At 62.3% G+C, this 54,869-nt stretch carries 59 protein-coding genes and 1 pseudogene (1 of these 60 running past the window's edge); 27 read left to right on the top strand and 33 right to left on the bottom strand.

Annotation, left to right across the window (positions count from 1 at the left end; translation table 11 throughout):
• The 3 genes in view from RA29_RS02090 to phaZ are tightly spaced (at most 59 nt apart) and all read right to left on the bottom strand, a layout consistent with a single transcriptional unit that may run on beyond the window.
• Positions 1–1,753, bottom strand: partial view of a hypothetical protein gene (locus RA29_RS02090; protein WP_039682526.1) — the 5' portion only. 362 nt of this gene lie to the left of the window's left edge; 1,753 of the gene's 2,115 nt are visible here — the first part of the coding sequence; the start codon lies at positions 1,751–1,753; the stop codon falls past the left edge of the window.
• A gap of 59 nt (positions 1,754–1,812) precedes the next feature.
• The gene (locus RA29_RS02085) at positions 1,813–2,394 is read right to left on the bottom strand and encodes a DUF6151 family protein (RefSeq protein WP_039682524.1); all 582 of its coding nucleotides are present in this window, start codon (positions 2,392–2,394) and stop codon (positions 1,813–1,815) included.
• Positions 2,395–2,399: 5 nt separating this feature from the next.
• Entirely contained in the window at positions 2,400–3,674 is a 1,275-nt protein-coding gene (gene phaZ / locus RA29_RS02080) for a polyhydroxyalkanoate depolymerase (RefSeq protein ID WP_039682522.1), read from the bottom strand.
• 148 nt (positions 3,675–3,822) lie between these two features.
• On the opposite strand from phaZ, the gene phaC reads away from it, so the two are divergent.
• From phaC to RA29_RS21710, 3 genes are all read left to right on the top strand, one after another.
• Positions 3,823–5,628, top strand: coding sequence for a class I poly(R)-hydroxyalkanoic acid synthase (gene phaC / locus RA29_RS02075; RefSeq protein ID WP_039682520.1), 1,806 nt, complete (start codon positions 3,823–3,825; stop codon positions 5,626–5,628).
• Between the two features lie 140 nt (positions 5,629–5,768).
• Positions 5,769–6,218, top strand: a complete 450-nt coding sequence (locus tag RA29_RS02070) for a phasin family protein (RefSeq protein WP_039683795.1) — start codon at positions 5,769–5,771, stop codon at positions 6,216–6,218.
• 122 nt (positions 6,219–6,340) lie between these two features.
• Entirely contained in the window at positions 6,341–6,751 is a 411-nt protein-coding gene (locus RA29_RS21710; RefSeq protein ID WP_152612898.1) for an NUDIX domain-containing protein, read from the top strand.
• Here RA29_RS21710 and RA29_RS02060 read toward each other — a convergent pair.
• Complete coding sequence (locus RA29_RS02060; protein ID WP_039682517.1) at positions 6,743–7,618, bottom strand: LysR family transcriptional regulator; 876 nt, start codon at positions 7,616–7,618, stop codon at positions 6,743–6,745. The two genes, RA29_RS21710 and RA29_RS02060, sit on opposite strands and share 9 nt — an antisense overlap.
• A gap of 101 nt (positions 7,619–7,719) precedes the next feature.
• Between RA29_RS02060 and RA29_RS21705 the strand changes: the two genes are divergently transcribed.
• The 3 genes from RA29_RS21705 to phaR all read left to right on the top strand — a co-directional run bounded on the left by RA29_RS21705 (position 7,720) and on the right by phaR (position 9,293).
• On the top strand, positions 7,720–8,193 hold the full coding sequence (locus RA29_RS21705; protein WP_152612897.1) for a hypothetical protein: 474 nt from the start codon (positions 7,720–7,722) through the stop codon (positions 8,191–8,193).
• Between the two features lie 66 nt (positions 8,194–8,259).
• A complete protein-coding gene (locus RA29_RS21700; protein WP_052249419.1) occupies positions 8,260–8,634 on the top strand; it encodes a hypothetical protein in 375 nt (124 codons plus the stop codon).
• Between the two features lie 101 nt (positions 8,635–8,735).
• Positions 8,736–9,293: a polyhydroxyalkanoate synthesis repressor PhaR gene (phaR, locus tag RA29_RS02050; RefSeq protein ID WP_039683791.1), complete on the top strand. Its 558-nt coding sequence runs from the start codon at positions 8,736–8,738 to the stop codon at positions 9,291–9,293.
• Between the two features lie 75 nt (positions 9,294–9,368).
• Here phaR and RA29_RS02045 read toward each other — a convergent pair whose 3' ends face one another.
• The 16 genes from RA29_RS02045 to RA29_RS01970 form a co-directional block, all read right to left on the bottom strand.
• On the bottom strand, positions 9,369–10,286 hold the full coding sequence (locus RA29_RS02045) for a branched-chain amino acid--2-keto-4-methylthiobutyrate aminotransferase (RefSeq protein WP_039682515.1): 918 nt from the start codon (positions 10,284–10,286) through the stop codon (positions 9,369–9,371).
• Positions 10,287–10,334: 48 nt separating this feature from the next.
• Positions 10,335–11,513 (bottom strand): aminotransferase class I/II-fold pyridoxal phosphate-dependent enzyme, encoded by a 1,179-nt coding sequence (locus tag RA29_RS02040; RefSeq protein ID WP_039682513.1) that lies wholly within the window; start codon positions 11,511–11,513, stop codon positions 10,335–10,337.
• Positions 11,514–11,602: 89 nt separating this feature from the next.
• Positions 11,603–12,901, bottom strand: a complete 1,299-nt coding sequence (locus RA29_RS02035) for an FAD-binding oxidoreductase (RefSeq protein ID WP_039682512.1) — start codon at positions 12,899–12,901, stop codon at positions 11,603–11,605.
• Positions 12,902–12,947: 46 nt separating this feature from the next.
• Positions 12,948–14,309: a glutamine synthetase family protein gene (locus tag RA29_RS02030; RefSeq protein ID WP_039682511.1), complete on the bottom strand. Its 1,362-nt coding sequence runs from the start codon at positions 14,307–14,309 to the stop codon at positions 12,948–12,950.
• A complete protein-coding gene (locus RA29_RS02025; protein ID WP_039682510.1) occupies positions 14,302–14,991 on the bottom strand; it encodes a type 1 glutamine amidotransferase in 690 nt (229 codons plus the stop codon). The genes RA29_RS02030 and RA29_RS02025 overlap by 8 nt, the downstream gene beginning before the upstream one ends.
• Positions 14,992–15,030: 39 nt before the next feature.
• Complete coding sequence (locus RA29_RS02020; protein WP_039683789.1) at positions 15,031–16,365, bottom strand: glutamine synthetase family protein; 1,335 nt, start codon at positions 16,363–16,365, stop codon at positions 15,031–15,033.
• Between the two features lie 48 nt (positions 16,366–16,413).
• A complete protein-coding gene (locus tag RA29_RS02015) occupies positions 16,414–17,220 on the bottom strand; it encodes an ABC transporter permease subunit (RefSeq protein WP_039682508.1) in 807 nt (268 codons plus the stop codon).
• Positions 17,217–18,101, bottom strand: coding sequence for an ABC transporter permease subunit (locus RA29_RS02010; RefSeq protein ID WP_039682506.1), 885 nt, complete (start codon positions 18,099–18,101; stop codon positions 17,217–17,219). Before RA29_RS02010 ends, RA29_RS02015 begins: the two co-directional genes overlap by 4 nt.
• Before the next feature lie 51 nt (positions 18,102–18,152).
• Positions 18,153–18,875 (bottom strand): transporter substrate-binding domain-containing protein, encoded by a 723-nt coding sequence (locus RA29_RS02005; protein ID WP_039682503.1) that lies wholly within the window; start codon positions 18,873–18,875, stop codon positions 18,153–18,155.
• Positions 18,876–18,902: 27 nt separating this feature from the next.
• Positions 18,903–19,685 (bottom strand): amino acid ABC transporter ATP-binding protein, encoded by a 783-nt coding sequence (locus RA29_RS02000; RefSeq protein WP_039682501.1) that lies wholly within the window; start codon positions 19,683–19,685, stop codon positions 18,903–18,905.
• A gap of 115 nt (positions 19,686–19,800) precedes the next feature.
• The gene (locus RA29_RS01995) at positions 19,801–20,538 is read right to left on the bottom strand and encodes a PhnD/SsuA/transferrin family substrate-binding protein (protein ID WP_039682499.1); all 738 of its coding nucleotides are present in this window, start codon (positions 20,536–20,538) and stop codon (positions 19,801–19,803) included.
• Complete coding sequence (locus RA29_RS01990) at positions 20,535–20,969, bottom strand: TerB family tellurite resistance protein (protein ID WP_039682497.1); 435 nt, start codon at positions 20,967–20,969, stop codon at positions 20,535–20,537. The genes RA29_RS01995 and RA29_RS01990 overlap by 4 nt, the downstream gene beginning before the upstream one ends.
• Positions 20,970–20,993: 24 nt before the next feature.
• Complete coding sequence (locus RA29_RS01985; RefSeq protein ID WP_039682495.1) at positions 20,994–21,428, bottom strand: TerB family tellurite resistance protein; 435 nt, start codon at positions 21,426–21,428, stop codon at positions 20,994–20,996.
• A 6-nt stretch (positions 21,429–21,434) separates the two neighbouring features.
• Complete coding sequence (gene rlmJ, locus RA29_RS01980) at positions 21,435–22,208, bottom strand: 23S rRNA (adenine(2030)-N(6))-methyltransferase RlmJ (RefSeq protein WP_039682494.1); 774 nt, start codon at positions 22,206–22,208, stop codon at positions 21,435–21,437.
• Positions 22,209–22,375: 167 nt separating this feature from the next.
• Positions 22,376–22,999, bottom strand: coding sequence for a ferric reductase-like transmembrane domain-containing protein (locus RA29_RS01975; protein WP_052249418.1), 624 nt, complete (start codon positions 22,997–22,999; stop codon positions 22,376–22,378).
• A gap of 3 nt (positions 23,000–23,002) precedes the next feature.
• Positions 23,003–23,491 carry a hypothetical protein gene (locus tag RA29_RS01970; protein ID WP_039682491.1) on the bottom strand — a complete coding sequence of 163 codons (489 nt, stop codon included), beginning with the start codon at positions 23,489–23,491 and terminating at the stop codon, positions 23,003–23,005.
• A gap of 239 nt (positions 23,492–23,730) precedes the next feature.
• Between RA29_RS01970 and RA29_RS01965 the strand changes: the two genes are divergently transcribed.
• Entirely contained in the window at positions 23,731–24,342 is a 612-nt protein-coding gene (locus RA29_RS01965) for a hypothetical protein (RefSeq protein WP_152612896.1), read from the top strand.
• Between the two features lie 57 nt (positions 24,343–24,399).
• Here the strand turns inward: RA29_RS01965 and RA29_RS01960 are convergent, their stop codons facing one another.
• A complete protein-coding gene (locus tag RA29_RS01960) occupies positions 24,400–26,043 on the bottom strand; it encodes a CTP synthase (protein ID WP_039682489.1) in 1,644 nt (547 codons plus the stop codon).
• 160 nt (positions 26,044–26,203) lie between these two features.
• Positions 26,204–26,569, bottom strand: a complete 366-nt coding sequence (gene secG / locus RA29_RS01955) for a preprotein translocase subunit SecG (RefSeq protein ID WP_039682487.1) — start codon at positions 26,567–26,569, stop codon at positions 26,204–26,206.
• A 115-nt stretch (positions 26,570–26,684) separates the two neighbouring features.
• Here secG and nthA point away from each other — a divergent pair, with 115 nt between their 5' ends.
• Genes nthA through RA29_RS01940 form a run of 3 tightly spaced genes read left to right on the top strand, consistent with a single transcriptional unit; the run spans position 26,685 to position 28,278 of the window.
• Positions 26,685–27,302, top strand: a complete 618-nt coding sequence (nthA, locus tag RA29_RS01950) for a nitrile hydratase subunit alpha (RefSeq protein WP_039683783.1) — start codon at positions 26,685–26,687, stop codon at positions 27,300–27,302.
• Positions 27,299–27,973, top strand: a complete 675-nt coding sequence (nthB, locus tag RA29_RS01945) for a nitrile hydratase subunit beta (protein WP_039682485.1) — start codon at positions 27,299–27,301, stop codon at positions 27,971–27,973. The genes nthA and nthB overlap by 4 nt, the downstream gene beginning before the upstream one ends.
• Positions 27,970–28,278, top strand: a complete 309-nt coding sequence (locus RA29_RS01940; RefSeq protein ID WP_039682483.1) for a nitrile hydratase accessory protein — start codon at positions 27,970–27,972, stop codon at positions 28,276–28,278. The genes nthB and RA29_RS01940 overlap by 4 nt, the downstream gene beginning before the upstream one ends.
• Before the next feature lie 60 nt (positions 28,279–28,338).
• Here RA29_RS01940 and RA29_RS01935 read toward each other — a convergent pair whose 3' ends face one another.
• Positions 28,339–28,737: a DUF6524 family protein gene (locus tag RA29_RS01935; RefSeq protein ID WP_039682481.1), complete on the bottom strand. Its 399-nt coding sequence runs from the start codon at positions 28,735–28,737 to the stop codon at positions 28,339–28,341.
• Positions 28,738–28,909: 172 nt separating this feature from the next.
• On the opposite strand from RA29_RS01935, the gene RA29_RS01930 reads away from it, so the two are divergent.
• Genes RA29_RS01930 through RA29_RS01920 form a run of 3 tightly spaced genes read left to right on the top strand, consistent with a single transcriptional unit; the run spans position 28,910 to position 31,068 of the window.
• On the top strand, positions 28,910–30,202 hold the full coding sequence (locus RA29_RS01930; RefSeq protein WP_039682480.1) for an adenylosuccinate synthase: 1,293 nt from the start codon (positions 28,910–28,912) through the stop codon (positions 30,200–30,202).
• 10 nt (positions 30,203–30,212) lie between these two features.
• The gene (locus tag RA29_RS01925) at positions 30,213–30,428 is read left to right on the top strand and encodes a DUF2842 domain-containing protein (RefSeq protein ID WP_039682478.1); all 216 of its coding nucleotides are present in this window, start codon (positions 30,213–30,215) and stop codon (positions 30,426–30,428) included.
• Complete coding sequence (locus tag RA29_RS01920) at positions 30,421–31,068, top strand: phytanoyl-CoA dioxygenase family protein (protein WP_193743443.1); 648 nt, start codon at positions 30,421–30,423, stop codon at positions 31,066–31,068. The genes RA29_RS01925 and RA29_RS01920 overlap by 8 nt, the downstream gene beginning before the upstream one ends.
• A gap of 75 nt (positions 31,069–31,143) precedes the next feature.
• Here the strand turns inward: RA29_RS01920 and RA29_RS01915 are convergent, their stop codons facing one another.
• Positions 31,144–33,288, bottom strand: coding sequence for a hypothetical protein (locus tag RA29_RS01915; RefSeq protein WP_039682476.1), 2,145 nt, complete (start codon positions 33,286–33,288; stop codon positions 31,144–31,146).
• Between the two features lie 136 nt (positions 33,289–33,424).
• Between RA29_RS01915 and RA29_RS01910 the strand changes: the two genes are divergently transcribed.
• Entirely contained in the window at positions 33,425–34,144 is a 720-nt protein-coding gene (locus tag RA29_RS01910) for a thiamine diphosphokinase (protein ID WP_039682474.1), read from the top strand.
• Here the strand turns inward: RA29_RS01910 and RA29_RS01905 are convergent.
• The 3 genes from RA29_RS01905 to RA29_RS01895 form a co-directional block, all read right to left on the bottom strand.
• Positions 34,062–34,979, bottom strand: coding sequence for a DMT family transporter (locus RA29_RS01905; RefSeq protein ID WP_039682472.1), 918 nt, complete (start codon positions 34,977–34,979; stop codon positions 34,062–34,064). The genes RA29_RS01910 and RA29_RS01905 overlap by 83 nt on opposite strands.
• A 145-nt stretch (positions 34,980–35,124) precedes the next feature.
• The gene (locus RA29_RS01900; RefSeq protein ID WP_039682470.1) at positions 35,125–36,498 is read right to left on the bottom strand and encodes an L-serine ammonia-lyase; all 1,374 of its coding nucleotides are present in this window, start codon (positions 36,496–36,498) and stop codon (positions 35,125–35,127) included.
• 1 nt (position 36,499) lies between these two features.
• On the bottom strand, positions 36,500–37,237 hold the full coding sequence (locus RA29_RS01895; protein ID WP_241462531.1) for a glutathione S-transferase: 738 nt from the start codon (positions 37,235–37,237) through the stop codon (positions 36,500–36,502).
• A 95-nt stretch (positions 37,238–37,332) separates the two neighbouring features.
• Here RA29_RS01895 and RA29_RS01890 point away from each other — a divergent pair, with 95 nt between their 5' ends.
• From RA29_RS01890 to RA29_RS01860, 7 genes are all read left to right on the top strand, one after another.
• Positions 37,333–37,920, top strand: a complete 588-nt coding sequence (locus RA29_RS01890; protein ID WP_039682468.1) for an EF-hand domain-containing protein — start codon at positions 37,333–37,335, stop codon at positions 37,918–37,920.
• Positions 37,921–38,023: 103 nt separating this feature from the next.
• Entirely contained in the window at positions 38,024–38,812 is a 789-nt protein-coding gene (gene rpiA, locus RA29_RS01885; protein WP_039682466.1) for a ribose-5-phosphate isomerase RpiA, read from the top strand.
• A gap of 11 nt (positions 38,813–38,823) precedes the next feature.
• Positions 38,824–40,302 (top strand): FAD-dependent oxidoreductase, encoded by a 1,479-nt coding sequence (locus tag RA29_RS01880; protein WP_039682464.1) that lies wholly within the window; start codon positions 38,824–38,826, stop codon positions 40,300–40,302.
• A gap of 73 nt (positions 40,303–40,375) precedes the next feature.
• A complete protein-coding gene (gene hflK / locus RA29_RS01875) occupies positions 40,376–41,545 on the top strand; it encodes an FtsH protease activity modulator HflK (RefSeq protein ID WP_039682462.1) in 1,170 nt (389 codons plus the stop codon).
• The gene (gene hflC, locus RA29_RS01870) at positions 41,545–42,447 is read left to right on the top strand and encodes a protease modulator HflC (RefSeq protein ID WP_039682460.1); all 903 of its coding nucleotides are present in this window, start codon (positions 41,545–41,547) and stop codon (positions 42,445–42,447) included. The genes hflK and hflC overlap by 1 nt, the downstream gene beginning before the upstream one ends.
• Positions 42,447–42,641, top strand: coding sequence for a DUF2065 domain-containing protein (locus tag RA29_RS01865; protein ID WP_039682458.1), 195 nt, complete (start codon positions 42,447–42,449; stop codon positions 42,639–42,641). Before hflC ends, RA29_RS01865 begins: the two co-directional genes overlap by 1 nt.
• 171 nt (positions 42,642–42,812) lie before the next feature.
• Complete coding sequence (locus RA29_RS01860; protein WP_039682456.1) at positions 42,813–44,285, top strand: Do family serine endopeptidase; 1,473 nt, start codon at positions 42,813–42,815, stop codon at positions 44,283–44,285.
• 95 nt (positions 44,286–44,380) lie between these two features.
• Here RA29_RS01860 and RA29_RS01855 read toward each other — a convergent pair whose 3' ends face one another.
• Both RA29_RS01855 and RA29_RS01850 read right to left on the bottom strand, forming a co-directional pair.
• Positions 44,381–44,905 (bottom strand): peptidoglycan-binding domain-containing protein, encoded by a 525-nt coding sequence (locus tag RA29_RS01855; RefSeq protein WP_039682454.1) that lies wholly within the window; start codon positions 44,903–44,905, stop codon positions 44,381–44,383.
• A gap of 91 nt (positions 44,906–44,996) precedes the next feature.
• Complete coding sequence (locus RA29_RS01850) at positions 44,997–45,362, bottom strand: OB-fold nucleic acid binding domain-containing protein (protein WP_241462530.1); 366 nt, start codon at positions 45,360–45,362, stop codon at positions 44,997–44,999.
• A 211-nt stretch (positions 45,363–45,573) separates the two neighbouring features.
• Here RA29_RS01850 and RA29_RS01845 point away from each other — a divergent pair, with 211 nt between their 5' ends.
• From RA29_RS01845 to RA29_RS01835, 3 genes are read left to right on the top strand one after another with little or no spacing between them, the layout of a single operon-like run.
• Positions 45,574–45,897, top strand: coding sequence for a 2Fe-2S iron-sulfur cluster-binding protein (locus RA29_RS01845; RefSeq protein ID WP_039682452.1), 324 nt, complete (start codon positions 45,574–45,576; stop codon positions 45,895–45,897).
• A gap of 1 nt (position 45,898) precedes the next feature.
• On the top strand, positions 45,899–46,663 hold the full coding sequence (locus RA29_RS01840; RefSeq protein ID WP_052249414.1) for a VCBS repeat-containing protein: 765 nt from the start codon (positions 45,899–45,901) through the stop codon (positions 46,661–46,663).
• Positions 46,660–47,058 carry a hypothetical protein gene (locus tag RA29_RS01835; RefSeq protein ID WP_052249413.1) on the top strand — a complete coding sequence of 133 codons (399 nt, stop codon included), beginning with the start codon at positions 46,660–46,662 and terminating at the stop codon, positions 47,056–47,058. Before RA29_RS01840 ends, RA29_RS01835 begins: the two co-directional genes overlap by 4 nt.
• Before the next feature lie 236 nt (positions 47,059–47,294).
• On the opposite strand, the gene purD is transcribed toward RA29_RS01835, so the two are convergent.
• The gene (gene purD / locus RA29_RS01830; RefSeq protein WP_039682450.1) at positions 47,295–48,560 is read right to left on the bottom strand and encodes a phosphoribosylamine--glycine ligase; all 1,266 of its coding nucleotides are present in this window, start codon (positions 48,558–48,560) and stop codon (positions 47,295–47,297) included.
• Positions 48,561–48,627: 67 nt separating this feature from the next.
• Between purD and xseA the strand changes: the two genes are divergently transcribed.
• Positions 48,628–50,169 (top strand): exodeoxyribonuclease VII large subunit, encoded by a 1,542-nt coding sequence (gene xseA / locus RA29_RS01825; RefSeq protein ID WP_039682448.1) that lies wholly within the window; start codon positions 48,628–48,630, stop codon positions 50,167–50,169.
• A 46-nt stretch (positions 50,170–50,215) separates the two neighbouring features.
• Here xseA and RA29_RS01820 read toward each other — a convergent pair whose 3' ends face one another.
• Together RA29_RS01820 and RA29_RS01815 are read right to left on the bottom strand one after the other, a co-directional pair.
• Positions 50,216–50,611, bottom strand: a complete 396-nt coding sequence (locus RA29_RS01820; protein WP_039682446.1) for a hypothetical protein — start codon at positions 50,609–50,611, stop codon at positions 50,216–50,218.
• A gap of 40 nt (positions 50,612–50,651) precedes the next feature.
• Complete coding sequence (locus RA29_RS01815) at positions 50,652–51,689, bottom strand: alkane 1-monooxygenase (protein WP_241462529.1); 1,038 nt, start codon at positions 51,687–51,689, stop codon at positions 50,652–50,654.
• Positions 51,690–51,894: 205 nt separating this feature from the next.
• On the opposite strand from RA29_RS01815, the gene RA29_RS01810 reads away from it, so the two are divergent.
• A complete protein-coding gene (locus tag RA29_RS01810; protein ID WP_039682444.1) occupies positions 51,895–53,589 on the top strand; it encodes an NAD(P)H-dependent oxidoreductase subunit E in 1,695 nt (564 codons plus the stop codon).
• An 18-nt stretch (positions 53,590–53,607) separates the two neighbouring features.
• On the opposite strand, the gene RA29_RS01805 is transcribed toward RA29_RS01810, so the two are convergent.
• Positions 53,608–54,510, bottom strand: a complete 903-nt coding sequence (locus RA29_RS01805; RefSeq protein WP_039682442.1) for a lytic transglycosylase domain-containing protein — start codon at positions 54,508–54,510, stop codon at positions 53,608–53,610.
• Between the two features lie 48 nt (positions 54,511–54,558).
• Here RA29_RS01805 and RA29_RS01800 point away from each other — a divergent pair.
• Positions 54,559–54,869, top strand: a pseudogene (locus RA29_RS01800) (signal recognition particle-docking protein FtsY); the annotation flags it as partial.

Here is a 54,869-nt window from a genome sequence, read left to right as displayed (position 1 = left end):
TCGCGATCACCGTGCCTTGGGAATGCGAGATGATCGTGATCCGCGATGGCGTCATCGTTTCCAGCGTGTAGTGCAAGACCCGCGTGAAGCGTCGGTTGATATCGTTCCGCAGGATGAAATTCGCCCGGTATTTGCCGTCTTCCACACGGCAGATGCATCGCGCCTGCACGGCATAGGAAACGATGTCACGCACAACCCCCAGCGCGCCTGCGACAAAGGATGGAAAGTTGTAGATCAACACGCCCAGGCCCAGGGCGATGGCACCGATGGTCCCGTTGCGCGCCTCGTCAAAGGCGACTGCATTCATGGCGCTGCGGACATATGTGCCTTCTGCCATAAATGCGGGGTCGAACCTTGCATCGAGGAACAAAGCAACGGCCAAAGCAAAGATGGCAACCACGAACAGCTTGAGGAAAAACGACAAAAACGGATGTAGGATGACACGGCCGATCCAGGGCGATGGGTTCTCTGCCCGCAGGGCATCGCGGCTGAACCGGCGTATGAACACGACTGTAAAGGCCGCCAGCAGAAAGAACCCGAGGGCGTAGATCGACAAGCCGAGCGTGTCCTGCGCATCACCGAATTGGCGATGAAAAATGCCGTGCAGAAAACCATCTGGTTGGTGGGCTTTGGCAATCGGTGTGTGCTCGGGGTGCCCGCGCGCAGTACTGAGACGTGCCACCAGGTTTTGGAACAAAAACCAGAATGACGATGTGAATGTCATCCAGAACATGATCATCGCGCCGACAATCGCTGGATACAGCGTATCTGATTGCTCATTCGCGGGCTCAGCCGCAGATCTTGGCATGAACCAGCTGCTGACAAGGACAAGGAAACCCAGCGCAATGGTCAGAAACCACGATGCCTCGAGGAATGTGACCGTGTACGTGACGACACATTCCAGCGAGCCATTCGGATCCGCGCGCAATTGAAAGCTGTCTGGTGGCTTTGTTGGCGTAGCACAGAGCGGTCCGCCCGAACCGCCGAACCATGGCATGATGGAAGCGTGTGCCGTTTCAATCCCATATGCGAGCCAGGCCATCAGAGGCACCTGATAGGCCGCCCAGATCAGTACGATCAGCACGCCAAACCCGGCAAGGCCCATTGCGAAAATCCTGATCAGGTAGCTGAGCCGCGCAACTGCAAAGATCAGCGCGGCAATCGCCAGCGCGATCAGGCCCTGTCCAAGCAGCGTCAGGGCGGTCGGGATATGGACGCCGATATCGAGGGGTGTCACGTCAATCAGCAGCAGCAACGCCCCGATCAGCAGGACCGCGTTGAGCGGCGCAACCAGCCCGTAGAACGCCCATGTGAAACCATGAAACAGTGCAATCGACGGCTTTGTGCGCGTGTTTTCGACATTGTCCATGCCGATATACCCCAAACCAAGGATCACACTGAGTAGGTCAAAGGCAGTGCGAAAGAACCCTTGGGGGGCGGGGGACTTGTCCGCCCAGAACACTTCGGCAAAGACAGTCTCGTTCGCGCTATCTTTGCTTTGCGCGGGACGCACCCGGCGCAGATTGACGGGAAACAACTTCGCCTTGCGCGGCGTGCCGTCGAATTCCTTTTCCGGCAGTTCGATCAGATCGCGGTAGACATCAACGGGCCCGTTGCTTCTACGCGCCCTTGGCGTTTGGGTGCTGTTGCCATCGACCAGATCCGTGGTTGCCGCGCCGACAATGGCATCCACCGTTTCACCGGGTTTCTGTTCACCAATGCCATGGACGGCGAGGATCAGGTGCCTTCCCATATCGGGCCTCAATCACATTAACCAATAACGGGAATTTAGCCGCAGATGACTGCGTTGCGTCAAGGCTTGGACGGATAAAGGGGCGATCGCTCTGCCTCGGGTACGACGTGTATGTCGCGCGTGGGGGTGCCGTCCGGAGTAAAGAACGGCGTTTGTTTCCACCGCCCTGTCAGCAACCTTGGCAACACGCGCCCGACAAGACCAGCGAGGAATTTAAACCCGCCTTCGTGTCCCCGTTTGCCATTGGGTTTGCGGATAAAGGCGCGCGCTTTTATCGGACCAAGTGGCGCGTCGTCTGCCAGCCGGTCGGTGCGGAAGGACGCAAATGCAAGCTTGGGGCTGCGTGCCGTGTTGAACAGCAGCGCCCCGCAGCAGCGGGCCCGCCAGCGCAGAAGCCCTTTTTCTGACAGCGAGAAGACGGCGAGCTGATCCTCACCCGCATCAAATCGCACGCGGTCTGGCACTGTTTGATAGACCTGCACGGCGCCCGGTGCGGGGTCGGGTTGACCCGCATACAACTCTGCCGCGCGGCAGTCGTGACAGAAGCATTCGGCGCGGGTGCCGTTTGATGGGGACACACCCGAAAGAGTACCCCGCAGAGTTCCACAATCGCAGGCGAAGGAGAGATCCACGCCTGCCATGCCGATCAGGCCGCCTGGTTCTTGTTCGCGGCCTTCTTACCCGGAGGTGGCGGCGAATTGGCGTCGATGAAGTCCAACACAAGGGGGCGGATGTTGTTCCGCCAGCTTTTGCCCGCGAAAATACCATAGTGGCCTGCGCCGGGCTCAACATGGCTTGCCTTTTTCTCGTTCGGCAGGCCAGTGCAAAGATCAAGTGCCGCCACGCATTGCCCGGGGGCCGAGATATCGTCATTCGCTCCTTCGACCGTTTTTACCGCAACGGTCGTGATCTTGCCGATGTCGACCTGTTTGCCATTCACGGTAAAGATGTTCTTGGCGATCTCGCCGCGTTTGAAGATGCGTTCGACCGTCGACAAATAGAATTCTGCCGTCATGTCCATGACCGCCAGGTATTCGTCATAAAAGCGGTTGTGCTTGTCATGATCGCTCGCCTCGCCACGCGCGGCGCGACCGATCTGGTCGGTAAAGGCTTTTGAATGCTTCTCGGCGTTCATCGACATGAAGGACGCGAGTTGCAACAGGCCCGGATAGACCATGCGCCCGACGCCTGGATACTTGAAGCCGACCCGCTGGATCATCATCTCCTCAAGTTGGCCCATGGTGACGCGGCGGCCAAAGTCGGTCACGTCCGTGGGGGTCGCATCGGGGTCGATGGGACCGCCGATTAGGGTCAGCGACGCCGGCTGCGCCTTGGGGTCTTCTTCCGCCAGGTACGCGGTCGCTGCCAATGTCAGAGGTGCCGGTTGGCACACGGCAATCACATGGGTGTCTGGCCCAAGCTCGCGCATAAAGTCCACGAGGTAGAGCGTGTAGTCCTCCACATCGAACTTCCCGGCGCTGACCGGGATGTCACGCGCATTGTGCCAGTCCGTGATGTAGACCTCGCAATTGACGAGCAGCGATTTGACGGTCGAGCGGAGGAGGGTCGCGTAGTGGCCAGACATCGGTGCCACCAGCAGGATCTTGCGGGGCTGTGTCTTGCGGCCTGACACGTTGAAGTGGATGAGGTCGCCAAACGAACGCTCTACGACCTTTTCTATATTCACCAGATGGTCGCGGCCGTCCTCGCAGGTGAAGGTGCGGATGCCCCAGTCAGGCTTGGCCACCATACGTTCGAATGTGCGTTCCGTGACCTCGCCCCAGGCCGACATCATCTGAAGGGCCGGGTTGGGCAGGGCGGCGAAGGCGGGGTAGGCGCCGATGGCGCGGGCGGTCGCACCCAGCCACTGGTTCGTGTTGCGAACCGTTTCCATGAGATCGTAGCTCATCATGTAGCGCATGGCGCTCTCCTTCACTCTAGGGGCGGGTACGCACTCCCGCGTTGGACGGTTTGTCGCTTTGCCCCCTGAAACATGCGACCATACATGTACAACTACCACGCGCACGCGCTTTTGCTGCACGTGCAAAGACTACGGGGAAGACGTTAACATGACAACCAAGGACACTACCGATGGTGCTGTCACAGGCGAAAACCTCGATAAATTGAACACAAATCTCCGAAAGGTCGAGGAGCTGACACAGCGACTCACCCAGGTTTTGACGCACCGCAGCACGCATAACGCGGCGCTCGATGGACCGAATCAGGAGCTGTTTCAAAAGGCTGCGACAGCCTATTGGACCGAAGCCTTTCGCGATCCGGCCAAGGTGCTGGAACACCAGTTGCAATTCTGGTCGAAATCCGTGACCCATTTCGTGGAAGCGCAGCAGGCACTGGCCCAAGGCAAGTTACAGGCCCCGGCGAACCCCGGACCGAAAGACCGTCGCTTTGCCAACCCGCTCTGGGACACGCACCCCTATTTCAACTACGTCAAGCAGCAGTACCTGATAAACGCGGACGCGATCGCGCAAGCGGTCGAGGACGTGTCAGACATGGACCCGATCGAGAAGCAGCGCCTTGCGTACTTCTCGCGTCAGATCGTCGACATGATGGCGCCGACCAACTTCCTCGCCACCAACCCCGATGCGCTGGAAAAGGCGGTCGCGACTGAAGGGCAAAGCCTGATCGACGGGCTCGAGAACCTGATTTCGGACCTTGAAGCCAATAATGGTGAGCTGATCGTAAAGCTTGCCGACGACAAGGCGTTCGAGTTAGGCGGCAACATTGCCACCACGCCCGGCAAGGTGATCTATCGAAACCGTATGCTGGAACTGATCCAGTACACGCCCACGACTGAAAAGGTGCACAAGACTCCGGTCGTTCTATTCCCACCGTGGATCAACAAATTCTACATTCTCGATCTCAAACAGCAGAACAGCCTTGTGAAGTGGATCGTTGAGCAGGGGCATACCCTGTTTGTCGTGTCATGGGTGAACCCGGATGCCACCTATGCCGGTGTGGGCCTGGAGGATTATGTCGAGGACGGATACCTGGCCGCGATCCGGGAGGCCAAGGCGATTACCGGCCAAAATCAGGTCAACGCCATTGGCTACTGCATCGCAGGCACCACGCTGTCGCTTACCCTGAGCCTGCTCAAGCAGCGCAAGGACAAGTCGATCAAGTCCGCCACCTTCTTCACTGCGCTCACGGATTTCAGTGATCAGGGCGAGTTCACGCCGTTCCTGACGGATGACTTCATCGACGGGATTGAGGCGGAGTGCGCGGACAAGGGTATCCTGCCGTCGATCATCATGGCGCGGACATTCACCTTCCTGCGTTCAAACGACCTCGTCTACACGCCCGCCATCAAGAGCTACATGATGGGAGAGACGCCACCGGCCTTTGACCTGCTCTATTGGAACGGGGACGGGGCGAACCTGCCTGAGAAGATGGCCATGCAATATCTGCGGGGTCTGTGCCAGCGCAATGAATTGGCCGAGGGCGGCTTTGACCTGCTCGGCCACACGCTGAAACTGTCGGACATCGACGTTCCGCTCTGCGCCATCGCGTGTGAGACGGACCATATCGCGCCATGGAAAGACAGCTACCGTGGCATTCAGCAGATGGGATCGAAGGACAAGACGTTCATCATGACCCAATCTGGTCACATCGCGGGCATCGTGAACCCGCCCAGCAAGAACAAGTACGGACACTATACGAACCCGGATCTTACCCTGGATTACAAAGAGTGGCAGGCGAGTGGGGACTTCAACGAAGGGTCGTGGTGGCCGCGCTGGGGCGCTTGGTTGAAAAAGCGGGGCGGGGCCATGGTCAAGGCCCGCGAGCCGGGTGATTCTGCCCACCCCGTGCTGGAAGATGCGCCCGGAACCTACGTGACGGTCAAGGCAAGGCCCTGAATTCCCTGATCCTTTCCGCAAGGGAAATTTCTTTTGCTGCATCGCAGCAAAAACCTTGATTTGCTGCGGTGCAGCATGTATATTTTTTGCAGACGCAGAAACGCCGGGATGACCCGGAGGGCGCAAAAGGATCGAAGACAATGGCTAAGCAAGCACAAGACATGACCGCGATGTTCAAAGACATGATGGGTGCATTCCCCGTCGACACAGCGGCCATGGAAGACGCATTCAAAACAGCAACCACGCTGAACGAAAAATTGAGCCACGTGGCAATCGACGCGGCTGAAAAGTCGACCGAGATCTCCTCGAAGTGGACTAAAGAGACACTGGCAAAACTGGGCGACATGTCCAAAGCCAAGGCAGAGCCTGCCGACTACGCCAAAGCCATGACCGACTTCGCATCGGCCTATGCTGAAGTGACAGCCGAGCACATGGCCGCCTTCGCTGAAGTTGCCAAGAAAGTGCAGATGGACACCGTCGAGCTGATGATGGCCGCAGGCAAGGACATGAGCGAAGACGCGCAAGCAGCCGTCAAGAAAGCCACAGGCGACATGACCGCCGCGGCCAAGAAAGCTGCTGCTGCTAAGTAAGTCGCACACGGATATATCGCGCCAGCTTTCCTCCCTGACAGGCGCGGTGACTATGGCGGGCCACACTTGGCCCGCCTTTTTCTTTTCGCGTCCCAGTGATCGTGATGCTTATGGTTCAAAGCATGAAGGTCAATAAGTCCGTTGTCTTTGTCCGCCGTGGCGATGCAATCTTGCTGTTTCGCCACCCGCTTGCTGGGGTTCAGCTTCCTAAAGGTACAGTTGAACCGGGTGAAACCACACAGGCAGCCGCAAGACGCGAAGTATTCGAAGAGGTTGGCCTGTCTCTGACCCGTCCGCTGCCCATGCTCGGTACTTGGATCTGCCCCTCGCCATCCGCGATATGGCACGTATTCATGGCGGACGCGCCGACCGGAACGTTGGAGGCATGGCGACATGCGCCGACAGGCGGTGGGCCCGAAGCGGGCCTTGTGTTTGATGTCTTTTGGGCGGATCTGCCCCGTGCGCGAAAGTCGTTGCACCCGTTGTTTTTGCCGGTCCTCGGGATGATTGAGCGGCACGCAGGCCTACGCTGACAGCGCCCGCGCCAACCAATCAAAGACACGGCGCACGCGAGGGATACGCCTGAGATCAGGATGCGCTGTGAGCCACAGCGGCATACTGCCTGCATCCTCGTCTCTGGACACACGAACGACACGCTTGTCCGCATCCCCGACCCGTTGTTGGGTAAATCCAATCCCGTAGCCCGCGATGACCATGTGCCAGCACAAGACCTGATCATCACTGCGAAAGGCAAAGAAATCCCGCCCGACGTCCAGGCCACGCGCTGCAAACCCATCAATGATCAAGGTGCTGCGGTCATAGCCGATGATCGTGTGGTGCTGTAAATCATGCAGCGTTTCTGGCGCTCCATGACGCGCGATGTAGCTGGGTGCCGCATAGGCGCCGAGCGGCAGATCGGTGATGTGCCGTGTGATGACGTCCGGCTGTGTCGGGCGGTACATGCGCAAGGCAATATCTGCCTCGCGCCGGAGCAGGTTCTCGGTCGTGTCCGACGCGATCAGCTCAATCTCAATTCCGGGATAGGCGCGATGTAGATCGCGCAGGATCGGCGGGAGGATGAAATTGGCCACCACATGGCTGGCCGTCAGACGCACCGTGCCTGCGATGTCAGAACCGCGCGCGTCGCGCGTGGTGTCAAATCGCGCCGCCGCGTCTGCCATGGCTGTTGCATGAACCAGCAGATCAGCGCCGTCATCCGTTAGGACCATACCGCCACGCGACCGATCGAACAGTCGTGTTCCCAAGGTTGCCTCAAGCTGTGCGATATGCCGGCTTAGCGTTGGCTGGCTGCTGTTCTGTGCACGTGCGGCTGCCGACAGCGATCCATGTTCGGCAACGGCGGCAAAGGATTGGATTTGGGACCAGTCAGGCTGAGACATCTATTCAATTTCGTATGTTTTATTTCGAATTATGCCGAATGATATTCGAAATTGAGGATCTTAGATAGAGGGCAGATCAAACGCATAAGGAGGTCTGCTTCATGTCATCAGTCATTGTTTTGGGTGCGAAAGGGCGATTTGGACGCGCAGCCGTAAACGCCTTTGCCGACGCTGGTTGGCAGGTCACACGCGCCGGGCGTGAATTGCGTGGCCCGGGGTGCCTGGATGTAGACGCCACCGATACCGCTGCGGTCGTGGCGGCCTGTATCGACCATCAGGTGATCGTTAACGCGGTCCATCCGCCGTACCCTGAGTGGAGTGAAACCGTGCCAAAGGTTACCGAAGCTGTCATCGCGGCGGCACGCGCGGCGGACGCCACGGTGATGATACCGGGCAATATCTACAACTATGGGCGCGACATGCCCCCGGTACTGCGCGAAGATACCACTTGGGCGGCCGAGACCCGCAAGGGAATAATTCGCATCCGTATGGAGTGCGCGTATCGCGACAGCGGGGTACGCACCATCGTGCTGCGCGGCGGCGATTTTCTGGACACCGAAGCCTCGGGCAACTAGTTCGAAAGCTACATCGCACCCAAGGCGGGGCAGGGCGAGCTGACATATCCCGGTCCGCGCACCCTGATGCACGCTTGGGCCTATCTGCCAGACATGGCCCGCGCGATGGTGGCATTGGCCGAGCGGCGGTTCGAGTTTCACGGGTACGAAGAGTTCGGCTTTGGCGGCTATGCCCTGACAGGCGACGCATTGATCGCAATGGTCGAGGAAGTCATGGGCAAACCGATGCGCGTGTCCCGCCTGCAATGGTGGGCGGTGCGGATCATAGCGCTGTGGTCCCCTCTGATGCGTGAGGTGCTTGAGATGCGCTATCAATGGGACCGCCCGCATCAGATCGACGGCAGCAAGCTGCGCGCGACCCTTCCTGACTTCCGCGATACACCTGCGCGCGAGGCTCTGGCTATGTCCCTATCCGAGCAAACTGGTGCGTATGGTGATTGACGCTTTTGCCTCTGATTTGCCGCGCCTGCACACACCCTTTCTTTTTGTCCACACCCCGCCTAAGCTGCGTTGCAGCACGCGGCATCGGGGAGATCAGGCACGTGACAGAAAAACCAGCACCCTTGTTGATCAAGCGGTATGCCAGCCGACGGCTCTACAACACGGAAACAAGCGACTATGTCACGCTCGAAGATATCTCGGGCTTTATCCGGGATGGACGCGAGGTGCAGATCGTTGACCTCAAGACCGGCGATGATCTGACCCGGCAGTACCTGCTGCAAATCATTGCAGAGCATGAAAGCCGCGGTGAGAGTGTGTTGCCCGTGGATGTGCTGAACGATCTGGTGCGCAGCTACATGGGCGGTGGGGCGTCCGTGGTGCCGCAGTTCCTGCAAGCCTCGTTCGAGATGCTGCGCGACGGTCAAAGCAAGGTGATGGAGAACATGAATGCCATGAACCCCATGGCCAAGATGCCCGGCTTCGAGATGATGCAGGCCCAGCAGGAAGCGTTCATGAAAGCGATGACAGGCGGGCTGGGTACCGGTTGGGGGGCTTCAAGCCCTGAGCCTGATCCCGATGAGAAAGACAGCGGTGAGGATCTGGACGCCATCAAAAAGCAGCTGGCCGAGTTACAGGACAAGCTGTCAAAGTTGTCTTGAAGGGAAAACCTGCAGGTGGGCCCCGTCGCGGGACAAGGGTCGCGTAGGCATAGCGACGCGCGGCTGACACTGTGACTACGTCTGGTCTTCGGTTTCAAATTGAACCGGTATCCGGTGCATATCGCGCATGATCCAGTCAAAGTACTTGGCCCGCAGGGCCGTGGCGACGGGTCCGGCAGTGCCGTTGGAAAAGTGCCGGTCGTCGACACGCGCGACGGGGATAACACCGCCACCGGACGTCGATAGGAACACCTCGTCCGCGCGCCAGAATTCACTGAGCGGGAGAAGGCGCGTTTCTGTCTGCAAGCCCGCCTCCGCACACATCTCAAGAACCGTGCGCCGTGTGATACCGTGCAAGACACCGTGATCGGATGTCACGACCCGATCGCCAAAGACGGCAAACACGTTAAAGCCCGGGCCCTCTGTGACGTGGTCCGCGTGATCCAGCAGCAGTGTCGTCTCAAACCCCTTGTCTTTGGCCTCGAACAGGCCCGATGTGAAGTCGCCCCAGTGGTAGTTCTTGACCTTGGGGTCCACGCTGTCGGTCGGAATACGGCGAACCGATTTCGCGATCCAGACAGACGTGCCCCGAGCCGCAATATCGGGCTTGACGATGTGAACATAAGGAACGCACCAGGCGTAAAAATGGTTTGTGCAATCACGCGGGTCACGGCTGCCTTGGACGGGATTGCGCCCACGTGCTGCAACCATAGCGACATAGGCATCTTGCAGGCCGCTGGCCGCCACCATCTGGTGAAGGGCCGAACAGATGTCAGCACGATCCATATCTATGTCATAACGTCCGGCGGTCAGCGACGCGATGAAACGGTCCACATAGTCGTCCAGCCGAAAGAACGCCCGGCGCCATACGGGCACCACGTCGTACACCGTATCGGCGTGCGTCAGGCCCCAGTCGGTCACGGGAATTGCTGCGTCTTGCACAGGAATGATTGTGCCACCCATCCACGCGGCACCGTTTGATAAATCGGTCATGCCACAACACTAACCAGCAGTGTCAGCGCTGCAATGGCCCTGCAGCGCTCAGGCGGCGCGGGGTTCTGTCGCCGTTGCCACCGCGTCGCACAACGCATCTGCCACCGCATCCAGGGTATCGGTCGGCAGGTGCACCGGCAGACGCACATCACAGGCGCGCATCAGCATGGCCCGCGTCTGCGGCAAGTCGGGCAGGTTGGGGATGAATTGCCAGTTCCAAAAGGCGCGCGCATTGTCCGCGCTTGCGCCAAAGACCTGAACCTTGACCCCGCGCGTGGCTGCTGCGGCAACGAAGGCGTCTACCTGTGCATCTGTCATGTCGACCAGGTTGAACTGGATCGAGTCAGGTGCGCGGATCTCGCCCGCAAGCGGGTCCGGCACGTGGATGTGGGCGCTGCGTTCCAGCAAGGCGGCCACATGGTCATGGTTGCGCCGCCCGTCTTCGACCCGCTTTGCCAGATGTGGCAGTTGCGGACGGATCACAGCAGCGCTCAGGTTCGACATGCGCAGGTTGTAAAGCGGCCACTGGTTCTGGTGCCGGGCAAAGGCATCCTGAAGGACCGGGTGTTTCTTCCAATTGTGCTCGTACGCGCCGGACATAATGATCGCGCGGGCCACCAGATCGGCATCATCGGTGATCATGATCCCGCCTTCGCCAGCGTTGATCATCTTGTAGGACTGGAAGGAGAAGCAGCCGATGGTCCCGATGGTCCCGATCTTCTGGCCGTTCCACAGCGTGCCCAGAGAATGGGCCGCATCCTCGATCACCGGCACATGTGCAGCACGGCACAGGGTCATGATTGCGTCCATGTCCGAGGTGTGGCCGCGCATGTGGCTGATGATGACGGCCTGCACCGTGGGCAGCTTCGCCACGAAGTCGTCGATGTCGATGCGGTAGTCATCCCGCACTTCGCACAGCACCGGCAGGCAATCGGCATGCAGAACCGAGGACGGCACGGCGGCAAAGGTAAATCCGGGGATCAGCACGCGGGCATCGCGGGGCAGGTCCAGCGCTTTGAGCGACAGGAACAGCGCCGCCGAACATGAGGACACGGCCAGCGCGAATTTGCTGCCCATCATCTCGGCAAATTCAGCTTCCAGCAGGGAAACGGGTGCGTCTTGCGGCGCCGTGTAGCGGAACAGATCGCCGGAGGTCAGGAGTCTGTCAATCTCTGCCCGGGCGGCAGCGGGGATGGGCTCGGCGGAGTGCATGTCGGGCAGGGTCATATTTCAGAATCCTTATGCTCGGTTTTTGGTTTTCTAAATCCGATAGGCGCAAAAGGAAACGATTTTGTGACGCACAGGCGGGATTGAGGTCAGACACCCAGCCTGTCGCGCAGGCTGTACCAGGTCATTGCAAGCACCAGGAGCGGGTTACGCAGCCGTGCGCCGCCCGGAAACGGGCGCGAGGGGATGGCTGCCATGGAATCGAATCCGTCCGATTGACCTTGAATGGCCCGCGCCATCAACATGCCGGCATGGGTTGCGGTTCCCACGCCGTGCCCGGAATAGCCCGATGCGCTCAGGACATTGGGGCCCAGCCGCGCCAGATAGGGCAGGCGCTTCATCGTGATGGCGAGTGTTCCGCCCCAGGCGTAGTCTATGGGCACGTCGGAAAGATGGGGGAAGATCTCTGCCATCGGCGCGCGCACCTTTGCCGCGATGTCGGTTGGAAAGCGGTAGCCATAGCTTTCGCCGCCGCCAAACAGCAGACGGTTGTCATGGCTAAGCCGGAAGTAGTTGATCACGAAACGGCCATCGGCCACCGCGATGTCGCGGGTGAGCACGCGGGCAGGGTCTTCTAGCGGTGCTGTGGCGGCGATGAAGTTGTTGATGGGCATCACGCGCGCGGCAACGTGCCTGTTCAAACGACCCAGATAGCCATTGCAGGCGAGTATGAGATGCTCGGCTGCGACACTGCCCGCCTTGGTTTGAACCTCAATCCTCGCGCCTTCAGCAATTCCTGTCACCGTGCTGCGCTCAAAGATTGTCGCGCCCGCGTCCTCTGCGGCGCGCGTCAGACCCAGCGCAAAGCGCAGCGGATGAAGGTGCCCCGAAAGCGGGTCGATCACTCCACCGCGATAGGCGGGCGACGGGCAGATGTCGTGAAAGGTGTCCCGGTCCAGCACCTCAAGCGTGTGGTCGTAGTGCCGCGCCATGTGATCTGCGTAGGCGTGCAGCTCTGCGACATCTCCATCACTCTCTGCGGTCCACGCCACGCCGGGACGATACAGACAGTCGATCCCATAGGCATCGATCAGATCGCGGACCAGATCCGTAGCCTCAAGCCCCAGATCCCACAGCCTGCGTGCATCCGCCTTGCCTAGCATGTCCTCAAGATGGGGCTGTTCAACCCGCTGCCCGGTGCCAAGCTGCCCGCCATTGCGCCCCGAGGCGCCAAAGCCCACGCGCTGCGCCTCAAGCACGACGACACGCCGACCGGCCTGCGCCAGATGCAGCGCCGCCGACAGCCCGGTATAGCCTGCGCCCACGATGCACACGTCCGCCTGCATCTGTCCCTGCAACGGTGCACGCACATCTGGGATGTCAGCCGTGGCCGCATACCAACTGTCCGGATACGCACCGGGCTGATCATTGGCCGTCAGAAGGTCCATTCTTCCCTATTTCCAAAAAATCCTCCCCGAAGGGCCGTTTTGCGGCCTAGACGTTCAGCAGCAAATGCTCGCGCTCCCATGGCGAAATGACCTGAAGGAACTCGTCGTACTCAGCGCGTTTCACAATGGAATAGACGCGCGCGAATTCGGTTCCCAAAACCTCGTGCAGATCGGTGGCTTGATCAAACAGATCAAGGGCCGAGCCCAGAACGCGCGGAATGTCTCCGTCGCCCTCATACGCATCCCCCCGGAACTGGGCTGAGGGCCTCTGTTCCTGGATCAGACCGAGATACCCGCACGCCAGTGAAGCCGCGATGCCAAGATATGGGTTACAATCCATCCCCGCGATCCGGTTCTCGACCCGCCGCGCCTGCGGCTCGGACAGGGGGATGCGGATACCGGTCGTGCGGTTGTCGCGCCCCCAGGCGAGGTTGATCGGGGCGGCATGGTCCTTCACGTAGCGGCGGTAGCTGTTGACGAAGGGGGCCATGACGGCAAGTGCCGCAGGCAAGTGGCTTTGCAGACCTGCGATAAAGTGAAAGAAGGCGTCGGTGTCGCCCTCCTGCGGGCCGACAAACAGGTTTTGCCCGGTCTCCATATCGATGATCGAATGGTGGATGTGCATGGCACTACCGGGCTCGCTCGCGATGGGTTTGGCCATGAAGGTCGCAAAGCAGTCGTGGCGCAGCGCCGCCTCGCGGATCAGACGCTTGAAATAGAACACCTCGTCGGCAAGCTTGACCGGATCGCCGTGGCGCAGGTTGATCTCAAGCTGGCCTGCGCCGCCCTCCTGCGTGATGCCGTCAATCTCGAACCCCTGCGCTTCGGCAAAATCGTAGATGTCGTCGATCACCGGGCCGAACTCATCCACGGCTGTCATCGAGTACGCCTGCCGCGCAGCCGCGGGGCGGCCGGACCGGCCCACCATCGGCTCGATCTCTTGCGCCGGATCAAGGTTGCGGGCGATCAGGAAGAACTCCATCTCGGGTGCTACAACGGGTTTCCAGCCCCGGTCCTTGTAAAGCTGCACCACCCGCTTCAACACGTTGCGGGGGGAGAAGGGCACCGGGTTGCCCTTGCGGTCATAGGCGTCGTGGATCACCTGCAGCGTCCAGTCACCGGTCCAGGGCGCTGCAGTGGCCGTCGACATGTCCGGCTTCAGGATCATGTCCTTTTCGATAAAGCCGTCCTCGTCCGCAGCCTCGCCCCAGTCGCCGGTTATGGTCTGATAAAAGATGCTGTCTGGCAGATGGAAATAGTCCTGCCGCGCGAACTTGCTGGCGGGCACCGCCTTGCCCCGCGCGATGCCGGGCAGGTCCGCGATGATGCACTCGACCTCGTCCAGCCGCTTGCCTTCAAGGTAAAGCCGCGCTGCTTCGGGCAGCCGTGTGGTCCAGGGTTCAGACATCGACGCGCGCCCCCTGTTTCAAAAAGGCAACCATGTCTTCGGCCACCTTGTGGCGCTGGGTTGGCATGCCAAGCTGGGCGCGGGCCCCCTCAATCAGCGGGACAGGCACGACGCCGGGCGCGCGGTGCGTGGCCAGCGCTTCCACCATCTCCGAACCGAATTCAGGGTGGGGCTGGATGGTCCAGATGCGGTCGCCATAGACAAGGGCTGCGTTCTCGCAAAAGTCGTTCGACCCAATGACTTCGGCCCCCGGCGGCACCTCAACCACCTGATCCTGATGCCATGCGTTTACGGCGACCGTCTCGCCCTTGTAGGTGTATTCGCGCCGACCCACAGACCAGCCGCCATCGAACTTCACGACCTTTCCGCCCATGGCTTGCGCGATGATCTGATGACCAAAGCAAACGCCAATCATTGGACGGCCCGAGACATGAATGGCGCGGATCAGACTCTCAAGCGGCGGTATGAACGGGTGATCCTCATAGGCCCCGTGCTTTGAGCCTGTCACCAACCAGCCGTCGCACACCTCCGGCCCGTCGGGAAACTCCATATCGACGACGTTGAAGGTCTGGAAGTCAAAGCCGTGCCCGTCCAGAACACGCGCGAACATGGCGTCATAGTCGCCCAGGCTGCCCAACACTTCGTCGGGCGCGTGGCCGGTTTGCAGAATGCCGATTTTCATGGATCACCTGATGGTTACGCCGCGAAGATAGTGCGCGGCTCAAACGCTGTCGAGGTAGATTTCGGTCTGTTCCTCGGGGCTGAGGTCGGCCATGTGCTTCGCCTCCTGCCGCTTGGTCATCAGTAGGTTGCGGATCAACTCGGCATCGAAGACTCGGGCGATCTCCGCGCTGGTTTCAAATGCGACCATAGCCTCGTCCCACGTGTCAGGCACTTGCGGCAGATCCTGCGCATAGGCGTTTCCGGTGATTGGCGCAGGTGGCTCGGCTGCATCCTCGATCCCGTTCAGTGCTGCCCCCAACACGGCGGCGATGGACAGGTACGGGTTCACGTCGCCCCCGGCCAACCGGTGTTCGATCCGGCGCGCAGGCGCAGGCCCCGAGGGCACACGGATCGCCGCCGTCCGGTTCTCATAGGCCCAGGCGATGCCCGTGGGCGCATGCGCCCCCGGCACGAGGCGAGCATAGGAATTGGCATGCGGTGCAAAGACCAGCATGGACCCGGGCATCGCCGCCAGACAGCCCTGAATGGCGTGGCGCAATGCGTCACTGCCAGCCTCCGTGCCGTCATCAAAGATGTTCTTGTCGTCCTGATCCAGCACCGAAAAGTGCATATGCAACCCGTTGCCCGCATAGTCCGGATAGGGTTTGGCCATGAAGGACGCCGCAAACCCGTGCTTGCGCGCCAGCCCCTTGACCAGCATCTTGAACAGCCACGCATCATCCGCCGCCTTCAGCGCATCGGGCTGGTGAACGAGGTTGATCTCAAACTGACCCAGCCCGCTTTCGGAAATGGCGGTATCCGCGGGAATGTCCATTGCCTCGCATGCGTCATAGAGCTCGGTAAAGAAATCGTCGAAAGCATCGAGTGTACGCATCGACAGGATCTCACCCGCTACCCGGCGCTTGCCCGAGCGCGGCGACGGCGGCACACGCAACCGGCTTCCTGCATCGTCGATCAAAAAAAACTCAAGCTCTACAGCAACTACAGGCGTCAACCCTCTGTCCGAGAACCGCTTTTGTACGTCAGCCAAAGCATGACGTGGATCGCCCATAAAGGGGCGGCCGTCCTCGTGATACATCCAGATCGGCAGCAATCCCGTGGGCGTATTGAGCCAAGGCATCGGCACAAAACCACGCGCGGTCGGGCGCAGAACGCCGTCGCGATCGCCGCTCTCCATGACAAGCGGGCTGTCCTCAATATCCTCGCCCCAGATGTCGAGGTTCAGAACAGACATAGGAAAGCGCGTCCCTTCTTGAGTGACCTTGTCGGCAAAGCGCACCGGCATCCGCTTGCCCCGCGCCACGCCATTCAGATCGGCCGCCGCCACGCGGATCGCGCGGATTTCGGGGTTATCGACAAGCCAATCGTGCATCATGCTCTTCTTCTGACTAAAAATACCACCGCCGGAGGCACAAAATCTTCACCGGATCAGGTTCATGCGCAGTTTCATCTTCTGGCGCGTATTGGCGGGCAAATGGCGGTTCAGCCGCCGGTTCACAAGGCCAAAGATGCCTATGATGATCAGTGTCAACAGGATGAAATATCCGGCCAGGATCGGATAGGGGATGAACGGATTGAACGTCTTGTCCGCAAAGTAGTTCGCGTAGTAAAGCGCATCGCCCCGCTGCTGCCACGCCGGAAAGCCCGAGAAGTAAACAAGCGTGGTAGCGTGAAACAGAAAGATCGCCTCGTTCGTGTAGGCTGGCCAGCCCAGCCGAAGCATCGTTGGCCACACAACTCGCTTGAACCGGGGCCAGCCGGACAGGCCGTAAGCATCGGCGGCCTCGACTTCGCCCTTGGGGATGGACTGCAATGCGCCATAGAAGATCTCGGCCGAGTAGGCGGCCGTGTTCAGGAACAACACGATCAGTGCGCCCAGCCAAGCGGCGGAAAACGGGTCGAAGAACGGATGCACGCTCTTGAGTTGCAGGAACAGGAAATAGGCAAAGAAGAACTGGATAAAGAGCGGCGAGCCTCGGAAGATGAAAATGAACCATTCCGATGGTTTGCGGATCAGCTTGGACTGCGCGTTCTTGCCCATGGCAACAGCCGTGGCCAGCATGAAGCCGAACACAAGGGCAAGCAGCCCGAAATAGATGTTCCAGATCATGCCCGACCCGATCAGGGTGAACTGCTGGCACAGCGTGAAGTCCTCGCGCGGCAAAAGCCGCTCGCCAATGCCGATGGAACGCAGGCCGTAGTCGGCGATGGTCTGGAGACAACTCATACTGCAGCCTTCCGCTGTGCTTCACCGCCCGTCGTCGCTTGTCCACGGGTCAGGCGCACCATCAGCCGGTCCAGCACGATCTCGGACGCGCGGGTGAACATCAGATAGAAGATCAGCAGTGCAAGAAAGTACCACATCCGCCAGTCGCCATGTGGATACTCGGTAAAGCGCGACGTCTTGGTCCCGCCCAACTCACGCGCCCAATAGACGATGTCCTCGACCCCCAACAGAAACAGAAGCGGCGTCGCCTTGATCAACACCATCCACAGGTTCGACAGGCCCGGCAGGGCAAACACCCACATCTGTGGCACCATCACGCGCCAGAACGTCTGTCGCGGGGTCATGCCGTAGGCTTCTGCGGTCTCAAGCTGCGCCTTGGGCACGGCGCGCATTGCACCGAACAGCACGTTGGCAGCAAAGGCGCCGAACACGATGGCAAAAGTCAGAACAGCAAGACCAAAGCCGTAGGTTTCGTGAATCCATTGCGGTGCATTGCCTAAGGGCATCTTGGCGGCGGCACAGACGACAAAATCGTTGCCCTGCCGAACCGGCTCGGTCCAGTCGGGGCAAAGCGCGCGGTGGCGCAAGTATTCAATGGCCTGATCCAGCGCGATGACAAAAAACAGGAAAAATGCGATGTCGGGCACGCCCCGAACAATCGCGATGTAGCCGCGTCCCAACCACGACACGGGCGCGATGCGCGAGCGTGCGGCGGACGCCCCGGCGAAGCCAAAGGCAAGGGCCGTGGGTGCCGTGATGGCCAGCAAAAGAAAGACAGTCAGCACCGACCAATAGATCGACATGTGCTTGCCCGTGGTCAGGTAGCACGCCATCCACTGCCAGTCGGGCAGGGTGCTTGGGTCGGTACAGAAGGAAAACATGAACGTCAGAAAAACGAGGGCGGAGGTGTCCTCCGCCCTGCCAAGAGGTCTTTAAAAGCCGTCGCCGATTTCCCATTTGGCGATCAGCGCGTTCAGCGAGCCATCTTCCTTCATCGAGGTGATGGCGGCGTCGAACTTCTCTTTCAGCTCGGTGTCGCTTTCGCGCAGGCCAAGACCGATGCCGCCGCCGATCAGCTCTTCCTTGTCGAGCATCATCAGGTCGGCATCTTCGTCGGCGATGGGCGTCAGGAACGCCTTGTCGGCCAGCACCGCGTCGGCTTCGCCGTTTTTCACAGCAGCGATGGTTTCTTCGGGCGTTGCGAATTCAACCAGTGTCGCGCCAGTTTCGGCGATGAAGGCGGCCTGGATCGTGTTGGCTTGGGCTGCCAGAACGCCGCCTTCCAGATCGACATCAGCCGACATTGCGACATAGGCCGACGGGTCGGGCAGGGTGTAGTTCTGGGTAAAGTCGATAACCTCGTCCCGCTCATCCGTGATGCTCATGCCCGCGATGATCGTGTCGTAGTTGCCGGACACGAGGTTGGGGATGATGCTGTCCCATTCGTTGGTGACCCACTCGCAGGTCAGCTCGGCCCGCGCGCACAGCTCGTCGCCCAGCTCGCGCTCGAACCCGTCCACTTCACCGGCGTCATTGATGAAGTTGTAGGGAGGGTACGCGCCCTCGGTGCCCATACGCACGACCGAGTGGCCATCGGCCAGTGCAAAGGTTGCGGTCATTGCGACAGCAGCCGTCGAAAAAAGGATGGATTTCATAAGTGATACTCCCGTTGGTTTATATGTTTACGCAGCGTGGGTTGCAGAGAGAAACCCGCGCAGTCGTTCGGATTTGGGGGCGCCGAAGAGATCGTCGGGCGCCCCTTGTTCTTCGATCCGGCCCTGGTGCAAAAACACGACATGATCGCTCACGTCATGGGCCAGCTTCATGTCGTGCGTAACGATCAGCATGGTCCGCCCTTCGGCGGCCAAGTCCTTGATCACCTTGACGACTTCCTGTTCAAGCTCGGGGTCGAGCGCGCTGGTTGGCTCGTCAAAAAGTAGCGCCTCGGGCTCCATGCAAAGCGCGCGGGCAATGGCCGCGCGTTGCTGCTGGCCGCCAGAAAGTTGGGCCGGATAGACGTCGCATTTGTCGCCGATCCCAACCTTGTCGAGATATGCGCGCGCGGCCTTTTCAACCTCGGCTGGATCGCGGCGCAACACGGTCACGGGGGCTTCCATCACGTTCTGCAGGATCGTCATATGGGCCCACAGGTTGAATTGCTGGAACACCATCGACAGGTTCGTGCGAATGCGCATCACTTGCTTGGCGTCAGCAGGGCGGCGGCCGTGATCGCGGCCTTTCCATATGACCGGTTCGCCCTTGAACAGCACCTCGCCCTGCTGGCTGTCTTCGAGCAGGTTGCAGCATCGCAGAAGGGTCGATTTGCCTGAGCCGGACGAGCCGATCAATGACACCACATCGCCGCGTTTTGCCCGAATATCCACGCCTTTCAACACCTCAAGGGCGCCATAGGCTTTGTGCAGGTTGCGGATTTCAATAACAGCAGTGTCGGACACGTGGGGCAGCTACGTCTGTTTCGATCAGACGGTATAAGGGAGGAAAAGATGTGCCTTGTCCACGGGCAAAAGGAACGTTTTGCCTGCCATTTGCGCAAATTGACGTTGGGTGACGCCGGATTGATCAGGGCGCAGGCGGTATGGGCAGGTCGAGGTAGGCAGAGGCTGGGATGTCGACCAGCCCCTTGAGGCGCAGATCGCACCGGTCCTCGTGCGACATTGCAGCGATGGCTGTGCGCACCGCATCCGCAATTGGTGCGGGATCGCGATCCAGTGCGGTGATATAGGGCAGTGCCGGTGTTGGTTCGGTCGTGTCGAAAGCTTCGAGATAAGCAACCGCATCCATATCTTCAGCGCCCCAGAGGAGCATTGTTACGGCGTCGATGGCTGCGTAATCTGCTGTTTTTAACAGCACACTTTGAATGCTTACCAAGTGGGACCCGGTTTGTTTGATCCGCTTCGGTCTTAGCCCACGCGCCGCCAAATGCGTCACCGGAGCGGCCCAACCGGATTGTGATAGCGGTTCGTTGTAGGCCATAACCCCTCGTTTCGAAAGCTCTCTCAAGGACCGGGGGTCGTCGCGCCGTCGGATCAGGTAACTGAAGTAGTACCCCGATGGACAGTCTGGCAGGTCATAATCTGGCGTGCCGACAAGTGTGACCTGGTCACGCAACCGTGCCCGATACGGCAGGCCACACGTCTGGGCCAGAAGCAGGTCGGAGGCCTGCCATTCCGTCCATGGATCACCGTCGCGCGTCAGGTGATCGGGGCCATATCCAAGGGCCGTACGTATGCCCGCCCAGAGCCGATCATGGGCGTCACGCAGATGCGGCATGTCGTACATGCCGAGCGATGCGATCATCCGCTGACGCGCTGGCGCGCCTTGGCGCTGTCTTGGTCGGTGATGCCCAGTAAGTTGGTGACCAGCCGCAAGAGCGCGTCCTCTTCCTGCGCGCGCTGCCCGTCTGCCAGAACGACCTTCCACAGCGCTTCGATCACGGCAAGGCGGTCTTCGTAGGCGACGGCGTCTTTGATGGCGCGGGTGAAGCGCACGGTGTCGGGGGCTTCGGTCTCCATTGCTTCCGCTTCAGCTCGCAAAGCCTTGGCATCATTGATAGAAAGCCCGTAGCGGTCCTGCGTGATCTGGTCGATCAGCGCCTGTTCGTCGCCGGAATAGTCGTTGTCGGATCGGGCCACGCGCACCAACAAAGCGGTGAGGGCCAGCCGGGCGTCAGCGTCTTGCAGGGGGGCGGGTTCGGGCTGGATCAGCCGCTTGAGGAGGTCTTGGAACATGTGTGCGATATAAGCCGGAAGCGTCTAGTCGCCAAGCGCTTGCGTGCGGATCGCGGCACTGTCATCGGGCGTGATGGCGAGGGCGGCTTCGATCTGGTGCAGCACGTCCTCTTCGATGCGGGCGTGGTCGCCATCGGCCAGCAGTACCTGCCACATGGCCGATGCGAGCATGAGGCGATCCTCGTAAGCGACTGTTTCCCTGAGAATATCCGTGAACTCCGGCGTACCGGGCGCGTGCCGTTCCAGCGCTTCGCAGGTGGCGCGCAGCTTTGCGGCTTCCAGTGGTTTAAGATTGAAAGTGGCGGCGAGGATCTTATCAATCGCGGCCACTTCGGGGGCCTGATATTCGCGGTCGGCCATTGCAACACGCACCAGCAACGCGCCAAGCGCCAACTGCGGTGTCGGTTCCGGCAGGGGTTTGGTTTCTTTGGGTCTTTTGGGGAATAGGCGTTCGAACATGGGCGGTCACTTCAGCTTGTTGAAATGAGTTTTCAGAATTGCGGCCTCTTCGGCAAGGCCGAAGGGCGGGTGGATCACAAACAGGCCGGATCCCACCATGCCGTGGCCGGGTTTTGCCGGGGGGAAGCGAACCTCGTGGCGGAGGGCATCGGGGTGATGTTTCACAAGGGATTTCAGCATGTTGTCGTGTGCATTTGATGCCAGGATCGGATACCACAGGGCAATGATACCGACATTCCAGGCGCGTGCATATTTCCGGATATGGCCGGGGATGGTCTGGTAGTCGTCCTTCACCTCAAAGCTCGGGTCGATGAGCATCAGGCCGCGGCGCGGTGTGGGCGGCAGGATCGAATGCGCCATGGCGAAGCCGTCGGCGCGGTGGACCTTGGCCGTTGGCAGGGCCAGTTCGAGGGCGTTGTGCTCGGCCGGATGCAGTTCAGCGATGGTCAGGCTGTCGGTGTTCCGCAGCGTTTGTGCGGCGATCAGGGGTGAGCCTGGATAGGCGTTTTGTCCATGTAAGTCAGTGGTTTGCGTCAGGCACTTCGCGTATGGATGGTCGGCGGAAAACCAGTCCTTGGCGCGTGCAATGCCTTGCGCCGCCTCACCTGTTTTCACCGCTTCATCTGTGCCTAGATCATAGAGTGCGCGGCCGCCGTGGGTCTCGATATAGCTGACCGGTTTGTCCTTGCGCGTGAGGTAGGCGAGCATCCAGGCGAGCAGGCTGTGCTTGTGGACGTCGGCGAGGTTTCCGGCGTGGTAGATGTGCTGGTAGCTGAGCATGGGCGCTTATGGCCCGATGGGCACCGTACGCGCAACGGTTAACGGGCCACGCGCGGGATCGAGGTGAAAATGCGGGTTAACGCCAGAAAAACAAGGGAAATGGGCCATGCACCGCGCGTACACCCCCTGTGCACCCCCCGTACACCGGATTGGCGTAAACCCCATGGTTAACGATGCGTGCGGTGCGAAGTGTTGCCAAAGGGTAAACGGGGCCAGAGCCCCTTTGTCCGCAGGATGCGGCTCATGGCGAGCAGGATCAGAAGGCCGAGGATCCATTTTGTGACAGGCTCCATCGTGCCCTGGATCTGCAGGGCGTGGAGGACGGTGCCGCCTGCAACCGCAATCGTGAGTGCGACGTGCAATCGGCGCCAGTTTTGCAGCCGGATGGGCAGGCGCTTGCGCAGCGCGGCGACAAGGGCAGCGGCAAAGACGGCCCACATGGCAATGGCGCCCCAGACAGCAAAGGGGGTAGGCGAGCGGAACAGCAGGACGTCGATCACGTCAGGCGGGCTGGTGATCCAGAGGCCCGCCACATGGCCCATGACGGCGAGGACGAGCAGCACGCCCGTGACGCGGTGGATGCGTCGGCTGCGCGCTGGCGGAAGGCCAGGCAGTTTGCCGATTGCCAGAAGCTGTTGGACGAGGATCAGCGCCATGCCGATGATCCCGGCGAAACCGGAGCCGATGTAGATCCCCTCGCGCCATTGCAAAAGCGGGCTGAAGGCCGCCGCCACAATCGGGGCGAGGAGTGCAACGACGAGTGCCGCCCAGATCAGGCAGGTGCGGACCAAAGACTAGGCCGGGACCAGCACGAATTGCACGTCGAGCGTGGTGTCAGAGGCGCTGGCCATGATCGGGCGCAGGAACACCGTCTCGAACCCGTTGTCATCGAATTCGGCGTCATAGGCGAGGTGCCCGTGAGGCTGGCCGAAGGCGGGCACGATCTGGGGCATGTCCATCTGGAAGCGCCCCTGAGCGTCGGTGAGCGTCGCGCCGTGGCTGCGTTCGTCCCGTTCGTGTCCTTCGGTCGTGTGCGCCCACATCTGGATACGCGCATTCGGGATCGGTGCGCCGTCGCCTGCGCGCAGCACGGTGCCAGTCATCAGGAAGCCGCCCCTGCCGATGCGGTCAACGATGGGCGCGCCGGGGCGATAATTGTTGGCGCCGCCGCGCATGGTCGGCGTGGGGGCGAGCCCCTGGGCGCGGGCAGGCAAGGTGAGGCCGGTGGTCAGCACCGCGGCGGAGCCGGTGGCAAGCAGGGTGCGACGGGCAAGTTGGGTCATGGAACGTCGTCTCCTTTCGCTGGGATGGCACAAAGGTAATGTAGCTGCGGCCAGTGTGAAGCACATGCACGCGCTCGTGAAGCGCGGCTTCGGGTGCTTTGACGTATCGGGTGCATCTGGCTTGCCTTGGTTCTGTGCGGGAATTGTCTAAAATTTGATCATATTTCGTCCGAGTGTTGTCAAATCACGATGGCAAACCTTACCAGATCGTAAACCATCTGACTAAGGCGGAGGCCCTCGTGTCGCTCAAATCTCGGTTTTTTCGCAAGCTTTTTGCCGGTGCTGCGCTGGCTTTTGGACTGTGTGCATCCGGCGCCCATGCGCTGACGCTGGATACTTTCAGTGGGCAGTTGCGGGGCGCCAGCGACGTGAATGTCGGCGGGTCGCTCTATTCAGTGTCTTTTCGGGACGGATCCTGTTTCGACCTGTATAGTGGTTGTGATGAGGCATCAGACTTTGCCTTTAGCACCGCAGCCGACGCGCAGGCCGCATCGCTGGCCTTGCTGGATCAGGTGTTCCTGAATTCCTCGCTTGGACGGTTTGACACGGACCCGGAGTTGACTTTGGGCATTGAAAGCACTCAGCTCGGTGTCATCCTGACCCCTTATCAAGGCGACAGCTTCACAGCCTTGGGCTACGGTGCGGTGAACGGGAACCGACGCAACAATGATGGCGCTTCGGCGTTGTCTTTCTCGGCCACGGACGTGTCCACCAGCAGCTTTTTCAGCTACGCCGTGTGGACCCCGAACCCGTCGCTGGCAGCCGTTCCGCTGCCGCCTGCTGTTCTTATGTTGCTCACGGCCTTGGGCGGTGTCTTTTCCATGCGGTTTTTCGGAGCCCGCCGGGCCTGATCGCTAGACATATGCGCTGTGACCGTGCCACCTGTCGGTGGCGCGGTTTCGCGTGTCCTAGACCAGACGCGACACGTCCTTGGCCGCGCGCACGAAATCCTCGAACAGCGGGTGGGGTGCGAAGGGCTTGGATTTAAGCTCGGGGTGGAACTGCACGCCGATGAACCACGGGTGATCCGTCCATTCCACGATTTCGGGCAGCCGCCCATCGGGGGACATGCCAGAGAAGCAAAGCCCTGCCTTTTCAAGCTGTTCGCGGTATTTGATGTCGACCTCGTAGCGGTGGCGGTGCCGTTCGTCGATGGCCGTAGTGCCGTAGACCTGTGCCACCCGTGAACTCTCGGTCAGTGTTGCGTCATAGGCACCCAGACGCATGGTGCCGCCCTTGTCGTCGCCGACCTTGCGTTCGACCTTGTGATTGCCCTGCACCCATTCCTTGAGGTGATAGACCACCGGTTCGAAGCGCTTTTTGCCCGCCTCGTGGTCAAACTCTTCCGATCCCGCGGCTTTGAGGCCCGCGACGTTCCGTGCCGCTTCGATCACGGCCATTTGCATGCCTAGGCAGATGCCAAGGTAAGGCACTTTGCGCGTGCGGGCGAATTCGGCGGCCTTGATCTTGCCTTCAGTTCCGCGCTCGCCAAAGCCGCCGGGGACGAGGATGGCGTTGAACCCTTCGAGGTGGGGTGCCGGGTCTTCATTGTCGAAGAGCTCGGCATCGACCCACTCGACCTTGACCTTGACCCGGTTGGCCATGCCGCCATGGGTCAGCGCCTCGGCGATCGACTTATAGGCGTCTTCAAGCTGGGTGTATTTGCCAACGATTGCGACCTTCACTTCGCCTTCGGCGTTGTGGATGCGGTCGGAGACGTCTTCCCATTTGGTGAGGTCCGGCTTGGGCGCGGGCGAGATCTGGAAGGCGTCGAGCACGGCCTGGTCCAGCCCTTCGGCGTGGTAGGCGAGGGGGGCGTCGTAAATGGTGGAGAGGTCCTGCGCCGCGATCACGCTGTCGGGACGGACGTTGCAGAAGAGGGCCAGCTTCTCGCGCTCCTTGGCAGGGATTGGGCCCTCGGACCGGCAAACGAGGATGTCGGGCGCGATGCCGATGGAGCGGAGTTCTTTCACGCTGTGCTGCGTGGGCTTGGTTTTCAACTCGCCCGAGGCTGCGATGTAGGGCAGGAGCGTCAGGTGCATGAAGATGCACTGGCCGCGCGGCTTGTCCTGGCTGAACTGGCGGATGGCTTCGAAGAAGGGCAGACCTTCGATGTCGCCCACGGTGCCGCCGATCTCGCAGAGCATGAAATCGACCTCATCATCGCCGATCTCGATGAAATCCTTGATCTCGTTGGTGACGTGGGGGATCACCTGGATCGTTTTGCCCAGGTAGTCGCCTCGGCGCTCTTTCTCGAGCACATTGGAGTAGATGCGGCCCGAGGACACGGAATCGGTCTTGCGTGCGGCCACGCCCGTGAACCGTTCGTAGTGGCCAAGGTCGAGGTCGGTTTCGGCGCCATCATCTGTGACGAACACTTCGCCATGTTCAAAGGGCGACATGGTGCCGGGATCGACGTTCAGGTAGGGGTCGAGCTTACGGAGCCGTACGGAGAAGCCGCGCGCCTGCAAAAGCGCACCCAAAGCGGCAGAGGCGAGCCCCTTGCCCAGCGATGACACAACGCCGCCCGTGATGAAGATATAGCGTGCCATGTTCGGTGCATCCCCCGTGGTTCAGTCTGGCCAAAAGCCGCTGTGAGTGGACGCGCAGAATGCGTTCCCCACGGGGCCTCAGTATAACAGGATTCGGTTCAAAGGGGCAAGGATGCCGCAACATGATGTTGCAGCTTTTCCGATGCCCGCAAGGTTTTGTTTAGTCGGCGCTTGGCACCAGCGGCGCGCTGTCATCCGCGCTGGGAGGCAGCAGGTCGCTGCCGGGCGGCACCAGATCGTTACCGGGCGCGTTCTGTGCAGGCGGCGTGATGCCCAGCTGATCGATGACGGACGTGCCAGACGCATTTTGCGCGGCAATGATCGTCAGCGTGATGGACGTGATCGTGAAGGCGATCCCAAGGATCCATGTGACCTTGCCCAGTGCCGTGGCCGGGGGCCGTCCAGCGGTCGCGCCGCCGCCACCGCCGCCCATGCCCAGCCCGCCCCCTTCGGAGCGCTGCATCAGCACCACGGCAATCAGGCCGAGGGCGAGGATCAGGTGGATGATCAGGACGACGTTTTCCATGGAAGCGTTTGGCTCTCTGCTGCGCGATGGGCGGTATCTAAGCAAGTTTGGGATGGGGGGCAAGGGCGGTTTCAGCCTCTGGACAATTGACGGTGGGGCGGCCCATGATCGGCCCATGCCACATGACCATTCCGACCACGATCACCCGCATTCCCTGTTGCCGTCAGACCCCGCCCTGCGGGTCAAGGCGCTGGAAACCATCCTGACGCAGAAGGGGCTAGTTGATCCTGCGGCGCTGGACGAGATCATCGACACTTATGAAAACAAGATCGGACCTAAGAATGGTGCGCACGTGGTCGCGCGCGCCTGGTCCGATCCTGATTTCAAGGCGGCTTTGCTTGTGGATGCTGACCCGGTTCTGGCGGAGATGGGGTATTATGGCCGTCAGGGCGAACATATGGTGGTGGTGGAGAACACGGATGCGGTCCACAACATGGTCGTCTGCACGCTCTGCTCTTGCTACCCGTGGCCTTTGCTAGGTATCCCGCCGGGCTGGTACAAATCCGACGCCTATCGCTCCCGCGCGGTGCGTGAGCCGCGCAAGGTTCTGGCGGAGTTCGGTGTGACGTTGCCCGAGGGGCAGGCTGTGCGCGTCTGGGATTCGACCGCAGAGGTGCGGTACCTGGTGCTGCCGCAGAGGCCCGAGGGCACGGATGGGTTGGACGAGGCCGCGCTGATGGCGCTTGTCACCCGCGACAGCATGATCGGCTGTGGACTGGCGGCCCGCCCATGACTCGTGTGCACGATATGGGAGGACGGTTCGGTGATGGGCCGGTTGTGTCCGAGCCCGAGCACGTCAAGTTTCATGCCGACTGGCATCCGCGCGCGCTGGCGATCACGCTGGCCTGCGGATCGCTGGGGCTGTGGAACCTCGATATCTCGCGCCATGCCCGCGAACGGCTGACGCCCAAGGATTATGGGCGGTTTTCCTACTATGAAAAGTGGATGGCTGCGCTGGCGGACTTGCTGGTCGAGACGGGGGCCGTGACCCGGGCAGAGTTGGAACAGGGCACGTCCGATGGCGCGAGTGACCTCGCCAACAAGCGCTTGGCCGCAGCGGCGGTCGCGGGTGTTCTGGCCAAGGGCGGGCCAGCGACGCGCGACAGCAATGTCGCCCCGATCTTTGCCATTGGCGATGCGGTCCAGATCCGTTCTGTCCCCGAGAACGTTATGGTGTCCGGCGGGCACACGCGGCTGCCGTCCTACGCAGCCGGGGCCACCGGGACGATTGTTCGCCTACACGGCGCGCATGTCTTGCCCGACAGCAATGCGCACCGGCTGGGTGAGGCACCCGAGCCGCTTTATGCGGTTGCCGTCAAGGCGCGGGACATCTGGGCGCATCCGGAACATCCCGACGATGAGGTGATCCTCGACCTCTGGCAAAGCTATCTGTCGGCACCATGAGGCCCGAGCCGGTTTTCGAAGCCCCGTGGCACGCGCAGCTTTTTGCGCTGACCGTGCATTTGAACGAGGCGGGGCATTTTGCGTGGCCCGACTGGGCGGAGCGCTTCGGCGCAACGCTCAAACGCCACGGGCTGGAGAGAGAGCTGAACGGTGGCGACGACTATTTCTTGGCCTGGCTCGAAACCCTCGAAACCCTTCTGACGGACACAGGCGCTGCGGAGGCGACGGCGCTTCGCGACATGCGCGCCGCGTGGGAGGCGGCCTATCTCCGAACGCCCCATGGCGCACCGGTCACGCTCGACTGATCTTTCACTTTGCCAGATAAACTCCGGGGGTGAGGCCGTAGGCCGAGGGGGCTGGCCCCCTTACCGCTCGTCGACATCATCCATATCGGCCTGACCGGAAAGGCGGCGACGTACGTGGCTCCAGTTCAGGCCAACGCCCAGAACCAAAGACAATGCAAAAAGTCCAAGCCACGTGTTAACGCTGTTGTTGTCGAGCGCGAGCAGGCCCAGATCGTAAAGCACCCAGAGCCCCGCGCCGACCACCGCAAGCACCAGTGCCATGCCTAAGCCGCCGATGGAGCGGAGCGTGGCGCGCAGGTAGATGATGTAGGCGATCAGCAAAAGCAGTCCGCACAGCACGGCGATCGACAGGTTTTCCGACCCATACTGCAGGGCCCAGGACACGTAGTTGTATTCGGTGGGGTTGTATGTCGCGGCGAGGAGCCCGAAGGCGAAGAGCCAGCGTGCGAGAAAGCCCATGGTGCGGTTCCTTGGTCGTCGTCTCGCTTTGATGGACCGGATGTGGCACTTGCTGCAAGCTTCGGGAGCCTCCGGCGGTGGTATTTTTCGTCAGAAGAAGACGAGATAGCGGTTTGCCTCTGGGCCGCGCATCGTTATACGGGCGCGGGTTTGCTTTCTGAAAGGGCATCAAATGGCCAATGTGGTGGTTGTCGGCGCGCAATGGGGCGACGAGGGCAAGGGCAAGATTGTTGACTGGCTGAGCGAGCGGGCGGATGTGATCGCGCGCTTTCAAGGCGGGCACAATGCCGGTCACACGCTGGTCATTGATGGTGAGGTCTACAAGCTCCATGCGCTTCCGTCTGGCGTGGTGCGGGGCGGCAAGTTGTCGGTCATCGGCAACGGTGTGGTACTGGACCCCTGGCATCTTGTGTCCGAGATCGAGACCTTGCGCGGGCAGGGTGTCGAGATCACGCCCGAGACCCTGATGATTGCCGAGAATACGCCGCTGATCCTGCCCATTCACGGCGAGTTGGACCGTGCGCGGGAATCGCAGAACTCGGTCGCCAAGATTGGCACAACGGGGCGCGGCATTGGTCCGGCTTACGAAGACAAGGTGGGGCGCCGTGTGGTTCGTGTGGCCGATTTGGCCGATGAGACGACGCTGGAACTTCGCGTGGATCGCGCTTTGATCCACCACGATGCGCTGCGGCGCGGATTGGGTCTTGATCCCGTGGACCGGGATGCGCTGATTGCCAAGTTGAAAGAAGTAGCGCCGGCCATCCTTGAATACGCGGCCCCGGTCTGGAAGGTGATGAACGAGGCGCGCAAGGCAGGCAAGCGCATCCTGTTCGAAGGAGCGCAAGGCGCACTTCTGGACATTGATTTCGGGACATATCCCTTTGTCACCTCGTCCAACGTGATTGCGGGGCAGGCGGCCACAGGTGTTGGCATGGGGCCGGGCAGTATTGATTTCGTGTTGGGCATCGTGAAGGCCTATACCACCCGCGTGGGCGAAGGGCCGTTTCCGACCGAGTTGGAGGATGACGACGGGCAGCGCCTGGGCGAGCGGGGCCATGAGTTTGGCACGACGACTGGGCGCAAGCGACGCTGCGGGTGGTTTGATGCCTGCCTTGTGCGTCAGACCTGTGCCACGTCCGGCGTGAACGGGATTTCGCTGACCAAGCTGGATGTGCTGGACGGATTCGAGACGCTGAAAATCTGCGTGGGCTATGAGTTGGATGGCGAGACGCTGGACTATCTGCCCACCGCCGCCGACCAACAGGCGCGCTGCACGCCGGTCTATGAAGAGATGCCGGGCTGGTCGGAATCGACCGAGGGCGCGCGCAGTTGGGCCGATCTGCCTGCCAACGCGATCAAGTATGTGCGCCGGGTCGAGGAGTTGATCGACTGCCCCGTCGCGCTACTTTCTACCTCGCCCGAGCGTGAGGATACGATCCTGGTCCGGGATCCGTTTGCCGACTAGGGAGGCCTAAATGGCGCTGCGCTACAAGACCCGGAAGCGATTGTCGCTGCTGATCCTGATCGTCGGGCTGCCACTCTACATCATCGTGGCTGTCAACATTGTTGCCTTGTTTGATCGGCCCTCCGTGCTGGTGGAGTTGCTGGTCTATGTGGGCCTGGGCGTGTTGTGGGCCTTCCCGCTCAAGGCGGTGTTCAAGGGGATTGGTCAGGCGGATCCGGATGGGTAACCGGACCGAGTTCGAGCAGACCGGGCGGACATGGTTTCGCGGTCTGCTGCGATCAGACGTGCTAGGGTACCTGAGACAAGCGCAGACGGAAAATGGCAGGCTAAACGCCGCCCATCCTGTTTTACAAGCTGACCCGCCTTGGCTGGTGGCACTTCGGGAGCATTGGCCCGGAATGCGCCAGGTGCGCGGCGTTGCCTTTTCCAAGGATGCGGAGGACAACTGGGCAGTACCATGGCATCAAGATCGGATCATTGCCGTCTTGGAGCGCCGTGAAACACAGGGATTTGACGCATGGTCTTGCAAGGACGGCGTTTGGCATTGTGCCCCGCCTGTTTCCGTCCTTGAACACATGCTTTTTGTGCGTCTGCATTTGGATGATTGCAGCGCGCAGGAAGGGGCCATGGAAATCGCCCTTGGCAGTCATCTTGCAGGGATTATAGCGACATCAGACGCGGCGGCGGTTGCTGAGACATGCGAGACGGAAGTGACCGAAGCCAGAGCCGGGGATGTCCTTGTGATGCATATGCTGTTGCTGCATCGTTCGACGCCATCCCGGTCGGGAGCGCCTCGCAGGGTGTTGCGCGTTGATCTGGCAGACCGCGCATTGCCCGCGCCCTTGGAATGGGCGCTTCCGATCTGACAGGAGCGGTTTCATCCGGGGATGAAAAAAGGCGCCCTTGCAAGGGCACCTTTTCTTTGGGTTCGCGCAGAGGGCCTAACCCGCTTCGCGTTGATCGGGGCGGTAGCCGATGTCGCCGGTGACGGCAAAGCGGCCCCCTTTGATCTTTTCGATCTTGCCCGCACGCAAAAGCTGGCCGAAGGAGCGCAGCCCGTCTTCGCGGCTGAAATCCTCGCGCTCCACCTGGCGCACCTTGGTCATCAACTGCGGGCGCGAGAACTGGTCGCGGCCTTCGACAAAGCTGAGATAGCTTGCCGCGGCTTCCAGCAGGGCGGGCAGGTCGTGGGCGCCCATATCGGCGGCGTAATCGGCAAAACTGCCTTTGTCGCCAGGTGTCGTCGTCTCTTCCACTGTGGCGACCCGGCGCGGCGTGACAGGGCCCTTGGGGGCGCCGCCGACGTCCACGCGCTGTTCAGCCACCAGCTTGAGCGGGGCGGGACGCTCGGTGCCCGGGCGTGCATCACGTTTGTCGCGTGTTTCAGGACGGCGCGGTTTGACGACCGAGGCAAGATCGGAGCGGAACGCGCCTTCATCCTCGTCGGTCTTTTGACCGATCCCGGCATCTGCCTTTTTCGCCATAACGGCTGCCTTCAGATGCTGGAACGCATTCCGGCGGCGCGAGCCCTCGGGCTCCTCCATCTGGTTGTCGGCCTCGGCCATCAGGCGCTGGACGTCGTCGTCCTTGACGGGCTGTGTTTCGGCCTCGGCGGGTGCATCGTCTTGGGCGGGCGCGTCTTCGGTCTCCTCGACCGCGCCTGTCACATCCGACACGGCGTCATCGGCCTCTGCATCGCCCGTTTTGTCCTCGTCGGCCTGTGGCAGTTCCGCTTCCACCTCGGCGAGGTCGGCGAGCAGTTCCGCCTCTTCCGCCTCCGACAGCGAGCTGTCGGTGGGCGCGTCGCCATCCGTCACCTCTTCGAGCGCGCCGCTCGCGATGGCGGCGTCAATGTCGGCACGCTTGACCTTGATGACGCGGGCGCGCGGCTTGGCTGGGGCGTCGGCGGCGACCGGCGTTTCGGCGGTGTCGTCAAAGATGTTGTCATCCTTGTCTTCGTCCGTCGTCGGCTGATCGTCATCCGCGGCCATCAGGGCGGCCAGCGTGTCGAGGCCCATGTCGTCCTCGTCTTCGTCCGCGGCGTCGGCTGTGGGCAGGTCTTCCGCTTCGGCCTTGGCGCCTTCGGTGGCTTCGCTTTGCTCTTCCTCCACGACAGGCGCATCTTCCGTCTCGTCATCCGCGGTGGCATCGCTTTCGAAGCGGGCGAGGATGTCGGCGATCGGGTCGTCGTCCTCTGCCTCGACCGCAGGTTCCGCGTCGGTGGCTTGTGCCGCTTCCAGCTCTTCTGCTGTCTCTGCGAGGATCGCCTGCGGTTGTGCATCCTCCTCGGCAGCGTCATCCGCAGCGGAGGGGGCGAAGGCATCGGCATGTTCGTCCTCGAACATCTCGTCTTCTTCCACCTCTTCTTGGCTTTGCGAGACGACCGCGCGGATACGTTGCAACTTGGCCGCGATGCTGTCTGGGGCCGGGGGTGTTTCGATGACCGGTTCAGCCACCAGTTCCACGTCGGCAGGTTCCTCCTCGACCGGGGTTGCATCGTCCTGGGCGCTGGCAAAGAATTCTTCGGCTTCGGCTTCGGCTTCGGCTTCGGCTTCGGCTTCGGCTTCGGCTTCGGCTTCGGCTTCGGCTTCGGCTTCGACCTCAGGCGCGTCGGTCAAAGCCTCGACAATTGCGGCGTCGTCTACTTCGGAGCCATCCACGAGGACGGGCGGGGTGTCTTCCATCACCGGCGCGTCCGCTGCTTCTTCCGCATGTTCCGGTTGTTCGTCGACTTGCGGCTCTGGCGCACTGTCGGGCGCGCGCGCAACGGCGGGGGCCGCCGTCGCTGCGGCGATGGCCATCGGGGATGCGGTGCTGGCATCTGGCGCTTGCGTGTCCGCGCTCAGGACAATCCGGCCTTCCTGCTCGCGCGCCTGCACGCGGCGCGAGATCTCACGCTCGGCGATGCGTGCCAGCATCTCTGCATCGGGTTGCGGTGGCTCGGCCCCAAAATATCTGTCATCGGCGGCCAAATCGCGGAAATACTCTGCAATCGCCTTCATCGTGCCGAAACTGTCGTCAAATCCTTCCAACGTGCACGAGAAGGTGCCGTAGGATACTGTCAAAATCTTATTATTATTCATCATCGGATGCTCGTCCTCTGCTGATACGCAAGGATGGACTAGGACACAGTCGGGGCCAAAGCGGCCCGAATCTGTGCCATCAAACGTATCATTTCAGGGCGAGATTGTGATGTGTTTCCGAAAATTGCATTAATTTGCCATGATTCCCCCAATTCTTCAGAGCACTGATCCCGTGGCCTTGTTTGGCGGAGGTGAGGCCAGCGCGGCAGATGTGCGTGCGGTTCAGGCACTCGCCACCCGGTTCGTCGCTGCCGATGGCGGTGCGGCTTTGGCCCTGCGGGCGGGGGTGACGCTGGATGCAGTGATTGGAGATTTCGACTCCGTCTCGGGCGATGATCTGGCCGCCATTCCGCTGGAACGGCAGCACCATATCGCGGAACAGGACAGCACCGATTTCGACAAGGCGCTGCGCCACATCGCGGCGCCCGTGGTGCTGGCGGTGGGTTTTCTTGGCGGGCGCGTGGATCATCAGCTTGGGTGTCTGAGCGTTCTGGCGCGCTATCCCGACCGGCCTTGCATTCTATTGGGCCGTGACGAGGTTCTGATGCTGTGCCCGCCGCAGCTGGACCTGCCCACCCGGCCCGGCGACGTGGTGTCGCTTGTGCCGCTTGCCCCGGTGCAAGGGACCTCAACCGGGTTGCGGTGGCCGATTGATGGGCTTCAGTTTGATCCCATCATGCGGATTGGAACGTCGAATGAGGCGGAAGGGCCCGTGTCATTGACCATGACCGGTCCGGACATGATCCTGATTGCGCCGCGCCACTGTCTGGAGGGCGTCACGCAGGCGCTGGTTCAGGCGTCTCCATCCGCGAGATGGCCCGTTCGCGCAGAACGATGTATAGCCCAGCCGCAATCGTAATGCAGATGCCCACAGCGGCGAGGCCGTTGGGCAAGTCGCTGAACACGATGAACCCGATGATCGTAGCAAAGGGAATTTCCAGGTACTGCATGGGGGCCAGCGTGGCCGAGGGCGCATAGCGCAGCGACCAGGTCATCAGCAGGTGGGCGAGGGTGCCCAGACCCCCGATGGCCAGAAGCAGCGACCATTCCATTGCGTCAGGCCGGATCAGTTCGATCCCCGGGATCTCGCGCCCTTGCAGCAGGAACACCAGCGGACCCATGATCACGATCGCCATCACACCACTGACCGCCTGCAGGCCGATGGGGTCCGTTTCCTTGGCGATCTGCCGGGTGACCAGCATGAAGACCGAGAAGTTGACCGCCACGAACAGCGGCAGAAGCGCAGGCCAACCCACCTCGACAAAGCTGGGCTGGACGACGAGCAGCGTTCCGATGAAGCCCACGATACAGGCCATGAGCCGACGGCTGCCCACCTCTTCGCCCAGCACGTACTTGCCCAAGAGCAGCATGATGAACGGCATGACAAAGGCAATGGCGACGGCGTCCGCGAGTGGTAGATATTGCAGGGCGGTGAACATGGCGCCGATGCCGAGGATGTGGAGGACCGTTCGGAAGAGCGTGAGCCAGAACACCCGCCCCCGCATCCTCCACAGCCGCGAGCCTGCCCAGACGATGGGGATCAGGATCACCGCCTGAACCGCAAAGCGGATGAGGACAAGCTGGCTGAGGGGGACCGACTGTCCCAACACTTTCGCCACCGCGTCTCCGACCGGAGCCACGATGCAAAAGCCCAACATAAGGAGGATGCCGAGAAAGGGACGGTCTTGATCCATCCGTTTACGCTACCGGGTAGAGGATCAAGCGCAACAGCTTGTTTGAGGCGTGGGTGACGCGCATTGGCGTCAAGACGTCATGGGGCGGCTTGGTGCGTGCACTCTTGGCAGAGCCAATTCGCCCACCCACCAACCCTGCGTCGTCTCAGCAGTTGGGCACGTTCACCGCCAGCCCGCCCAGCGAGGTTTCCTTGTACTTCTCGCTCATGTCCGCCCCCGTTTGCCGCATCGTTTCGATGCACGCATCCAGCGGAACCAAATGCGTGCCATCGCCGCGCAGGGCGAGGCTTGCGGCGCTCACCGCCTTGATTGCACCCAACCCGTTGCGTTCGATGCAGGGCACCTGCACCAGCCCCTTGACCGGGTCGCAGGTCATGCCGAGGTGGTGTTCGAGGGCGATTTCCGCCGCGTTCTCGATCTGCTGCGCCGTGCCGCCCATGATGGCGCAGAGCCCGGCAGCGGCCATGGCAGCAGCACTCCCGACCTCGGCCTGACACCCGGCTTCCGCGCCTGAGATCGAGGCGTTGTATTTGACCAGACCGCCGATGGCCGCAGCCGTCAGCAGGAAATCCTCCACATGTGCTTCTGACGCGCCGGGCACGTGGTCGAGGTAGTAGCGCAGCGTTGCCGGCAGCACGCCTGCGGCACCATTGGTCGGGGCCGTCACCACCTGACCGCCAGCCGCGTTTTCCTCGTTCACGGCCATGGCATAGACGCTCATCCAGTCGTTGATGGTGTGGGGTGCGGTCAGGTTCATGCCCCGTTCATCCATCAGCTTGTCGTGGATGCCCTTGGCTCGGCGCTTGACCTGCAAGCCGCCGGGCAGGATGCCCTCGGTGCTCAAGCCCCGGTCGATGCAGTCGCGCATGACCTGCCACAGCCGCTTGGTGCCGGATCGCAGATGCGCGTCGCCGTTGCGCGATACCTCGTTGGCGCGTTTCATCTGGGCGATGGATTTGCCCGAGCTTTCGGCCATCTCCAGCATCTCCGCAGCGGATTTGAAGGGGTAGGGGACGGGCGCGCCCTCGTCGGTGGCCTTGCCTGCGGCCAGCTCCTCCTCGGTCATCACAAAGCCACCGCCGATGGAGTAGAACACCTGTTGCAGCGTCACGTCTCCTTGCGCGTCGGTCGCCATCAGGATCATGCCATTGGCGTGGCCGGGCAGGGGCGTGTCGTAGTCGAAAATCAGGTCAGCCTTGGGGTCGAAGGCCAGCGGGGGAAGGTCTTCGGGATGCAGCGTGTGGCTCTCGGCAAGGGCAGCGAGCGTCGCCTCGGCCTTATCGTGATCATAAGTGTCGGGCACGAACCCGGCGAGGCCAAGGATCGTGGCCCGGTCTGTTGCATGCCCCACGCCGGTGAACGCCAGCGAGCCATGCAGCGAGGCCCGCACGCCCGCAAACTGGAAGGGCGAGGCGCGCATCATGTCGAGAAAACGCGCGGCGGCCACCATGGGGCCCATGGTGTGGGACGAGGACGGACCGATGCCCACCTTGAACATCTCGAAGACAGACAAAAACATGTTACAGCGCGGATCCTTCGGGTGGATTGGGCAGGACGGGGCGGGAGAATGGCGTTGGACCCAGCCCCTCGGCCTGGGCAACGGCATGTGCGGCGGGCCGTGTGTCGAGGCGTGCGGCCATAGCGGCAAGGGCCGGATAGGCTGACAGATTGAACCATGCCGTCTGGCCAATGGGATAGAGGGCACACCACCGGACCACGGCCGCCATATAGCATTCGAGGATCGACGGCGCTTCGGGGGCGGAATGCCCGTCGATATAGGCATCGACCAGACCAAGTGCGCCGGGCAGTGTCATGGCGGTGTCGTGCTGTGATATGAGCCGTTCACGTAATGCGCGCTGTGCGGCGGGGTTCTCGCCCACGTATTTCTCCGGGTAGAACAGCATCCGCAATTGCGCATGAACGGTGTTGGATACAAAGAACAGCATGCTCAAAAAGCGCGCACGCTCTGGGCTGTTCTGCGCCGGTGCCATCTGCCCATGCGTGTCCGACAGCCACAGGAGGATCGCGGCCGTTTCGAACATGACCCCGTGCGGGGTTTCAAGCGCGGGGATCAACCCGGCCGGGTTGATCGCGCGATAGGCGGCCCCGTTCTGGGCACGTGCCGCGCGGTCCACAAGGGCTGTGGTATAGTAGACCCCCATCTCCTCCAGCGTCATCCGCACGATGAGCGAGGCGTTGTCGGGCGCGTAGTGCAGAACGTAAGCCATGGGCGCTATGTAGCCATCTGCGCGCATCATCCAATGTCTCAAAACGACCAAATCGGCAAAGAACGGGCCATGATTAACTGCGCGTTTACCGACTCGCCTTTGTGTGGAGAGCAGGAGGACGTTTCATGCGCTGGATTATCGTGTTGATGTCGGTCTTGGCCTGCCTGATGCCGTGGCGTGCCGCGCTGGCGCAGGAGCTGTCGGGACAGGATCTGGTCGATGTGCTGGTGGCCCGAACCCCCGGTGCGACCCTGGACCGGATGCGCGAACGCCCCGACCGCTTCGTGCAGGAGGCTGCGGGGCTGATCCTTGGCTATGGCGGGCCCGAGGGTCTGGAGGCCGAGGATATCGAGACGGCGATTGACGCGGAACGCGCGCGGCTGCGCGCCCGCGAGATGCGGCGCTTGCTTGAGGCGGATCTGAACAATGATCTGAGCGTCACGCGCGCCGAACTGGACGTGCTGGTGCGTGCCGCATCGGCGACGATGCGCGGGCGGCTTCTGGTCTGGCACCGGTCTGCGGATACCGATGGCGACAGCACGGTGCGCTGGGCAGAGCTGCGCAGCTTTGCCGCCAAGCGGGCAGAGGCGGAGATGCCGGAAAGCGCCCTTGCCGCCATGCGCGCGATGATGACCTTTGACCTCGATGGCGATGACCGCGTGGTGCTGGATGAGGTCCTGGAAGCGATGGCGCTTTTGGGCGCGCCGGCCTGAGTGGTGTCGCTGCGGCCTTCGGGTTGCCATTTCGCAGCCTTTGGGGTCGCAACGGCCGCGCACGATGCGTATAAGCCCCACACACTTTGGGGAGTCGTCACACATGTCTGGAGAATTGTCGCCCATCGACAAGGCCAAGTTCGTCGCAGCCAAGCGCGCTGCCGATTATGTCGAGGACGGGATGCGCGTCGGTCTCGGCACCGGGTCCACCGCCGCCTGGCTGGTGCGCTGCCTGGGCGAGCAGGTGCGCGAGGGGGGCTTGCGCTTTCAGGGCGTGCCCACATCGACGCGCACAGCGGACCTTGCCCGCGAGGTCGGGATCGAGGTGATCAGTCTTGATGAAGCCAAGTGGCTCGACCTGACCATTGATGGCGCGGATGAGTTCGATGGTGACCTCAACCTGATCAAGGGCGGCGGCGGCGCGCTCTTGCAGGAGAAGATCGTGGCGACCGCCTCCGATCAAATGGTGGTGATCGCGGACATCGGCAAAGAGGTCGAGCATCTGGGTGCCTTTCCCCTGCCGATCGAGGTGATCCCCTTTGGCTGGCAGACGACGCAGGCGCTGGTCGAAGAAACCCTTGTGTCCATGGATGTTCTGGGCCGCCAGTCGACCCTGCGCATGAATGGCGACCGCCCCTTTGTCACGGATGAGGGCAACCACATCCTCGACCTGCACCTGCAGCGTATCGGCAACCCCCGGCAGCTCAGCCTGGTGCTCAACCAGATGCCGGGCGTGGTTGAAAACGGGCTCTTCATTGATATCTGTGACGCTGTCGTGATCGGCTATGGCGATGGCCGGGTCGAAGTGCGCGACATCAATGAAGGCACGGTGGAACAGGACAGGCTCGATTTTCTGGAAAGCGACAACCTGTTCACCGATCTTGCAGACTAAGGACTGGCGCGATGGCGGACTATGACTACGACCTCTTTGTGATCGGGGGCGGCTCCGGCGGCGTGCGCGCTGCCCGTGTGGCCGCGGGCGAGGCGGGGGCCAAAGTGGCGCTGGCCGAAGAGGACCGCTATGGCGGCACCTGTGTGATCCGGGGATGCGTGCCCAAGAAGCTGATGGTGTTTGCCAGCGAGTTTTCGGACACGGCGGACGTTGCCAATGCCTATGGCTGGAACATGACGCCGGGCACCTTCGATTGGCGGCAGTTCCGCGGCCATCTCAACAAAGAACTCGACCGGCTCGAAGGGGTCTATCGCAGCCTGCTCAAGAACTCCGGGGTCGAAACCTTCGACGCGCGCGCCAAGCTGAAAGACGCGCACACGGTCGAATTGTCCACGGGCGAGACCAAGACCGCCAAGACCATCCTGATCGCAACCGGCGGTCAGCCCGTCCGGCCCGACATCCCCAACGCGAATATGGGCATCGTCAGCGACGACATCTTCCACCTCGACACCCTGCCGAAATCGATCCTGATCATCGGCGGCGGCTACATCGCCTGCGAATTTGCCTGCATCCTGCACGGGCTGGGCGTGGAGGTGACGCAATACTACCGCGGCGCCCAGATCCTGCGCGGTTTCGATGACGAGGCGCGCGGCCTGATCGCCGAATCCATGCGCGAGCGGGGGATCGACCTCTATACCGGCACAAATATCCTGCAGATGGGCCCGGCATCGGACGATCACAGCAGTGCCATCCCGACCGCCTCCGACGCCGCAATGGGTGCGGGCGCGCAGCAGGACATTGTGATGGCCCACGGCGGTGTCAAAACCGACCCCAACCCCGACCACACCGGCCCGATCTGGGTGAAGTCCACCACAGGTCACGAAGGGGTCTATGACATGGTCCTTTTCGCCACGGGCCGCGATCCCAACAGCACCGACATGGGGCTGGAAGACGTTGGCATCGACATTGGTCGCCGCGGCGAGATCATCGTCGATGAATACTCCAAAACTGCTGTCGACAGCGTCTATGCCATCGGCGACGTCACCAATCGCGTGAACCTCACCCCCGTCGCCATCCGCGAAGGCATGGCATTCGTCGAAACAGCGTTCAAAAACAACCCGACAGCGGTCGATCACGACCTGATCCCGTCGGCGATTTTCACGCATCCCGAAATGGGCACCGTGGGCCTCAGCGAAGAGGACGCGCGTGACCAGGAAGAGATCGAGGTCTACTGCACCTCCTTCCGGCCCATGCGCACCGCCTTTGCGGGCCAACCCGACCGGGTGCTGATGAAGCTGGTGGTGTCCAAGGCCACGCGCAAAGTGCTGGGTTGTCACATCGTCGCACCGAATGCAGGCGAGATGATCCAGCTTGCAGGCGTCGCCATCAAGATGGGGGCCACCAAGGAGGATTTCGACCGGACCGTGGCCGTGCACCCGACCATGTCTGAAGAAATCGTGACCATGCGTACACCTATGCGGACTGCTTGAAGTTTCGGGCAAAAAGCACAGTTAAGAAGCAAGCTGCAGCACAGGCTGCACGGCAAGAGGAGAACAATACCACATGGCTGGCAATACAGGCGGCCCCTGGGGGGGTGGCGGAAACTCGGGCGGCGGCGACGGTGGTCGCAGCAACGGCTCGCGCGGCGGCGGTGGCCGCGGCAATGGCGGGCGCGGTCCCGGTGATGAGGGTCCGCAGATCCCCGAAATCGACGAGCTGGTCAAAAAGGGCCAGGAACAGCTGCGTGTGCTGATGGGCGGTCGCGGTGGCGGCAATGCCGGTGGCGGTCGTGGCACCGGAGGGGGCGGTGGTCCGTTCCTGACGCGCGGGACCATCGGCCTTGGGGCGCTGGCAGCCATCATTCTGTGGGGACTGGCCAGCTTCTACACGGTCCGGCCCGAAGAGCAGTCGGTTGAGCTGTTTCTGGGTGAATACTACCGCACCGGCGATCCCGGCCTGAACTTCGCGCCCTGGCCCGTTGTCACGGCAGAGGTGATCCCGGTGACCCGCGAACAGACCGAGGAAATCGGTGTGGGCGGCCGTGGTAGCGACGCAGGGCTGATGCTGACCGGGGACGAGAATATCGTCGACATCGACTTCCAGGTCGTCTGGAATATCACCGAAGCCGACAAGTTCCTGTTCAACCTGCGCGACCCGCGCCCGACCATCCGGGCCGTGTCAGAATCGGCCATGCGCGAGATCATCGCACAGTCCGACCTCGCACCGATCCTGAACCGGGACCGTGGTGCGATTGCAGAGCGGTTGGAGGATCTGATCCAAGCCACGCTCGACAGCTACAATAGCGGCGTGAACATCATCCGCGTGAACTTTGACCGTGCAGACCCACCCGAACCGGTGATTGCGGCATTCCGCGATGTTCAAGCCGCGGAACAGGAGCGCAACCGCTTGCAGAACGTTGCCGACGCCTATGCCAACCGTGTGCTCGCCGAGGCTCGTGGTCAGGCTGCACAGCTTCTGGAAGAGGCCGAAGCCTACCGCGCGCAGCAGGTGAACCAGGCCGAGGGTGAAGCCAGCCGCTTCGCTGCCGTGCTTGAGGAGTACTCGAAAGCACCCGGTGTGACCCGCAAGCGTCTCTATCTTGAAACGATGGAAGAGGTGCTGGGCCGCGTGGACAAGATCATCCTTGACGAGAACCAAGGTGCCGGTGGCCAGGGCGTCGTGCCCTATTTGCCGTTGAATGAATTGCGCCGTAACACAGCGGAGGCGAACTGATGCGTAGATCTGCATTCCTTTTGCCCATGGTCGCGGTTCTGGCGGCTGTGGGTCTGTCATCCATCTACATCGTGGACGAACGCGAAAAGGCGCTTGTCCTGCAATTCGGTCGCGTCGTCGCGGTCAAGGAAGACCCCGGTCTGGCCTTCAAGATCCCGCTCATTCAGGAAGTTGTCCGCTATGATGACCGCATCCTGAGCCGGGACGTCGATCCGCTTGAAGTGACGCCGCTTGATGATCGTCGCCTCGTGGTCGACGCCTTTGCGCGGTACCGGATCGCGGATGTGAACCGGTTCCGTCAGGCCGTTGGTACGGGTGGCGAGGCGTCAGCCGACCGCCGCATCGACGGTATCCTGCGGAACGAGTTGCGGGCCGTGCTCGGTTCGGTGACGTCCAACGACATCCTCAGCTCAGACCGTGCGGTGCTGATGCAGCGCATCCGCGACGGTGCCATCGCCGAAGCGCGTGCGCTTGGCATCGAAGTGGTGGACGTGCGTATGAAACGCACTGACCTGCCGACCGAAAACCTGGATGCCGCCTTCCAGCGGATGCGTGCAGAACGTGAGCGGGAAGCGACAGACGAACGCGCCCGAGGCAGCGAGGCCGCGCAGCGTGTGCGCGCCCAAGCCGACCGGACGGTGGTCGAGCTGACGTCGGATGCCGAACGCCAGGCAGAGATCATTCGCGGTGAAGCCGACGCCCGCCGCAACGCGATCTTTGCAGAAGCCTTCAGCGCGGACCCGGATTTCTTCGAGTTCTACCGCTCTCTGACCGCGTACCAGCGCTCGCTGCAGGGGTCGAACTCGACCATGGTTCTGTCGCCGGACAGCGAGTTCTTCAACTACCTGAAGTCGCCGACCGGCAATCCGAACAACGCCTCACCTGAGCTTGCGAGGCAGTGATGGCGTGGGTCCTTCTGGCCCTTGGACTTGTGATGTTGGTGGAGGGGCTGGCCTATGTGCTGGCCCCTTCGCTTATCGAACGGGTGCTTGAGGTGCTGCGGACGCTGCCCGAAAGCGCGCGCCGGCAATTTGGCGCTCTCGTTCTGGTGAGCGGTCTGATCTGCATCTGGCTGGCTTTTTTCATTGGATTGTAACGCCTTTGCCGTAGCGCTGCTCACGGCAGGCTCACGGTGTGTTGAAACATGTTGGTGCTGATCCATCTTTGATGTTGCACGGATGCAACCCTACATGCACGCTGTGTGAACAAGTGCACGACCGTGTGCAAATGACCAAAACGGTCAAGACTATTACGCAGGAGTACCCTGATGCAGCGACAGGCAATCGCCGTCTCACGACAGTTATCCCCGACGCCCCTGATGCGCGCCCTCTGGCTCGGCGCGCTCAGCCTCGCCTTTGTGCTGGTGCAGGCGCTGATGGCGCAGGCCCGCCCCGAAAGCCTGGCACCCCTGGCCGAGCAGATCAGCCCCTCGGTGGTCAACATCACCACCTCGACCGTGGTCGAAGGCCGCACCGGTCCGCAGGGCATCGTGCCCGAAGGCTCCCCGTTCGAGGATTTTTTCCGAGAATTCCAGGACCGCAACGGCCCCGGTGACCGCCCCCGCCGCTCGTCGGCGCTGGGCTCGGGTTTCGTGATCTCCGAGGATGGCTTCATCGTCACCAACAACCACGTGATCGAAGGCGCAGACGAGATCAATATCGAATTCTTCAACGGTGACGAGCTGACCGCCGAGCTGGTCGGCACCGACCCCAACACCGACATCGCACTTCTGAAGGTCGAAGCGGACGGTCCGCTGCCCTTCGTGCCCTTCGGCAACAGCGACAGCGCCCGCGTGGGCGACTGGGTCGTGGCCATGGGCAACCCCCTGGGACAGGGCTTTTCCGTTTCCGCCGGGATCGTTTCGGCCCGCAACCGCGCGTTGTCAGGGACCTATGACGACTACATCCAGACCGATGCGGCCATCAACCGCGGTAACTCCGGCGGCCCACTCTTCAACATGGACGGGCAGGTGATCGGCGTGAACACGGCCATCCTGTCGCCCAATGGCGGCTCCATCGGCATCGGTTTTTCCATGGCCTCCAACGTGGTGACCCGCGTAGTCGACCAGTTGCAGGAATTCGGTGAAACCCGCCGCGGCTGGCTGGGTGTGCGTATCCAGGACGTCACAGACGACATCGCCGAAGCCATCGGGCTTGAGACGGTGGCAGGCGCGCTGGTGACCTCCGTGCCCGAAGGCCCCGCGCTTGAGGCTGGCATGCAGGACGGCGACGTCATCCTCAGCTTTGCCGGTGTGGATGTCGAAGACACCCGCGGCCTCGTGCGCCAGGTGGGCAACAGCCCCGTGGGCGAAACGGTGCGCGTCGTGGTCTTCCGCGCGGGCGAAACGGTGACGCTGCGCGTGACCCTGGGCCGCCGCGAGGAAGCCGAAGGCGCGGTGCCAGCCGCAGCGCCGGCGCCCGATGAACCGGCAGAGGCCGAAACCAAGGATGTCCTTGGCCTCACGCTCAGCACGCTGACGGACGAGCTGCGCGAGCAGCTTGGCGCCGATGCCGATCAGGAGGGCCTCGCGGTGGTCGAGGTCGATGAGACCTCGGAAGCCTTTGAAAAGGGCCTGCGCGCCGGTGACATCATCACCGAAGCGGGCCAGCAGCGTGTCAATAGCATTGCCGAGTTCGAAACCCGTCTCGAAGAGGTGGGCGAAGCCGGTCGCAAGTCGCTTCTGCTGCTGGTGCGGCGTGCGGGCGATCCGCGGTTCGTGGCACTCAGCCTCGCCGAGTAAATCCTCATGACCCGGAATGACGAAAGGCGCCCCGCGGGGCGCCTTTTTTTATTGGACACGCCAATCGTAAGGCGCACCTGCGGTGCGCCCACCCGTCACGTATCGCGGGCGACGGCGACCAGGCCCAGCTTGCGGGCGGCGGCGATGGACAGCGCCTTGCTCTCCAACCCTTCCGCGCTTTGGTAGCGGCCGATGGCTGCGCGCGTGGCGGGGTCTATCTCGCCCGTGATCGGGCCGCGATAATAGCCCCGTGCCTCCAGCGCGCGCTGGACCGAGGCGATGAAATCAGGGGTCACGTCATCTTCGCAGATCACCTCGTACCAGGTCTCGCGGCGGGGCTGCACGACCTCCTGCCGGGTTTCGGTCTTGTAGATCGGCGGGGTCTGTACGCGCCCATCGCTGCTGATCTGCGCGGGCTGCAGCAGGATCTTGCGGGTCACGGTCTCGATCACGGCAGGGCTCACGCTCTTGCCCCAGCAGGTGCCGGGGGCGGCACCAGGCGGGGCGGTGGCCAGCGAAATGGGGTCGATATTCGACGCCGACGTGACTGCGCTGGTGTCGGCACAGCCCGCAACGGCAAGCGTTGCCGCCAAGACGGCAAATGTTGGTCTAGATGTCATGCTCGGGCCTCTGATTGGGCTTTTGCCGTCACCATACCGGCGCAGGCCCATCCTGCCTAGCCTTTGCCTTGGGCGCGAGATGCCGGGGGCATCAGCCGCCCTTGCGACTCTCCCAGGTCTCTGTCCGCGCCTCGGCCTGCATCTGGCGCCCCGTGCCCTCGGCCAGAAGCTGGTCGAGCAGGGGGGAAATATCCTCGATCTCCTCGGCCAGCACATGGGTGACATTGTGGGCCCGCTGCAGACGCCCCGTCACCTTCAGCATCCGGCCCGCGACCACCGCGCGGCGAAACCGTTCGTAGATGTGGCGCCAGACGATGATGTTCACCACGCCGGTCTCGTCCTCAAGGGTCAGGAAAATCACCCCCTTGGCCGTGCCGGGCCGCTGCCGCAGGATCACCAGCCCCGCCACCGCGATCCGTGCATTGACGGGCGGCGCCTCCATTTCGGAGGCGCGCATACAGGACGGTGGCCGGGGCCATGTGGCAGGCCCCCGTGACGGGGCCTGCGGGAATGCCTGCGAACTGGGCGGTTGAAAGATCTGCATAGGAACAAAAATAGAACAAACACAATGGATCGCAAGTGCAAAAGAGGGGGTCGCAAAAGGGGCTGGCAGCCTTATCTCGTGCCCGGTAAAGATATGCGGAACGCGGAATTGAAGGGGCACGAGAATGGCCAAGATCACCTATATCGAACATGGCGGCACCGAACATGTCGTGGACGTCGCCAATGGCCTGACGGTCATGGAAGGCGCGCGCGACAACAACATTCCGGGGATCGAAGCCGATTGCGGCGGGGCCTGCGCCTGTTCGACCTGCCATGTCTATATACATCCCGACTGGGTGGAAAAACTGCCTGGCAAGGATGACATGGAAACCGACATGCTCGACTTCGCCTACGAGCCGGACGAAACCCGCTCGCGCCTGACATGCCAGATCAAAGTGACTGATGCGCTGGACGGTCTGGTTGTGCAGATGCCTGAGAAGCAGATTTAAGATGGCGGGGGCGCCGCGTCTGCTGTCGCGCCTGTTGTGCGCGTCCGCCCGCGGCGCGCGGCAATCGGTGCGCTTGTGGCTGATGTCGTTGGGCGTGATGGCTGCTGTCGCACCTGTCTGGGCCGATGTCATCGCCGAGGCGCGCTATGCTGATCCGACGGACCGGTACGCCCATGGCGTTCTGGGCGACGCGATTGAATGGGGCACGCTGGAACTTGTGATGCAGAGTGGTGAGCTGCGCCGTTTCGCGTTGCCCCGCGATCACGTCTTTGAAGATTTCGCGCCGCGTCTTGCCGACCTCGACGGGGACGGGCAGCCCGAAGTGATGGTTGTTGAGACCGATATGTATGCCGGTGCCGCCTTCGCCATTTACGGCCCGCGCGGAAAGATCACCGAGACCCCGCATATCGGCACCCGCAACCGCTGGCTGGCCCCTGTTGGTGCGGCTGACCTTGATGGCGACGGTGTGACCGAGATTGCCTATGTGGACCGCCCGCACCTGGCCAAGACCTTGCGCATCTGGCGCTATCAGAACCGGACACTGACCCATGCTGCCGACCTGCGCGGTGTGACCAATCATCGGATCGGCGAGACGGACATCGCCGGTGGTGTGCGCGAGTGCCAAAGCGGTCCCCAGCTTGTCCTCGCTTCCGAGGATTGGAAGGATCTGGTGGCCTTTGCCTGGGACGGCGAAGCGTTCATTTTTGAATATCTCGGCGACGACACGCGGCGCCCGGCCTTTGCCCGCGCACTGGCGTGCCAGTGATCCGGCTCGCTCTGGTTCTGTGCCTTTGGGCTGCGCCGCTGGCAGCGCAGGACCGGTTGAGCCCCGAGCAGTTCCTTGACCTGGTAGACCAGAGCACTGCAACCTTTTCAACCTTCCCCGGCCGTCAGCATGTGGGGACCGAGCAATTTCTGTCCCGATCCCGTACCGTCTGGGCTCGCGCCAACGGCACCTGTGCCTATGGTCTTGTCACGGTGGAAGAGGGTCAGGTCTGTTTCGACTATGACGACGACCCGCCCGGCGTGCGCCATTGCTGGGTGCCCTTCCTGCGCGATGCCCGGTTGTTCGTGGCCTCGACCGATGATCTGGGCGAGGTGCAGGAGGTGATCGAGATCAGCGACGAGCCGGTGGCGTGCACGCAGGCGCCTTTGTCATAGTCTGTGCTTTGAGTCCTGACGGCTGAGACAGTTGAGACTGCGGGAGCCTCCGGCGGGGATTCTTTTGAAACAGGGAATTCGAACCGGTCCGCGCAGCGGCAAACGCCGTGGGGCGGCGTTTGAGGTGAGAATGGGCGGAGCTCCGGACCGGTGCGCCCCGCGACAAAGGCAGCGCTGGGGTGGCGAGGTTTGTGTGGTGCAGGTCCCCGGGTCCGCGTGCCCGGGGGGGTGTATTTCTAGTCCAGCGCCCGCCATCCGATGTCGCGTCGGCAGAAACCGCCGGGGAAGTCGATGGCGTCCACCATGGCATAGGCGGCATCTGCTGCTGCGCGCAGGGACGGACCGCGTGCCGTCACATTCAGGACCCGGCCACCGGACGCGGTGATCTTGCCGTCCTTTTCGGTCGTGCCCGCGTGGAACACCATCTGGCTGCTCGTCTCTGGCAGGGAGTCGAGCCCGCCGATCACCGCCCCTTTGTCGTAGCTGCCGGGATAGCCGTCTGCCGCCATGACCACCGTGATCGCGTGATCATCCGCCCAGTTCACCTGCGCCGTGTTCAGCCGCCCCTCGGCGGCCGCATGCATCAGGTCGAGCGCCTGCGCGCCCAGCCGCATCATCATCACCTGGCACTCCGGATCACCGAAGCGCACATTGTATTCCACCAGCCGCGGCGCGCCGTCCTTGATCATCAACCCGGCATAGAGCACGCCCTGATACGGCATTCCCCGCTTGGCCATCTCGGCCATGGTCGGACGGATGATCTCTGACAGCGCGCGCTCGGCCACTGCATCTGTTAGCACCGGGGCAGGGGTGTAGGCCCCCATCCCGCCGGTGTTGGGGCCGGTGTCGCCTTCGCCGACGCGCTTGTGGTCCTGTGCCGTGCCGATGGGCAGCACGTCGGTCCCGTCGCAGAGCACAAAGAAGGACGCCTCTTCGCCCTCCATGAACTCTTCGATGACAACCTCGGCCCCCGCGCCACCAAAGGCACCGCCGAACATGTCGTCGATGGCGGCATGGGCGTCGGCGACGGTCTCGGCAATGATCACGCCCTTACCTGCGGCCAGACCATCGGCCTTGACCACAATGGGCGCACCCTGCGCGCTGACATATTCCCTGGCGGCGTTGGCTTCCGTGAAATGCCCATACGCCGCCGTCGGCGCACCCGCCGCATCGCAAACCGCCTTGGTAAACGCCTTCGATGCCTCCAACTGTGCCGCCGCTTGGCTGGGACCAAAGACCAGCACACCCGCGTCCCGCAGCCGGTCAGCCACACCCGCGGCCAAGGGCGCTTCGGGCCCAACGATGACAAAATCAATGCTCTCGGCCTCGACAAAACCCACCACGGCCCCGCCGTCCTCGATGTCCAAAGACGCACATTCCGCAATCGCCGCGATCCCCGCATTGCCCGGTGCCACCACCAACCGGTCGCATTTTGGGTTCTGCAACACCGCCCAGGCCAAGCTGTGCTCGCGGCCACCACCGCCCAAAATCAGAATGTTCATCGCTTGCTCCTTGGCCTTTGCTGGGGCGGGTTCTAAGCTGGTGGGACCTCCGGCACAAGGACAGCCCATGGACCTGATCGACGACCCCGTTCCCGGCTCGAACACACCTGAATTCTCGGTGTCCGAGATCGCGGGCAAGGTGCGCAAGCTGATCGAGGGCGAACTGGGCTGGGTCCGGATCAAGGGCGAGGTCGGGCGCGTGGTCCTTGCCCGCTCCGGCCACCTCTATTTCGACCTCAAGGATGACCGCAACGTCCTGTCCTGCATGACGTGGAAAGGGCAGGTGCCGGGCCTCGGCACGATGCCCGAGGAAGGGATGGAGGTCGTGGCCGAAGGCCGCATGACAGCCTCGGGTTTCCAATCGAAATTCTCGCTCAACGCCGAACGGATCGCCATCGCGGGGCAGGGCGCGCTCATGGCGCTCCTGGAAAAACGCAAAAAAGCGCTCGCGGCCGAGGGGCTCTTTGATGACGCCCGCAAACGGCCCTTGCCCTACCTGCCCGAGGTGATCGGGGTGGTGACATCGCTGCAAGGTGCGGTGATCCGCGACATCCTGCACCGCCTGCGCGACCGATTTCCGCGCAAGGTACTCATCTGGCCCGTCGCCGTGCAGGGGGCCAACTGCGCCCCCGAAGTCGTGCGGGCGATCCAGGGGTTCAACACGCTCACCCCCGGTGGCGCACTGCCGCGCCCCGACCTGCTGATCGTCGCTCGCGGCGGCGGCTCGGTCGAAGACCTCTGGGGCTTTAACGAAGAAATCGTGGCACGCGCCGCTGCAGCCTCCGACATCCCGCTGATCTCTGCCGTGGGCCACGAAACGGACACCACGCTGATCGACTTCGTGTCGGACCGCCGCGCGCCCACACCCACGGCAGCAGCGGAAATGGCGGTGCCCGTGCGCCACGAATTGCTGGCCTGGGTCGAACAGGCAGGCGCGCGCATGACCGGCGCGGTCAGCGGCGCCATGCAACGGCGCGAACAGCGCCTGCGCGACCTCGCCCGCGCATTGCCCCGCGCCGACGCGCTGGTTGAAGGGCCGCGCCAGCGGCTCGATGTGATCGGCGGGCAGCTTGGCCCGGCCCTGATCGCAGGGGTCCAACGGCGCAAGGTGCGCCTTTCGGATGTGTCGGGCAGCCTGCGCCCGGCCACCCTGCAACGCAGCCTCGACGCTGAAAAACGGCGGTTGCAGGCGCTGTCGGCCCGGCTGGAACCCGCGCTCGCCCGCGTCGCAGCGGCCAAGCGCGAACGGTTCGAAACCCGCGCCATCCGCCTGACTCCCGCCCGGATCGCACAGGATGCCGCGCGCAAATCCGAACGGCTGCACGATGTCACAACCCGCCTTCAGGCGGCAGGCCAGCGACAGGTCGATGGCCTGCAACGCAAGCTCGACGCCATGGACCGCCTGCGCGAAACGCTCAGCTACAAGGCGACGCTCGCGCGCGGCTATGCCGTGGTGCGCGGCGGGGGCGAAGTGCTGACGACCAAGGCTGCCGCCGAACAGGCCAGCGGGCTTGAGATTGAATTCGCCGACGGGCGGCTCAAATTGGGTGGTGGCAAGACGGTGGCGAAAAAGGCAGCCAAAACCCCCGAACAGGGATCGCTGTTCTAGGGCGCATCAGGATGCGCCTTACAGGTAAGGCGGATCTCGATCCGCCTCAGACCCCGATCTTGGGACCGTAGCAGATCATTTCCTCGCCCAGATCCTGCGCCTCGTACAGCTCCGTGCTCGCCGGATCATTGGCAAAGGTCGCGATCAAACCGCGCGGACCTTTTTCAAAGGTCCAGCATTGCGGATCGGGCCGATCCTCATAGACGAAACAGATCAGCTCGCCCTCCGGGTACCAGTGCCCCTCCTTGCAGTCCCCATCCAGGAACGACCAGGTCACGCGCCGGTTTTCGTGATAGATTTCAGCGCCATAGGCTTCCCCCGCGCGTCCGAAATACAGCGTCTTGTCGGTGACATAGGCCTCGAACTCGGCGGCACTCATGGGCTCCGACGACACAGCGCTGGCGCAAAGGGTGAAGGCGGCGATCAACATGCGAAAGAACATGCGCGCACTCTGCCAGAGGGCGCGCGCCCCCGCCAGTGCCTCAGGCCGGTTCCGGCATCAACTCGCCTTGAGGTCCGGCACCGGTCCAGCGGTCGACCCGCTTGTCCATCACACGCCGCCACAGCGGCGGCACCAGCGCGAGCACGGCCATTATGGGCAGTGAATGGGGCAGCATCGGCATCCGGTCTGCATCCAGATCAAGCTGGGGAAAGGCCGTCGCAGGGCGCGCATGATGCGCCGAATGACGCGGTGCGTTCAGCATCATCGCCGCCGAATACCAGTGCGGCGCGTTCCACGAATGGGCCGGACCCATCGGCTCTCGCCGCCCATCGGGCAGGGTTTTTCGCATCAAGCCATAATGTTGCACGTAATCCGACAGCATCAGCTGCGCCTGCGCATAAAGGCTAATCAGGATCAGCCCGATTAGCCCCGGCACGCCCCCAAGCAGCAGGGCGGCACTCAAGCTTGCCGCCGCACCAATGCCATAGAACAGGTAGGGCGCGGGCACCGCGACTCCCCCGTGCCGCTGCCGTTCGGCCCGTAACCCTGCGCAAAAACTGCCAGCCCAGGTGCGCGGCAGATAGGCCCAGAACCCTTCACCCCGCCGCGCCGTGGCCGGGTCCTTCTCGGTCGCTGCGTGGATGTGATGCACCAGCCGATGCGCACTGGTGTGATGGCCAAACAGGATCGAACTGTAGCACGCGGCCCCCAAGCGAAAGGCCCGGCGGTCAGCCCGGTGGATCAACTCATGCGCATTCGAATTGGACACCTGCCCAAAAAACAGACCCGCCGCGACAACGATCAACCCCTTGTCGCGCATCGGAAAATCCGTCCCCATCGTCCACACGGTCAGCCCCAGCAGCACAAAGTGGGCAAGCCCCAAAACCTCCGACAACCGATGCCCCGTCGCGTCCGTCACCCCGGCCCGCACCGGCAGCTTGTCGAGAAAGAACACCACCACCGTGATCACCAGCACCGCAACGCCGGGCCAAGGCCCGCCAAACAGGCACGCCGCCGCCAGACAAAAGCCCGGCAAAAAACTCGCAATCACAAAGGGTACCAGCGGTGGCAGGGTCACAGAATCGCTCCGGTTTCAGCCCACGCGGCCTCCGACACCGCGCTGGCGGGCGACGTTAACGCCAATTTGCTGCCAAAGCGTGACCGATTGGCGGCGACATGGTGACGATAGGCGCGTCGATTGGATCGCAGGGCGTCGCTTTTGGGCTGAACGCGCCCGAAGGGCGCTGATATTCTGCGCCCAACACGCAGGCAGGAGAGGTGCAATGGCACTCGATCAATCGACCAACGGAAGAGGCGTCTGGAAATCCGGCAAGGGCAAGGGCCGCGTCCGCCCCAAGGGCCGCGCGCTTGAGGATCAGGCGTGGGACGAGGTCCGCGCGCTGCTCGGCGATCAACCCCGCCGCCGCGACCTGCTGATCGAATTCCTGCACCTGATCCAGGACACCTACGGCCACCTCTCCGCCGCCCACCTCCGCGCGCTGGCCGAGGAAATGCGCCTGTCGATGGCCGAGGTCTACGAGGTCGCCACCTTCTACGCCCATTTCGACGTGGTGAAGGAAGGCGAAACACCACCCCCCGCCCTCACCATCCGCATCTGCGACTCGCTCAGCTGCGAACTGGCAGGCGCCCAGCAACTCAAAGCCGCCCTCGAAGACGGCCTCGACCCCACCCAAGTCCGCGTCCTCCGCGCCCCCTGCATGGGCCGCTGCGACACCGCGCCAACACTCGAATTGGGCCACAACCACATCGACCACGCCACGGTCGAAAAGGTCCAAGCCGCCATCGCTGCCGACGACACCCACGCCCACATCCCGGCCTACGAATCCCTCGACGCCTACATGGCGCAGGGCGGCTACGACGCACTGAAATCCTTGCGCGCAAACGGCAACTGGGAAGACGTCCAAGCCAAAATCAAGGAAAGCGGCCTCCGCGGCTTGGGCGGCGCAGGCTTCCCCTCCGGCACCAAATGGGGCTTCGTCCGCGCCAATGCAGGCCCCCGCTACCTCGCCGTCAACGGGGACGAGGGCGAACCGGGCACGTTCAAAGACCGCTACTACCTCGAACGCACGCCGCACCTCTTCCTTGAGGGGATGCTCATCGCCGCCTGGGCGGTCGAGGCCGACACCTGCTTCATCTACATGCGCGATGAATACCCGGCGGTCCTCAAAATCCTCGCCGATGAGATCCAAAGGATCGAAGAGGCAGGCCTCGCCCCCAAAGGCTACATCGACCTCCGCCGTGGCGCAGGCGCCTATATCTGCGGCGAAGAATCCGCCATGATCGAGTCGATCGAAGGCAAACGCGGTCTCCCACGCCACCGGCCCCCATACGTCGCGCAGGTCGGCATCTTCAACCAGCCCACACTGGTCCACAACATCGAAACGCTCCACTGGATCGCCCGCGTCTGCCGCGAAGGGCCCGAAGTCCTGAACAGCACCGAGAAAAACGGCCGCACCGGCCTGCGCAGCTACTCCGTCTCGGGCCGCGTCGCCAAACCCGGTGTCTACCTCCTGCCTGCAGGGTCAACAATCACCGACATCATCGAGGCCGCAGGCGGCATGGCCGACGGCCACGTCTTCAAAGCCTACCAACCCGGCGGTCCATCCTCGGGCCTGCTCCCGGCTTCCATGAACGACATCCCCCTCGACTTCGACACGCTGCAACCGCACGGCACCTTCATCGGCTCGGCAGCGGTGGTCGTCCTGTCAGACCACGACCGCGCCCGCGACGCCGCCCTCAACATGCTGAAATTCTTCGAGGATGAAAGCTGCGGCCAATGCACCCCGTGCCGCGTGGGCTGTGAAAAAGCAGTCAAGCTGATGCAGGCGGACACATGGGACCAGAACCTGCTGGGTGAGCTCTGCACCGCCATGACTGATGCCTCAATCTGCGGTCTGGGGCAGGCGGCGCCAAACCCGATCAAGCTGACGATCCAGCACTTCGCGGACGAAATCTAAGGCCTAACAGGTCTGGTGCTACCAATTCTTGTAAACGGCGCAGGGACACCCCTGCGCCCGCACATCCTGACAGATCTTCGACACGGCACCACGGTCATTCCCCGACACACGCGCCATGTGATATCCGGGCCGCCCCTGCACCCGGTTCTTCACAAACACGATGTCGACCTTAGCATCGCCGAGGGCACGACAGGACCGCGCAACCGCCTGCGCCTTGCGCTCTGCCGCCGCCTTGGTCGCTCCAAACCCGATCTGCGCACCCCATTTGGGCAGGGTCGGCTTGCCCGGTATCCCTTTGATCTTGCTCACCTTCCGACTGCGCGCCATGGCAAGGCAGGCGGGCATGAACGGCTCGCCCGCCTCCAACGCGAAATCATGGGCCTCAGGCGGTGCATCCCGCCACTCCTCCGCCGTCAGGCCGGTGATGATCTGGACATAGTTGAGGGTCTCCCGCGCCAGCCCGCCGCCTTCCATAAAGCCATCAGCCCGCCGCTCACCACCGTTATAGGCCACCGCCGCCAACCCGGCATTGCCATAGCGGCGCTGCAACTCGGCCAGATACTGCGCCGACCGCTCCATCGCCTCAGCCGGATTGTAACTGTCTGAAAACCCGCGCAGTTTCGCCGTCCCGGGCATGAACTGCGCAATCCCCTGCGCGCCCGCCGGGCTCAGCGCATTGGCATCAAACCGGCTCTCCTGCCACAAGAGCCGCGCAAAGAACCCGGCATCCAGCAGATGCCTGCGGCTCGCATCCTCGATATGCTGGCAGATATCAAACGCCGCGTGTTCGGGCCGAATACAGGCCACAGGGCCAAGCGTGCCGTCCGAACACAGCGTGCCGGGCGACCTTGCGACCACAGGCATCGGCAGCGCCATCGCGAGGGCCAGCAACAGAACCGCCCAGAACTCATACCTTTTCATGCCAGCGCGCTCGTATTAGGTGAGGGTCAGGTCAAGTATCGGGGCATCATGGCATTTTTCAAGAAACTCAAGGACCGGCTCTTCAAATCCTCGTCCAAGATTGACGAGGGGCTGGAGGCGATTGTCGAAGATGGCGGCGTGGAAGAGGCCGCAGCGCCCGACCCCGAGATCATCCCGACACCCGACCCGACGCCAACGCCGGCGCCCTCGGAAATGCCTCCCGTCGCGGACCCGGTGCCCGCACCCGCGCCAACGGAGATGCCCCAGATTTCCGATCCGGAGCCCGTGTCCGAGCCGGTGGAAACACCTGTTGTGCCCGATCCCGAACCGGTCATCGTTCCAGAGCCAGAGCCAGAGCC

Source organism: Tateyamaria sp. ANG-S1 (genome assembly GCF_000814025.1).
Lineage (GTDB): Bacteria > Pseudomonadota > Alphaproteobacteria > Rhodobacterales > Rhodobacteraceae > Tateyamaria.
This window is presented reverse-complemented; position numbering and strand designations above follow the sequence as displayed.

Coding starts and splice junctions, on each gene's coding strand:
- RA29_RS01890 (WP_039682468.1), top strand. CDS start 37,333: ATGCGCTGGATTATCGTGTTGATGTCGGTCTTGGCCTGCCTGATGCCG.
- RA29_RS02045 (WP_039682515.1), bottom strand. CDS start 10,286: ATGACCGATTTATCAAACGGTGCCGCGTGGATGGGTGGCACAATCATT.
- RA29_RS01970 (WP_039682491.1), bottom strand. CDS start 23,491: ATGACCCAACTTGCCCGTCGCACCCTGCTTGCCACCGGCTCCGCCGCG.
- RA29_RS01920 (WP_193743443.1), top strand. CDS start 30,421: ATGGGTAACCGGACCGAGTTCGAGCAGACCGGGCGGACATGGTTTCGC.
- RA29_RS02085 (WP_039682524.1), bottom strand. CDS start 2,394: ATGGCAGGCGTGGATCTCTCCTTCGCCTGCGATTGTGGAACTCTGCGG.
- RA29_RS01850 (WP_241462530.1), bottom strand. CDS start 45,362: ATGCGCGCCTCCGAAATGGAGGCGCCGCCCGTCAATGCACGGATCGCG.
- RA29_RS02070 (WP_039683795.1), top strand. CDS start 5,769: ATGGCTAAGCAAGCACAAGACATGACCGCGATGTTCAAAGACATGATG.
- RA29_RS01935 (WP_039682481.1), bottom strand. CDS start 28,737: ATGGGCTTTCTCGCACGCTGGCTCTTCGCCTTCGGGCTCCTCGCCGCG.
- RA29_RS01860 (WP_039682456.1), top strand. CDS start 42,813: ATGCAGCGACAGGCAATCGCCGTCTCACGACAGTTATCCCCGACGCCC.
- RA29_RS01960 (WP_039682489.1), bottom strand. CDS start 26,043: ATGGCACGCTATATCTTCATCACGGGCGGCGTTGTGTCATCGCTGGGC.
- RA29_RS01990 (WP_039682497.1), bottom strand. CDS start 20,969: ATGTTCCAAGACCTCCTCAAGCGGCTGATCCAGCCCGAACCCGCCCCC.
- RA29_RS01880 (WP_039682464.1), top strand. CDS start 38,824: ATGGCGGACTATGACTACGACCTCTTTGTGATCGGGGGCGGCTCCGGC.
- RA29_RS02060 (WP_039682517.1), bottom strand. CDS start 7,618: ATGTCTCAGCCTGACTGGTCCCAAATCCAATCCTTTGCCGCCGTTGCC.
- purD (WP_039682450.1), bottom strand. CDS start 48,560: ATGAACATTCTGATTTTGGGCGGTGGTGGCCGCGAGCACAGCTTGGCC.
- RA29_RS01930 (WP_039682480.1), top strand. CDS start 28,910: ATGGCCAATGTGGTGGTTGTCGGCGCGCAATGGGGCGACGAGGGCAAG.
- RA29_RS01845 (WP_039682452.1), top strand. CDS start 45,574: ATGGCCAAGATCACCTATATCGAACATGGCGGCACCGAACATGTCGTG.
- RA29_RS01925 (WP_039682478.1), top strand. CDS start 30,213: ATGGCGCTGCGCTACAAGACCCGGAAGCGATTGTCGCTGCTGATCCTG.
- RA29_RS01840 (WP_052249414.1), top strand. CDS start 45,899: ATGGCGGGGGCGCCGCGTCTGCTGTCGCGCCTGTTGTGCGCGTCCGCC.
- RA29_RS02030 (WP_039682511.1), bottom strand. CDS start 14,309: ATGTCTGAACCCTGGACCACACGGCTGCCCGAAGCAGCGCGGCTTTAC.
- RA29_RS21705 (WP_152612897.1), top strand. CDS start 7,720: ATGTCATCAGTCATTGTTTTGGGTGCGAAAGGGCGATTTGGACGCGCA.
- phaZ (WP_039682522.1), bottom strand. CDS start 3,674: ATGCGCTACATGATGAGCTACGATCTCATGGAAACGGTTCGCAACACG.
- RA29_RS02040 (WP_039682513.1), bottom strand. CDS start 11,513: ATGACCCTGCCCGACATGCACTCCGCCGAGCCCATCCCCGCTGCCGCC.
- nthB (WP_039682485.1), top strand. CDS start 27,299: ATGACTCGTGTGCACGATATGGGAGGACGGTTCGGTGATGGGCCGGTT.
- RA29_RS01985 (WP_039682495.1), bottom strand. CDS start 21,428: ATGTTCGAACGCCTATTCCCCAAAAGACCCAAAGAAACCAAACCCCTG.
- RA29_RS02010 (WP_039682506.1), bottom strand. CDS start 18,101: ATGTTTTCCTTCTGTACCGACCCAAGCACCCTGCCCGACTGGCAGTGG.
- RA29_RS01900 (WP_039682470.1), bottom strand. CDS start 36,498: ATGTTTTTGTCTGTCTTCGAGATGTTCAAGGTGGGCATCGGTCCGTCC.
- RA29_RS02005 (WP_039682503.1), bottom strand. CDS start 18,875: ATGAAATCCATCCTTTTTTCGACGGCTGCTGTCGCAATGACCGCAACC.
- RA29_RS01915 (WP_039682476.1), bottom strand. CDS start 33,288: ATGATGAATAATAATAAGATTTTGACAGTATCCTACGGCACCTTCTCG.
- secG (WP_039682487.1), bottom strand. CDS start 26,569: ATGGAAAACGTCGTCCTGATCATCCACCTGATCCTCGCCCTCGGCCTG.
- RA29_RS01910 (WP_039682474.1), top strand. CDS start 33,425: ATGATTCCCCCAATTCTTCAGAGCACTGATCCCGTGGCCTTGTTTGGC.
- RA29_RS01895 (WP_241462531.1), bottom strand. CDS start 37,237: ATGATGCGCGCAGATGGCTACATAGCGCCCATGGCTTACGTTCTGCAC.
- RA29_RS02025 (WP_039682510.1), bottom strand. CDS start 14,991: ATGAAAATCGGCATTCTGCAAACCGGCCACGCGCCCGACGAAGTGTTG.
- RA29_RS02015 (WP_039682508.1), bottom strand. CDS start 17,220: ATGAGTTGTCTCCAGACCATCGCCGACTACGGCCTGCGTTCCATCGGC.
- hflK (WP_039682462.1), top strand. CDS start 40,376: ATGGCTGGCAATACAGGCGGCCCCTGGGGGGGTGGCGGAAACTCGGGC.
- RA29_RS01995 (WP_039682499.1), bottom strand. CDS start 20,538: ATGATCGCATCGCTCGGCATGTACGACATGCCGCATCTGCGTGACGCC.
- rlmJ (WP_039682494.1), bottom strand. CDS start 22,208: ATGCTCAGCTACCAGCACATCTACCACGCCGGAAACCTCGCCGACGTC.
- RA29_RS01810 (WP_039682444.1), top strand. CDS start 51,895: ATGGCACTCGATCAATCGACCAACGGAAGAGGCGTCTGGAAATCCGGC.
- RA29_RS02020 (WP_039683789.1), bottom strand. CDS start 16,365: ATGCACGATTGGCTTGTCGATAACCCCGAAATCCGCGCGATCCGCGTG.
- RA29_RS01820 (WP_039682446.1), bottom strand. CDS start 50,611: ATGTTCTTTCGCATGTTGATCGCCGCCTTCACCCTTTGCGCCAGCGCT.
- RA29_RS01865 (WP_039682458.1), top strand. CDS start 42,447: ATGGCGTGGGTCCTTCTGGCCCTTGGACTTGTGATGTTGGTGGAGGGG.
- RA29_RS21710 (WP_152612898.1), top strand. CDS start 6,341: ATGAAGGTCAATAAGTCCGTTGTCTTTGTCCGCCGTGGCGATGCAATC.
- RA29_RS01905 (WP_039682472.1), bottom strand. CDS start 34,979: ATGGATCAAGACCGTCCCTTTCTCGGCATCCTCCTTATGTTGGGCTTT.
- nthA (WP_039683783.1), top strand. CDS start 26,685: ATGCCACATGACCATTCCGACCACGATCACCCGCATTCCCTGTTGCCG.
- hflC (WP_039682460.1), top strand. CDS start 41,545: ATGCGTAGATCTGCATTCCTTTTGCCCATGGTCGCGGTTCTGGCGGCT.
- rpiA (WP_039682466.1), top strand. CDS start 38,024: ATGTCTGGAGAATTGTCGCCCATCGACAAGGCCAAGTTCGTCGCAGCC.
- RA29_RS01805 (WP_039682442.1), bottom strand. CDS start 54,510: ATGAAAAGGTATGAGTTCTGGGCGGTTCTGTTGCTGGCCCTCGCGATG.
- RA29_RS01940 (WP_039682483.1), top strand. CDS start 27,970: ATGAGGCCCGAGCCGGTTTTCGAAGCCCCGTGGCACGCGCAGCTTTTT.
- phaC (WP_039682520.1), top strand. CDS start 3,823: ATGACAACCAAGGACACTACCGATGGTGCTGTCACAGGCGAAAACCTC.
- RA29_RS21700 (WP_052249419.1), top strand. CDS start 8,260: ATGCACGCTTGGGCCTATCTGCCAGACATGGCCCGCGCGATGGTGGCA.
- RA29_RS02035 (WP_039682512.1), bottom strand. CDS start 12,901: ATGGACCTTCTGACGGCCAATGATCAGCCCGGTGCGTATCCGGACAGT.
- RA29_RS01855 (WP_039682454.1), bottom strand. CDS start 44,905: ATGACATCTAGACCAACATTTGCCGTCTTGGCGGCAACGCTTGCCGTT.
- xseA (WP_039682448.1), top strand. CDS start 48,628: ATGGACCTGATCGACGACCCCGTTCCCGGCTCGAACACACCTGAATTC.